Source organism: Clostridium sp. CM037, assembly GCF_055081095.1.
Window position 1 is genome coordinate 467,844 of sequence record NZ_CM143650.1, and the last position, 57,671, is coordinate 525,514.

The 57,671-nt window shown below is 32.5% G+C and carries 44 protein-coding genes, 1 pseudogene, 1 riboswitch and 1 other annotated feature (2 of these 47 cut by a window edge); of the genes and pseudogenes, 32 read left to right on the forward strand and 13 right to left on the reverse strand.

Annotation, left to right across the window (positions count from 1 at the left end):
• The 9 genes from arsA to ACWJKP_RS02505 all read left to right on the forward strand — a co-directional run.
• Window positions 1–41, forward strand: partial view of an arsenical pump-driving ATPase gene (gene arsA / locus ACWJKP_RS02465; protein WP_165413839.1) — the 3' end only. It extends 1,702 nt beyond the left edge of the window; only the last 41 of its 1,743 coding nucleotides appear in the window; its start codon lies off the left edge, out of view; the stop codon is at window positions 39–41.
• Window positions 42–130: 89 nt separating this feature from the next.
• Window positions 131–196: riboswitch (Fluoride riboswitch) on the forward strand.
• Between the two features lie 64 nt (window positions 197–260).
• Window positions 261–1,442, forward strand: a complete 1,182-nt coding sequence (locus ACWJKP_RS02470; RefSeq protein ID WP_165413838.1) for a cation:proton antiporter — start codon at window positions 261–263, stop codon at window positions 1,440–1,442.
• 404 nt (window positions 1,443–1,846) lie between these two features.
• Window positions 1,847–2,089, forward strand: coding sequence for a hypothetical protein (locus tag ACWJKP_RS02475; protein WP_165413837.1), 243 nt, complete (start codon window positions 1,847–1,849; stop codon window positions 2,087–2,089).
• A gap of 96 nt (window positions 2,090–2,185) precedes the next feature.
• Window positions 2,186–2,617 (forward strand): arsenate reductase/protein-tyrosine-phosphatase family protein, encoded by a 432-nt coding sequence (locus tag ACWJKP_RS02480; RefSeq protein ID WP_165413836.1) that lies wholly within the window; start codon window positions 2,186–2,188, stop codon window positions 2,615–2,617.
• Between the two features lie 606 nt (window positions 2,618–3,223).
• The gene (locus tag ACWJKP_RS02485; protein WP_165413835.1) at window positions 3,224–4,906 is read left to right on the forward strand and encodes a ribonuclease J; all 1,683 of its coding nucleotides are present in this window, start codon (window positions 3,224–3,226) and stop codon (window positions 4,904–4,906) included.
• A gap of 324 nt (window positions 4,907–5,230) precedes the next feature.
• A complete protein-coding gene (locus tag ACWJKP_RS02490; RefSeq protein WP_165413844.1) occupies window positions 5,231–6,136 on the forward strand; it encodes a metal ABC transporter substrate-binding protein in 906 nt (301 codons plus the stop codon).
• A gap of 150 nt (window positions 6,137–6,286) precedes the next feature.
• Complete coding sequence (locus ACWJKP_RS02495) at window positions 6,287–6,580, forward strand: HAD hydrolase family protein (RefSeq protein WP_224579226.1); 294 nt, start codon at window positions 6,287–6,289, stop codon at window positions 6,578–6,580.
• A gap of 157 nt (window positions 6,581–6,737) precedes the next feature.
• A complete protein-coding gene (locus tag ACWJKP_RS02500; protein WP_165413833.1) occupies window positions 6,738–7,772 on the forward strand; it encodes a Gfo/Idh/MocA family protein in 1,035 nt (344 codons plus the stop codon).
• A 201-nt stretch (window positions 7,773–7,973) separates the two neighbouring features.
• Window positions 7,974–9,632, forward strand: coding sequence for a glutamine--tRNA ligase/YqeY domain fusion protein (locus ACWJKP_RS02505; RefSeq protein WP_165413832.1), 1,659 nt, complete (start codon window positions 7,974–7,976; stop codon window positions 9,630–9,632).
• Between the two features lie 53 nt (window positions 9,633–9,685).
• Here ACWJKP_RS02505 and thrS read toward each other — a convergent pair whose 3' ends face one another.
• From thrS to ACWJKP_RS02520, 3 genes are all read right to left on the reverse strand, one after another.
• Window positions 9,686–11,623, reverse strand: coding sequence for a threonine--tRNA ligase (gene thrS / locus ACWJKP_RS02510; RefSeq protein ID WP_165413831.1), 1,938 nt, complete (start codon window positions 11,621–11,623; stop codon window positions 9,686–9,688).
• Window positions 11,624–11,757: 134 nt separating this feature from the next.
• Window positions 11,758–11,960: a binding site (T-box leader), on the reverse strand.
• A 102-nt stretch (window positions 11,961–12,062) separates the two neighbouring features.
• Window positions 12,063–12,959 (reverse strand): polysaccharide deacetylase family protein, encoded by an 897-nt coding sequence (locus ACWJKP_RS02515; protein ID WP_165413830.1) that lies wholly within the window; start codon window positions 12,957–12,959, stop codon window positions 12,063–12,065.
• 165 nt (window positions 12,960–13,124) lie between these two features.
• The gene (locus tag ACWJKP_RS02520; RefSeq protein ID WP_165413829.1) at window positions 13,125–13,379 is read right to left on the reverse strand and encodes a hypothetical protein; all 255 of its coding nucleotides are present in this window, start codon (window positions 13,377–13,379) and stop codon (window positions 13,125–13,127) included.
• A gap of 310 nt (window positions 13,380–13,689) precedes the next feature.
• Between ACWJKP_RS02520 and ACWJKP_RS02525 the strand changes: the two genes are divergently transcribed.
• The 3 genes from ACWJKP_RS02525 (at window position 13,690) to ACWJKP_RS02535 (ending at window position 17,436) form a co-directional block, all read left to right on the forward strand.
• Entirely contained in the window at window positions 13,690–14,757 is a 1,068-nt protein-coding gene (locus ACWJKP_RS02525) for a C40 family peptidase (RefSeq protein WP_165413828.1), read from the forward strand.
• 591 nt (window positions 14,758–15,348) lie between these two features.
• Window positions 15,349–16,029 (forward strand): response regulator transcription factor, encoded by a 681-nt coding sequence (locus tag ACWJKP_RS02530; protein WP_165413827.1) that lies wholly within the window; start codon window positions 15,349–15,351, stop codon window positions 16,027–16,029.
• 3 nt (window positions 16,030–16,032) lie between these two features.
• Window positions 16,033–17,436 (forward strand): sensor histidine kinase, encoded by a 1,404-nt coding sequence (locus ACWJKP_RS02535; RefSeq protein WP_224579077.1) that lies wholly within the window; start codon window positions 16,033–16,035, stop codon window positions 17,434–17,436.
• Window positions 17,437–17,702: 266 nt separating this feature from the next.
• On the opposite strand, the gene ACWJKP_RS02540 is transcribed toward ACWJKP_RS02535, so the two are convergent.
• Window positions 17,703–18,620 (reverse strand): transposase, encoded by a 918-nt coding sequence (locus ACWJKP_RS02540; RefSeq protein WP_462961390.1) that lies wholly within the window; start codon window positions 18,618–18,620, stop codon window positions 17,703–17,705.
• 294 nt (window positions 18,621–18,914) lie between these two features.
• Between ACWJKP_RS02540 and ACWJKP_RS02545 the strand changes: the two genes are divergently transcribed.
• The 4 genes and pseudogenes from ACWJKP_RS02545 to ACWJKP_RS02560 all read left to right on the forward strand — a co-directional run bounded on the left by ACWJKP_RS02545 (window position 18,915) and on the right by ACWJKP_RS02560 (window position 24,315).
• The gene (locus ACWJKP_RS02545) at window positions 18,915–19,160 is read left to right on the forward strand and encodes a FeoA family protein (protein WP_165413825.1); all 246 of its coding nucleotides are present in this window, start codon (window positions 18,915–18,917) and stop codon (window positions 19,158–19,160) included.
• An 82-nt stretch (window positions 19,161–19,242) separates the two neighbouring features.
• A pseudogene (gene feoB / locus ACWJKP_RS02550) lies at window positions 19,243–21,412 on the forward strand (ferrous iron transport protein B).
• A gap of 625 nt (window positions 21,413–22,037) precedes the next feature.
• Window positions 22,038–23,762, forward strand: coding sequence for a phospho-sugar mutase (locus ACWJKP_RS02555; RefSeq protein WP_165413822.1), 1,725 nt, complete (start codon window positions 22,038–22,040; stop codon window positions 23,760–23,762).
• A 208-nt stretch (window positions 23,763–23,970) separates the two neighbouring features.
• Window positions 23,971–24,315 carry a hypothetical protein gene (locus ACWJKP_RS02560; RefSeq protein ID WP_165413821.1) on the forward strand — a complete coding sequence of 115 codons (345 nt, stop codon included), beginning with the start codon at window positions 23,971–23,973 and terminating at the stop codon, window positions 24,313–24,315.
• Window positions 24,316–24,640: 325 nt separating this feature from the next.
• On the opposite strand, the gene ACWJKP_RS02565 is transcribed toward ACWJKP_RS02560, so the two are convergent.
• Entirely contained in the window at window positions 24,641–25,936 is a 1,296-nt protein-coding gene (locus tag ACWJKP_RS02565; RefSeq protein WP_165415057.1) for an IS110 family RNA-guided transposase, read from the reverse strand.
• Between the two features lie 415 nt (window positions 25,937–26,351).
• On the opposite strand from ACWJKP_RS02565, the gene ACWJKP_RS02570 reads away from it, so the two are divergent.
• From ACWJKP_RS02570 to ACWJKP_RS02595, 6 genes are all read left to right on the forward strand, one after another.
• Window positions 26,352–26,678: a 50S ribosomal protein L7/L12 gene (locus ACWJKP_RS02570; protein ID WP_165414385.1), complete on the forward strand. Its 327-nt coding sequence runs from the start codon at window positions 26,352–26,354 to the stop codon at window positions 26,676–26,678.
• 1,055 nt (window positions 26,679–27,733) lie between these two features.
• The gene (addB, locus tag ACWJKP_RS02575; RefSeq protein WP_462961391.1) at window positions 27,734–31,342 is read left to right on the forward strand and encodes a helicase-exonuclease AddAB subunit AddB; all 3,609 of its coding nucleotides are present in this window, start codon (window positions 27,734–27,736) and stop codon (window positions 31,340–31,342) included.
• Window positions 31,342–35,256 (forward strand): helicase-exonuclease AddAB subunit AddA, encoded by a 3,915-nt coding sequence (gene addA, locus ACWJKP_RS02580; protein ID WP_165414383.1) that lies wholly within the window; start codon window positions 31,342–31,344, stop codon window positions 35,254–35,256. The genes addB and addA overlap by 1 nt, the downstream gene beginning before the upstream one ends.
• A 41-nt stretch (window positions 35,257–35,297) precedes the next feature.
• Window positions 35,298–36,557, forward strand: coding sequence for an exonuclease SbcCD subunit D (locus tag ACWJKP_RS02585; protein ID WP_165414382.1), 1,260 nt, complete (start codon window positions 35,298–35,300; stop codon window positions 36,555–36,557).
• A complete protein-coding gene (locus tag ACWJKP_RS02590; RefSeq protein WP_165414381.1) occupies window positions 36,538–40,155 on the forward strand; it encodes an AAA family ATPase in 3,618 nt (1,205 codons plus the stop codon). Before ACWJKP_RS02585 ends, ACWJKP_RS02590 begins: the two co-directional genes overlap by 20 nt.
• Window positions 40,156–40,746: 591 nt before the next feature.
• A complete protein-coding gene (locus tag ACWJKP_RS02595) occupies window positions 40,747–41,268 on the forward strand; it encodes a DUF2798 domain-containing protein (protein WP_165414380.1) in 522 nt (173 codons plus the stop codon).
• 176 nt (window positions 41,269–41,444) lie between these two features.
• Here ACWJKP_RS02595 and ACWJKP_RS02600 read toward each other — a convergent pair whose 3' ends face one another.
• Window positions 41,445–42,953 (reverse strand): YfcC family protein, encoded by a 1,509-nt coding sequence (locus ACWJKP_RS02600; protein ID WP_165414379.1) that lies wholly within the window; start codon window positions 42,951–42,953, stop codon window positions 41,445–41,447.
• Between the two features lie 1,039 nt (window positions 42,954–43,992).
• Here ACWJKP_RS02600 and ACWJKP_RS02605 point away from each other — a divergent pair.
• The 5 genes from ACWJKP_RS02605 (at window position 43,993) to ACWJKP_RS02625 (ending at window position 47,654) form a co-directional block, all read left to right on the forward strand.
• A complete protein-coding gene (locus tag ACWJKP_RS02605; RefSeq protein WP_224579075.1) occupies window positions 43,993–44,496 on the forward strand; it encodes a reverse transcriptase domain-containing protein in 504 nt (167 codons plus the stop codon).
• A 4-nt stretch (window positions 44,497–44,500) separates the two neighbouring features.
• Complete coding sequence (locus tag ACWJKP_RS02610; RefSeq protein ID WP_462961392.1) at window positions 44,501–44,857, forward strand: hypothetical protein; 357 nt, start codon at window positions 44,501–44,503, stop codon at window positions 44,855–44,857.
• 508 nt (window positions 44,858–45,365) lie between these two features.
• Window positions 45,366–45,524, forward strand: coding sequence for an RNA-directed DNA polymerase (locus ACWJKP_RS02615; RefSeq protein WP_202881905.1), 159 nt, complete (start codon window positions 45,366–45,368; stop codon window positions 45,522–45,524).
• Window positions 45,525–45,621: 97 nt separating this feature from the next.
• Window positions 45,622–46,827 (forward strand): IS701 family transposase, encoded by a 1,206-nt coding sequence (locus tag ACWJKP_RS02620; RefSeq protein ID WP_165414941.1) that lies wholly within the window; start codon window positions 45,622–45,624, stop codon window positions 46,825–46,827.
• Between the two features lie 80 nt (window positions 46,828–46,907).
• Window positions 46,908–47,654, forward strand: coding sequence for a reverse transcriptase domain-containing protein (locus tag ACWJKP_RS02625; protein ID WP_318038339.1), 747 nt, complete (start codon window positions 46,908–46,910; stop codon window positions 47,652–47,654).
• A gap of 95 nt (window positions 47,655–47,749) precedes the next feature.
• Here ACWJKP_RS02625 and ACWJKP_RS02630 read toward each other — a convergent pair whose 3' ends face one another.
• The 3 genes from ACWJKP_RS02630 to ACWJKP_RS02640 all read right to left on the reverse strand — a co-directional run bounded on the left by ACWJKP_RS02630 (window position 47,750) and on the right by ACWJKP_RS02640 (window position 49,079).
• Window positions 47,750–48,040, reverse strand: a complete 291-nt coding sequence (locus ACWJKP_RS02630; RefSeq protein WP_165414864.1) for a helix-turn-helix domain-containing protein — start codon at window positions 48,038–48,040, stop codon at window positions 47,750–47,752.
• A gap of 106 nt (window positions 48,041–48,146) precedes the next feature.
• On the reverse strand, window positions 48,147–48,851 hold the full coding sequence (locus tag ACWJKP_RS02635; RefSeq protein ID WP_462961393.1) for a DUF6431 domain-containing protein: 705 nt from the start codon (window positions 48,849–48,851) through the stop codon (window positions 48,147–48,149).
• A 12-nt stretch (window positions 48,852–48,863) separates the two neighbouring features.
• Window positions 48,864–49,079, reverse strand: a complete 216-nt coding sequence (locus ACWJKP_RS02640) for a hypothetical protein (protein WP_165414866.1) — start codon at window positions 49,077–49,079, stop codon at window positions 48,864–48,866.
• A 162-nt stretch (window positions 49,080–49,241) separates the two neighbouring features.
• On the opposite strand from ACWJKP_RS02640, the gene ACWJKP_RS02645 reads away from it, so the two are divergent.
• Window positions 49,242–50,126, forward strand: a complete 885-nt coding sequence (locus ACWJKP_RS02645; RefSeq protein WP_462961394.1) for a recombinase family protein — start codon at window positions 49,242–49,244, stop codon at window positions 50,124–50,126.
• A 129-nt stretch (window positions 50,127–50,255) separates the two neighbouring features.
• Window positions 50,256–51,392: an IS4 family transposase gene (locus ACWJKP_RS02650; RefSeq protein WP_165414868.1), complete on the forward strand. Its 1,137-nt coding sequence runs from the start codon at window positions 50,256–50,258 to the stop codon at window positions 51,390–51,392.
• Window positions 51,393–51,970: 578 nt separating this feature from the next.
• Here ACWJKP_RS02650 and ACWJKP_RS02655 read toward each other — a convergent pair.
• Both ACWJKP_RS02655 and ACWJKP_RS02660 read right to left on the reverse strand, forming a co-directional pair.
• The gene (locus ACWJKP_RS02655) at window positions 51,971–52,621 is read right to left on the reverse strand and encodes an ABC transporter ATP-binding protein (protein WP_165414869.1); all 651 of its coding nucleotides are present in this window, start codon (window positions 52,619–52,621) and stop codon (window positions 51,971–51,973) included.
• A gap of 4 nt (window positions 52,622–52,625) precedes the next feature.
• Entirely contained in the window at window positions 52,626–53,897 is a 1,272-nt protein-coding gene (locus ACWJKP_RS02660) for a hypothetical protein (protein WP_165414870.1), read from the reverse strand.
• A 43-nt stretch (window positions 53,898–53,940) separates the two neighbouring features.
• Between ACWJKP_RS02660 and ACWJKP_RS02665 the strand changes: the two genes are divergently transcribed.
• On the forward strand, window positions 53,941–54,198 hold the full coding sequence (locus ACWJKP_RS02665) for a transposase (RefSeq protein WP_263492415.1): 258 nt from the start codon (window positions 53,941–53,943) through the stop codon (window positions 54,196–54,198).
• Window positions 54,199–54,500: 302 nt separating this feature from the next.
• On the opposite strand, the gene ACWJKP_RS02670 is transcribed toward ACWJKP_RS02665, so the two are convergent.
• A complete protein-coding gene (locus ACWJKP_RS02670) occupies window positions 54,501–55,577 on the reverse strand; it encodes a sensor histidine kinase (protein ID WP_462961229.1) in 1,077 nt (358 codons plus the stop codon).
• Window positions 55,574–56,248, reverse strand: a complete 675-nt coding sequence (locus ACWJKP_RS02675; RefSeq protein ID WP_462961228.1) for a response regulator transcription factor — start codon at window positions 56,246–56,248, stop codon at window positions 55,574–55,576. Before ACWJKP_RS02675 ends, ACWJKP_RS02670 begins: the two co-directional genes overlap by 4 nt.
• Before the next feature lie 224 nt (window positions 56,249–56,472).
• Between ACWJKP_RS02675 and ACWJKP_RS02680 the strand changes: the two genes are divergently transcribed.
• On the forward strand, window positions 56,473–57,585 hold the full coding sequence (locus ACWJKP_RS02680) for an ABC transporter ATP-binding protein (RefSeq protein ID WP_462961395.1): 1,113 nt from the start codon (window positions 56,473–56,475) through the stop codon (window positions 57,583–57,585).
• On the forward strand, window positions 57,563–57,671 hold the 5' end (the start) of the coding sequence (locus tag ACWJKP_RS02685) for an ABC transporter ATP-binding protein (RefSeq protein ID WP_462961225.1). 818 nt of this gene lie beyond the right edge of the window; only the first 109 of its 927 coding nucleotides appear in the window; the start codon lies at window positions 57,563–57,565; its stop codon lies off the right edge, out of view. The genes ACWJKP_RS02680 and ACWJKP_RS02685 overlap by 23 nt, the downstream gene beginning before the upstream one ends.

Sequence of the window (57,671 nt, forward strand, 5' to 3'; positions counted from 1 at the left end):
ATGAAATTAAAGGTGACAAGTTAAATGAGTTATTACTATAAATTCTAGATATCAGGAACTTTGATGGAATTGGTATTCGTTTTCATGTGCCTAACTATTGATTTAATTTATTTGTGGAGTATAATATATTTATAAGATAGGTGATGGAGTTCACCTTAACCATTGCAATTTTGCAATTAAAGACTCCTACTTAGTGGTTTATGCTAAGTAGGAGTCTTTTGTTTCGTAAAAAACATCAAAGAAAAGGGAGGGATTGTAATATGGCAATGAGTTTAGCGATTATAATTATTCTAGGACTAATGGCCAATAAATTATTTGAAAAATTAAAACTTCCAGGACTGCTTGGAATGCTAATTTTGGGGGTGTTACTAGGACCTTATGGTACAAATATAATAAGTTCGGATATACTTAGAATTTCACCAGATTTAAGAAAAATTGCACTTATTATTATCCTGCTAAGAGCGGGCCTTGGGATTAAAAAGGATACTTTAAACAAAGTCGGGGTTCCTGCCTTAAAAATGAGTTGCATACCTGGTATTTTTGAAGGGCTTAGTATTATGTTTATAGCAAGCTATGTACTTGGAATAACAAAAGTTGAGGCTGGAATGCTTGGATTTATAATAGCTGCAGTTTCACCAGCAGTAGTTGTTCCACCTATGCTTAATTTTATATCCAGAGGGAAAGGAGAAAAAAAAGGCATACCAACCATAATACTCGCAGGAGCTTCTATTGATGATGTTTTTGCAATAACTATATTTTCAACTTTCTTAGGTTTATATGGCGGTAAAAATGTAAATATCCCAATGAAAATATTGGATATTCCCATATCTATTTTTATTGGGATAGCAATTGGTGTCATTGTAGGAGTCTTATTAGTAGTGACATTTAAAAAATATCACATGAGAGATACTAAGAAAACTTTAATAATAATTGCTGCAGCAATTATGCTTACAGGAATTGAAGATGCTTTTAAAAATATAGTACCCATTGCAAGTCTTCTAGGAGTAATGACTATTGGTTTTATCCTTTTAGAAAAATACGCTAAAATTGCTAATAGAATGTCATTAAAACTTAATAAGGTCTGGGTAATTGCAGAAATTTTACTTTTCGTATTAGTTGGAGCGAAGGTCAATATATATGTTGCCTCATCATCAGGTGTATTAGGGTTAATTATTATTGCAGGTGGACTAGTAGCAAGAAGTATAGGGGTATTAGTATCATTAATGGGTACTGATTTAAATGCAAAAGAGAGACTGTTTTGTGTGATCTCATATATTCCTAAAGCGACTGTGCAGGCAGCCATGGGCGCAGTGCCATTAGCTGCTGGAGTTAAATCCGGAGAACTTATATTGGCAATTGCTGTATTGTCCATATTTGTAACCGCACCACTTGGAGCTATAGGTATTAAAGTAGCAGGGGAAAAGTTATTGCCGGACGACTAGATTTCATATTTATATTACTGCTGTATTAAATCATCTCCTGCGGAGCTGAAACATTAACGACTCCAGAAGGAGATTTATAATCTCACTGAAGTTTTCTATTTGTTAGAGTAGGTAACCCACACTTATAGACGTGGGTTACCTTCCTTCTGAAATGTCCTTAAAAGACATCCTATTTATAGATTTAAGAATAAAAATTAAATAATAATTATTTTATTTTTTAAAATATGGTTAATAATTATAAATGGGTACCTAATTATTAACTTTATAAAAAAATATTATAATAAATACAATATAATATATCAATGAAAGTTGATTATATATGAACAATTATATATAATAGAGTGTAGGATAAAAATCATAATATATATAATAATATTATTAGTATTATACGAGGAGGAATGTAAATGAATATAGACGTAAACACGCCAACAGATGACCTGTTAAAAACATGGGCTATGTATTCACAAAAGCTTATCTACACTATGCTTGAAAAAGAAGAACTTGATGAATTTAAAAAAATAAAATTAGTCCTAGTAACAAAAGGAATTATTAATTTAGAAATACATAATGTTTATGACAAAGAATATATTTTGCACTACACTAAGCAAGGCGGTATATTTAAAAAGCAAATAATGTTAGATAAATAACTAACTTAGAATAAAATTTTTTAAGAAAATGACTAGTGATTATACTAGTTATTTTCTTATATTTATATATAGAAATTTTAGAAGGAGAATGATGTTATGAAACTAAAAGTAGCATTTATATGTGTTCATAATTCTTGTAGATCACAAATGGCAGAAGCGCTCGGAAAGATATTTGGGTCATCTGTGTTTGAAGCTTATTCAGCAGGTACTGAAACTAAGCCCCAAATTAACCAAGATGCGGTAAGAATAATAAAGAATTTATACAATGTAGACATGAATGAAACTCATGCATCAAAATTAATAGATGATATACCAGAAGCTGATATTGTAATAAAAATGGGATGTAATGTATCATGTCCAATTATGGCACACAAGTATGAAGAAGATTGGGGTCTAGAAGATCCTACTGGGAAAGCTGATGAAGAATTTATAATAGTGGCGAAGATAATCGAAGAAAAGGTTAAAAGATTAAAGAAAAGAATAGAAAATAACGAAATTGATCTAACGGCATTAAAGATGATAATTTAATAGCACCGTAGGTGATGATTTAAGGTTGAGAAATTACTTCTCAACCTTTTTTATATAATAATTGGATATAATCAATTGTTATATGGTATAATTATATTTAACTAGAGTAAAGGTAACCATGGTTAATGTATTTATTAGGAAATTACAAACATTTTATTATTTTAACGACATTTCAAAAGGGAGGCTCCCACTTCTATAAGTGGAAGTTACGTACCCTAACAAATAGAAAACTTCAGTAGGAGTATAAATATCCTTCTGAAGTCGTCGATTCATCTTCTTCAAAGATGTTTAGCTTCGCAGGAGATGATTTAACGTTTAGTATGATAAGAAAAGTGTTATAAAATATATAGTTAAATAAAGAGAGTGGTGTTTATATAATAAGCGGCGCTTTGAAATATAATTTATTAAAAATATAAAAGAAAAGGTAGGTGAAAAACCTGATTTATGGCTAGGTAATAGGAAGAGAATACTTGGAATAGTAAGTTAATATTAGTATAGTGGTACTGACCTAAGTAGTTGAGTCCTGTGATACTGTCATTATGTTTAGTCGACAAAACGAAAATATTGGATGGATAGATTGCCAAATATTTAGGAATCAGGGAAGTATTGAATAATAATTATAAAAGTAAAGGTAAAAATAAAATTAGAGTTATTCCAATAGGTGGACTTGGAGAAATTGGAAAAAATATTACTGCGATAGAATACAAAGAAGAAACTATCATAATAGATTGTGGAATAGCATTCCCAGACGTGGATATGTATGGAGTGGATTTAGTAATTCCTGATATAACATATCTTTTAGAGAATAAAGATAAGATAAAAGGGATTTTTCTAACCCATGGTCATGAAGATCATATAGGCGCATTACCATATGTTTTAAAACAAATGAATGTTCCAGTGTATGGAACACGTCTAACGCTCGGACTTGTAGAAAATAAGTTGCAAGAACATGGAATATTGGCAGATTGCACCCTAAATGTAGTAAAATCGGGAGATATTATAAAGCTAGATAAAATCAGTGTAGAATTTATAAGAGTTAGTCATAGCATAGCAGATGCCTGCTCCATTTGTATACACACGCCTATTGGTAGAATTATACACACAGGTGACTTTAAGATAGACTATACTCCAATTGATGGAGAAGTTATCGATTTAGAGCGATTTGCAAAATTAGGTGGGCAAGGAGTACTACTACTAATGGCTGATAGTACTAATGTAGAACGCCCTGGATTTACTATATCTGAAAAAGTAATTGGAGAAACTCTAAATAAAATATTTTATAAGGCAGAAGGCAGAGTAATAGTAGCTTCATTTGCATCAAATATTCATAGAATACAACAAATTGCTAATGCTGCAGTTTCGAATGGAAGAAAAATAGCATTTAGTGGAAGAAGTATGGAGAGAATTTCTGAAGTAGCTATGAATCTCGGATATTTACATATACCGCCGGAAGCTATAATTACTGTATCAGATCTTCATAATTACCCTGATGATAAGGTAACAATAGTAACTACTGGTAGTCAAGGTGAACCGCTAGCTGCATTAACAAGAATGGCATCATCAACTCATAGAAGTATCCAAATACAAAAAGGTGATTTGATTATTTTATCTGCATCTCCTATTCCAGGGAATGAAAAGTTCATATACAATGTTATAAATGAACTATTCAAAAAGGGAGCTAATGTAATATATAATACTACAGAGGAAATTCATGTTTCTGGGCATGCGTGTCAAGAGGAATTAAAATTAATCCATACGCTAGTTCGTCCTAAATATTTTATGCCAGTTCATGGTGAATATAGACATCTTAAACAACATGCGTTGCTTGCAGAGAAATTAGGAATGGATTCTGAAAAGATTTTTATTGCAGAAACAGGACAAATATTAGAAGTATCCCCAAGCGAATGTAGAATAGCAGGAAGAGTTCAAACGGGAGCCGTAATGGTAGATGGACTTGGAGTAGGGGACGTTGGGAATATTGTTCTTCGAGATAGAAAGCATTTAGCAGAAGAAGGTATACTTACCGTGGTAGTTACTATAGAAAGAGAAACTTATAGTATAGTAGCAGGACCAGATATAATAACTAGAGGGTTTGTATATATGAAAGAATCCAATGAACTTATTAATGAGGCCAGAGACATTGTGAGAAAAGAATTAGAACAGTGCTTAAATAATAAGATAAAAGAGTGGGTAGTAATAAAAGCTAGTATCAGAAACGCTTTAGGCCAGTTCTTATATATAAAAACTAAGAGAAGACCTATAATTATACCAATAATAATGGAAATTTAAGAAAACTAAATTTTTATGTTCTTTATTTTTAACGATATTTCAGAAGGAAGTCGCCCACTTTTATAAGTGGGCGTATAAATCTCCTTTTGAAGTCGTTAATTCAGCTCCGTTGCAGCTGTTCAGCTTCGCAGGAGATGATTTAAATAAGTAAAAAAGTATGTATTATAATAATACATACTTTTTTTTATATACTTTTTGTTAAAGTCGAATAAAATATTGACAAATTGCAAATACTTGGATATAGTATAAAGGTAAATGCAAATCATTTGCAACAAGCAACAATAATATAACAGCACTACAGGTGAAGGGTTAAGGAGTGAAAAAATATTGAGAAAAATTATTAATGCCATACTTTTAACATGTATGATAGGTACATTAGTTGGGTGTTCAAATGCTACAAGCAGTAAGCAAAGTGACCAGTCAAAACTACAAGTGGTAGTGTCTTTTAATCCATTAAAGGGATTTGTGCAGGCTATTGGGAAAGATAAAGTAGAAGTGAGAACAATTGTACCGGAAGGTTCTGAACCACATGAATTTGAACCGAAAATAAAGGATATGGAAAACATAAGTAAAGCTAGTTTGTTCGTTTATACGGGATTTGGAATGGAATCCTGGGTAGATAAAACTTTAACGGCTATAGATAATAAAAATTTAGTTGTAGTTGATTCATCTATCGGGGTAAATCCAATAAAAAACGAGGGGGAAAAAATTAAGGAGTATGGTCAATATGATCCACATATATGGCTGAGTCTAAGAGAAGCAAAAATCCAAACTAAAAACATAAAAGAAGCATTAGTTAAGGCTGATCCCAAAAATAAAGATTTTTATGAGAAAAACTTTCAAGAATACTCAGGTGAACTTGATAAGCTTTATGACGAATATAAAGTAAAATTTGATGCGGTAACAAATAAGAATTTTGTTACAAGTCATGCTGCTTTTGGGTATTTGTGCAGAGATTTTGGCTTAAAGCAAAATAGTGTAGAAGGTGTATTTGCAGGAGGTGAGCCTACCCCTCAAAAATTAAAGGAGATAATAGATTTTTCCAAGAAAAATAAAATAAAAGTTATTTTTATGGAAGAACTTGCAAGTGCAAGAGTATCTGAAACCCTTGCAAAAGATTCAGGGGCTAAGGTGCAAAAAATATACACAATAGAAAGTAATGAAGGAAATAAAACATATATAGAGAGCATGAAAGAAAATCTATCCAATATATATAATAGCTTAAAATAATAATTAACCCCATCTTAGATTAATTAAGGTGGGGTTAATTAATTTTAATTTTTTTAATGTTATTAGCAGATAATCTTATATACTATCCGCTGTCTATAGTCTATTGTTTGTTCCTATTGTATAATTAAACTAACAAGAATTTAATATATAATTACAAAATTCACTGTTTTAAAAGTAACACCTTTTATTGTAGAAGTTATGAAGAAAAGCTCTAGTAAAAGGTCAGGCATAGAAAAGCTTGCAGAGAAATTAGAAATAAAGCCACATGAAATTATATGCATAGGGGCTTTAGGGAATGATAAACAAATGATTGAGTATGCAGGACTTGGAGTGGCAATGGGGAATGCCTTTGCGGAAATTAAAGAAATCGCTGATTATGTGACTTTGACAAATGAGGAGAATGGTGTTGCTCATGTAATAAACAAGTTTATACTAAATAACTGATCAGTTCTATCTTGGGATAGACAAGTTCTATCAAAAATAATATGAGCTACATTATGTATACATTATATATAGTAAGGTGGAGATACTATGTTTGCAGAGGAAATTGTACAAAATATAAACGTAGAGCAGATATAAAATGAAAGCGGGGTATAAATCTATGAAAAAAATAAACTTTGCGATAATAGGATATGGTTGTATAGCAAAAACTCACTTATTAGCAGTTTACGACGCTAACGTAAGGTTTTCACTCCCTTATGAGTTAAATTTAACACATATTGTAACTAGAAAGCCTACAAATATACCCATAAGTTGTGTGAGAAATGTTACGGACATTGAAGAGGTCCTTAAGGATGAACAAGTTCATTTTATAGATATATGTACCCCGAATGATTCACATTTTGATATTGTAAAAAAAGCAGCTGCGTATGGAAAAGCTATTTACTGTGAAAAGCCTCTAGCAACGAATATTTCTGATGCTATGGAAATGGAGAGACTTGTTAAGAAAAATAATATAATAAATTCTGTAGCCTTAGTTTATAGATTGCCCGCTCTCTCACTATTAAAAAGAGAACTTGAAAAAGAGACCATAGGGAAGATTATAGATTTTAAAGTTAGAACTTATCATGACAGTTATTTAAATGAAAAGAAAAAGGGCACTTGGAGAACTGGGAAAAATTCTGGCGGAGGAGCACTACTGGATTTAGGTGTTCATTTAATTGACATGATACAATTTACTATGGGAGATATAGAAGAAGTAGAAGCGAAGACTAGGATTTATTTTAAGGAAAGAGCAGAGGTTGATGAAATTGCAAATTGTGATTTTACATTAAAAGATGGAACTTTCGGAAGTCTAGAGGTTTCAAGAGTATTTACTGAAAGAGAACAAACAGATGATTTCATAGTTTATGGTAGCAAAGGTAGTATAAAAATTAATTTTAATAATCCTTATGAAATTGAAATATATAGATATGAAAGTAGCTCAACAGAAATTAAAAATGTAGCATCAGGAGATAGTCTATTAAAATATTATGCTGACAAAAGGAACTCCCTAGGATTTTTCCAAAATTGTCATACAGCTTCACTTATAAATTTTGCTAATAAAATTTATAATAATTGCGAAGGTGGCATTGATGGCGATTTCTCAGATGCATTAAAATGCCAGAGAATAATTGATAAGGTGTATGGGAGATAGGCATTAAATCACTATAAACAAAACGGGATACTTAAAAAGCATAACATTTAATACCGCGCTACGTAGAAAAAAAACTGTTTTTGTGATATATTTATTAGCATATAGGTAAAACTTACAAGGTATGCGAGGCATACGAGGTATGCGAAGCATACAAGATATGATTAGCATAAAGTATGCTAGATTAAAAGGAAGGTGTCAAATATGGAAAATAAAACGACTTCATCAAATTTTATAAGAAATATTGTTAAGGAAGATATAGAAAGCGGAAAACACAAAAAAATAATTACTCGTTTTCCACCAGAGCCAAACGGATATTTGCATATTGGGCATGCAAAGTCAATTATTTTAAATTTTGAATTAGTAGATGAATTTAAAGGTAAGACAAACTTACGTTTTGATGATACTAACCCAGCAAAAGAAGATAAAGAGTACGTTAAATCTATAGAAGAAGATGTAAAATGGCTTGGATTCAAGTGGGATGATTTATTTTTTGCATCAAACTATTTTGATGAAATGTATAAACGTGCTGTATTATTAATAAAAAAGAATATGGCTTATGTGTGCGATCTTACAGCTGAGGAAATGAAAGAGTACAGAGGTACTTTAAGAGAGCCAGGTAAAGAAAGTCCATACAAAAATAGAGCTGTGGAAGAGAACCTAGATCTATTTGACCGTATGAGAAAAGGTGAATTCGTTGATGGATCCAAGGTTCTAAGAGCTAAAATTAATATGAGTTCTCCTAATATAAACATGAGAGATCCAATAATTTATCGTATATCTCATGCGGTGCATCATAATACAGGAGATAAATGGTGTATTTATCCTATGTATGATTATGCGCATCCAATAGAAGATGCAATTGAGGGTATTACACATTCAATTTGTACTTTAGAATTTGAAGATCATCGTCCATTATATGATTGGGTAGTAAATCAATGCGAAATGGAAAGTAAGCCAAGACAAATAGAGTTCGCAAGATTAAATATAACAAATACAGTAATGAGTAAAAGAAATCTTAAGCAATTAGTAGACGAAGGAATTGTAGATGCTTGGGATGACCCACGTATGCCAACTATAGCAGGACTAAGGCGTCGTGGCTACACACCAGAAGCTATACGCAATTTTTGCAGAGAAATTGGCGTTGCAAAAGGTAACAGCACTGTAGATGGACAAATGCTAGAGCACTTTATAAGAGAAGATTTAAGTCCAAAGGCGCTTAGAACTATGGCAGTTTTAAGACCATTAAAAGTAGTTATTACAAATTACCCAGAAGCTCAAGTGGAAATGCTTGAAATTGAGAATAATCAAGAAAATCCAGAAATGGGAACTCGCCAAGTCTCATTCTCAAGAGAAATATATATAGAACGAGAAGATTTCATGGAAAATCCACCTAAGAAATACTTTAGATTGTTCATAGGTAACGAAGTAAGGCTTAAGGGAGCATACTTTATAAAATGTAATGAAATGATTAAAGATGCTGACGGAAATATATGTGAAATTCATTGTACTTATGACCCAGAAACTAAGAGTGGTAGTGGATTTACAGGGAGAAAAGTTAAAGGAACAATTCACTTTGTAGATGTAGTAAATGCAGTGCCTGCAGAATTTAGGTTATATGAGCCTTTAATTTTAGATGAGAAGCAAGAAGAAGGAAAAACTTTCATAGATCAAATAAATCCGGATTCTATAGAAATATTACAAGGGTTTATAGAACCAAATATGAAGAATTCAAAACCACAAGATAAATTTCAATTCTTCAGACATGGATATTTTAATGTAGATTCTAGATACACAACCGATGATAAAATAGTGTTTAACAGAATAGCATCTTTAAAAAGTTCATTTAAAATTAATAAATAAAAGTTAATAAAAAAAGCAAGTACAAGATTTTATCCTGTACTTGCTTTTTTTAATTATAATAGCTTAGTTTCTATTTCTTCTTTAATTCTTGAAATAAATGAGTCTAAAGAAGTTGCACCTTCATCACCATTTTTGCGGCTTCTAACAGAGACTTCATTTAGTTCTGCCTCTTTTTCACCAACTATTAATAGGAAAGGGGCTCTTTCATTACGAGCTTCACGAATCTTGTAGCCAATTTTTTCTGCTCTAAAGTCTGCAGAGGATCTGATTCTTGATTCCTTAAGCTTTGCAACTACCTTTTCTGCATAATCATGATATTTTTCAGAAATAGGTAATACCTTAACTTGTAGTGGTGCAAGCCAAGTTGGGAAGGCACCAGCATATTTTTCTATAAGCATTGCAAGTGTTCGCTCATAGCAACCAATAGAAGTTCTATGGATAACATATGGACGCTTTTTAACTCCATCTTTATCAATATAAGTCATGTCAAATCTATCTGGCAGTGCGAAGTCAATTTGCACTGTAATTATAGTATCTTCTTTACCATGAACATTTTTGAATTGAAGGTCAAGCTTAGGACCGTAGAAAGCAGCTTCACCAATAGCTGTTTTATAATTTATTCCTAAGTGATCTAGTATATCTTTCATCTTCGATTCAGTTTCCGCCCAAGCCTCAGGGTTGTTAATATACTTATCTTTATTTTTTGGATCCCATTTAGAGAATCTGTAAGTAATATCATTTTCGATTCCAAGTGTTTTCATTACATAGTTAATTAAATTTATAACATCTTTAAATTCTTCTTCTAATTGTTCAGGGGTAACAACTAAATGACCCTCTGAAATAGTGAACTGACGTACTCTCATAAGACCATGCATTTCACCGGAAGATTCATTTCTAAATAAAGTTGAAGTCTCCCCATATCTAATTGGAAGGTCACGATAACTCTTTTGATCTGCATTATAAATTGTAAATTGGAATGGGCATGTCATTGGGCGAAGTGCCATGACTTCCTCATTTTTAGATTCATCACCAAGGACAAACATTCCATCTTTATAATGATCCCAGTGACCAGACATTTTATATAAATCGCTCTTAGCCATAAGAGGAGTCTTAGTTAAAACATAACCTCTTTTTTCTTCCTCATCTTCAACAAAACGTTGTAATAATTGGATTACCCTTGCGCCATTAGGCATAAGTAGAGGCAAACCTTGACCTATAACATCTGATGTTGTAAAGAATTTTAGTTCACGGCCAAGCTTGTTATGGTCTCTTTTTTTAGCATCTTCCATCTTCTCTATATGAGCATCTAAATCGGATTTTTTAGTGAAGGCAGTTCCGTATATACGGCTAAGCATTTTGTTTTTCTCGTTACCTCTCCAGTAAGCTCCTGCAACTTGAGTAAGTTTAAATGCCTTTACATACTTTGTAGACATTAAATGTGGTCCCGCACAAAGATCTGTAAATTCGCCATGTTTGTAGAATGATAATTTTGCGTCAACTGGTAGGTCTTCAATTAATTGAACTTTGAAATTTTCATCTCTTTCTTCCATAAAAGCAATAGCTTCATCTCTTTCAAGCTCGAATCTTTCTATTGGAAGATCTTCTTTAACAATCTTTTTCATTTCTACTTCGATTTGTTTAATTTCATCTGCTGAGAAAGAATCTTGTTTATCAAAATCATAGTAGAAACCCCCATCTATAGCAGGTCCGATGGCAAGTTTTGTACTAGGGAACAATCTCTTTACTGCTTGAGCTAAAATATGAGTAGCACTATGCCTAAAGGCTTTTTTACCTTCTTCGCTATCAAAAGTTAATATACTAACATCGCAGTCCTTAGTGATTTTATAACGTAAATCTACGATTTCATCATTAACCATTCCAGCACAAGCAACTCGTGCAAGGCCCTCACTAATATCTTTCGCAATTTCAATTACAGTCATTTCAGATTCATAAGTTTTAATTGAACCATCTTTTAATTTAATGTTTATCATATGTATTGCTCCTTTCTTTTATCTTATAGGGTTAAGTCATATTTGAGAAATAACACTAGCATAAATATTATGCACAATTCTTTAAACCTATATTTTTATAAAACAAAAAAAACCCGTCCCAATTCTAATTATAGAATTGGGACGAGATTATAATTTCCCGCGGTTCCACCCAAATTGTTTATAAAATAAACCACTTAATAATTATAACGGAATTACCGGACTTTATTGAAGTCACTCAGAGGCAGTCTTCAGCCAATTTCATTTAAGAATACTTCCAGCTAAGGTATCCTTTCTCTGTAAATGTGCCATGGCTTACTTTTCTCTTCGTAGAATTAAATTATTATATTTATATTAATTATAGCACTTGCACTAAAGATGTCAAGGTAGCAAATAAAGTTATTTAGGCGTTTTCAACGAAATAAATAGTAGGTAAGATTTTCTATTTTACTACTTTAAATTGTGGTGGATAAGTATTTTCAGAGAGTACATCAAAGATGAAACCTTGATTTTTAAGACCCTCGATAATTTCAGGTAAGGCTTCAACTGTTGTGGTTTTTGGATTTAAATCATGCATTAATATAATGGCGTGTTTAGTCCGACTAGATTGAGTTAAAACTGATTCTATAATCTTATGTTTGTGCTGACAAAAAGCGGAAGCATCACTAGAATCAACATTCCAATCAAAGTATTTATAACCATCCTTATTCATTTCACTAATTACAGAGTTCATTATTTCCATGCCACCGTAACTGTGACTAATAGTATTATTAGAACCACCAGGATATCTTAAAATATGACTAGGCTTTTTACCTGTAATTTCAGTAAGGAACGAATCTAATTTTTTTACGTCTTTTTTAAAATTATCTGGCGATGCATAAATACTATTATAATCATGACTGTAAGTGTGATTAGCTAAAGTGTGCCCATCGTCAGAAATTTGTTTATACAAAAATCTTGATTCAGGGTGACCATTTACAAAAAAAGTAGCCTTAATACTATATTTTTTTAGGACTTTTAAAATTTGTAAAGTGTTGCTAGATACCCCATCATCGAAGGTTAAATAAGCTATTTTAGTATTATCTAATTTAGATTTATATAAGACTTCATCCTTTTTGATAGTACTTTCGAGAATCTTATTTTGTGATTTTAACTTCTTATTGTCCTCATGAATCTGAGCTATTTGATGCGACAATAAACTATGTTGATGTTCACTTGAAACAACGGTTACTTGGCTAACTGCTACTCCTAAAAATGAAGTAATACATAAAGTAAAAATAGAAATTTTTACTATTAGGAATTTTAATGAGTGCTTTTTTTCTATGATTGAAATTCTCATAGTAATACCTTCCTTTTTTATATTCATGTACATATATTATCTATATCAATTTGTAATAGGTTTAACGACATTTCAGAAGGAAGTCTCCAACTTCTATAAGTGGGAGTTACACCCCCCGAACAAACAGAGAACTTCAGTGGAAGTATAAAGCTCCTTCTGAAGTCGTTAATACTTCAGCTCCGAAGGAGATGATTTAAACCTATTAACTTTTTCTGAAACGCTAGAAGCTGTTTCAATCAATTGATAATTTGTCTTTGTTAAAGTCTGATTTTCACCTTTTAGAGAATCAAATTCGATTCTTAAAGATTCAATTTTGAGTTTATTAGCATTTATTTTACTGTTATTAAAGAAATAAAAAAATATTGAATTTAAAAATAGGGCACTAACAAGCATTATGGAAATAATATTTTTCTTTTTCATTCTTACTCTCCTTCCTTGTAAAACTTACCAATCGACAATATTATACACTGCAATGTGTTATAACTCAACTTCTGCATTAATAAATAATGGATTTTTTTAATAAATAAGGTAATGTTTTTGAAGACAAAGTTGGGGACGGTTAACAATTATTAATATAATTGTTAACCGTTTTGTCAGGTTTCACGAGAAGTTTATTTTATGTAATGTTTCCCAATTGCATAAAAATGGACAATTTTCATAACAAATACATAAAACTGTGGTATATTTCTTAGGAAGTTATAAATTCTAAACAAATGAAGGGGATGTACTAATGAAGATTGCATTAAGAAATCTTGCAGTTATGATGATATTAATTTTTAATTCAAACGTAACTGTATTAGCTGTTGGACCAAATGCAGAGGTGCAGAAGAATGACTCATTATCTAAAATTGAAGGACAAAGAGAAAAAATCGAAATGAAAATAGAAGAATTTGATAATGAAATTCAACAAAACATGGCTAAAACAGAAGAGAATAAAGATAAAATATCTAAAACTGAAAAGGCAATTGAAAGTGCCGCAGTGGAGATTAATCAGTTTGAAAAAGAGGCTGAAAAAGAACAGAAGGTATTTAATAGTAGGATGAGGACCATGTACATAAACGGGTTTAATGGGTATGCGAGCATAATACTTGATTCAGAGAGTTTCGGTGATTTTGTATCAAGAGTAGAAAATATAAAAACCGTTATAGAATATGATAAAAAAGTAATGGATGAGTTTGAAGATACCAGAAAAGAATTAAATGAAAAACAGCAAAATTTAAACAAAACAAAGAAGGTATTATTGAGTTTACAAGTAGAAAATAAGCAGAAGTTAAATAAGATGATTGCAACTAAAGAATCACAAAACAAATTACTGGCTGAGCGAAATATCAAGGAAAAACTTCTTCCAGTAGGGACAAGCAATCCACAAATATTAGCAACTAAAAACATAACAAAAGCAAATGAAGCATCACCTAAATTTACACCTTCAAGAGGCGCAGTTACTCCATCAAGTAATGCTGTAATAGCCTATGCTTCTAACTTTCTTGGCACACCATATTTATGGGGCGGTTCATCGCCAGCGGGATTTGATTGCTCAGGATTTACGCAATATGTATATGCACATTTTGGAGTATCTATAGGAAGGACAACCTTTGATCAGATAAAGAATGGCGTACAAGTGTCTAGAAATAGCCTTCAATCTGGAGATTTGGTGCTGTTTGGAAGCGTTGGTAATCCCCATCATGTAGGTATATATGTAGGGAATAATACATATATACATGCTCCTAGTACAGGAGATGTGGTTAAAGTTTCAGCTATGACAAGATCAGATTTTATATCAGCTAGACGAGTGAAATAGAAAGTACATAATTAAAAATAGTAAAGCATAAAATTTCTCCTTTGTGACGTGCAAACGAAAGAGAATTTTATGTTTACCATACAACATAGTGGGGACGGTTAACAATTATTAGTTATAATTGTTAACCGTTTTTGAAGTTTTACGAGGAGTTTATTTTCACAAGATAATTCCAAATTGATAATCTTCATAACAACTACATAAGTTTTTGATAAATTTCTTCTATGATGATAATTTACTGATTATCATATTACAAATCTTAGTATCCATGATTACTAATAGCTCTTTATTAACCTTTGAATAGGATGGATATTGAATTTATGGTATTTTTAAAGATATTTTATTTGGATATCTTTATATTAGGATGAGTTTCGGTTATCATAGTAATAACAGCATTAGACAATTGATTTTTCTTGCAGAATTTCACTTTCATATTATAATTCCTTTATATATCGATTATGCTAAACCTTAGGGGAATATAATAATGATCGGAATTTAATTGAAACAAGTAGGGACGGTTAACAACCTTTTAGCTTTTATAATATAAAAATGTGTAACTATCAACTATTAGGATTAAAGAAGGGGTAATTAAACATGGATAATATATTGATTATTGAAGATGAAGAAAAGGTTTCAGAAATATTAAAAGCATATCTTGAAAAAGAAGGCTATAGAGTACATTGCACCACAAAGGGACTGGAAGGCATAAAACTTTTCGAAAAAATTGAATTCAGATTAGTTATTTTGGATCTAATGCTACCGGACATATCTGGCGAAGAGGTGTGCGGTGTGCTAAGAAAAATTTCTGAAGTGCATATATTTATGCTTACGGCAAAGGGTACATTAGAAGATAGAATACAAGGATTAAACCTTGGAGCAGATGAGTATCTTGTTAAGCCTTTCAGCCCGCGAGAACTAACAGCAAGAGTAAATGCTTTATTTAGAAGGATTAATGTAAATAAGTTTGAAACAAAAGTTTATAATAATGGAGATTTAGAAATTAATTATGACAAAAGAATAATTAAGGTACGCGGGACAGAAATAGCTCTTACACCAAATGAATTTGACATAGTGCATATTCTTTCATCTAACAGGGGAAAAGTATTCACAAGAGAGCAGCTTATTGAGAGAATAATGGGAATAGATTTTCAAGGTTTTGATAGAACAATAGATGTACACATTAAAAATATACGTAAAAAAATAGAAGAAGACAGTAGAAATCCTAAATATGTAATAACCGTAACTAGAATTGGTTATAAATTTGGTGGTGATTAATTTATGAGAATCATAAACTTTATGCGAAGTATAAAATTTACGCAAAGCATAAGAAAAAGGTTAAGTATTATTTTGGTATGCACCTCTATATTAGCACTTTTTTTATCTACACTTTTAGTGAATATAACAATATCAAGAACCTTCAACAGGTACTTAGTCGAAATACAAAATAAGAGGGATATTAGAATAGTAAAATATTTAGAAGAAGTATATAAAAGAAATGGTAAGTGGTCAGAAACTTCAGGAATAGAAATTATGCATGAAGCCTATATGAGTAGATACTGCCTTACTCTTAAGGATGAAAATAAAAAAGCCGTTTGGGGAATGAACGCTAATGACATAGTTAACAATACTAATATCACTATGCACGTCAAAAATGAAGGGGTTTATACTACAAGTACCTTTGAAATAAAATCTAAGGACAAGATTGTAGGATACATAGAAATAGGGCAATACGCACCAGTTCTATTATCCAAAGAAGATGTGGATTTTAAACTCTCAATAAATAAGAGTATTATTTTAAGTGTCGTACTTTCAATTTTAATAACAATATTAATTAGTCTTTTTATTTCGAAGCAATTCTCTACTCCGCTTAGGCAAGTTTCAAAGATTTCAGTCAATCTTTCAAATGGAAACTATAATGCAAGGGCAAATGATAAGAGTAGCATTTTAGAACTTGAAGATTTAAGAAATAGCATAAATACACTTGGAGAAAAGCTTCAGCATCAGGATGTCCTTAGAAAGAGGTTAATATCAGATATATCTCATGAAGTCAGAACGCCTCTTAATATTTTACAAAATAATTTTGAAGCTATGATTGATGGTATTTTCCCCGTAGATAATGAAAGATTGACTTATCTTAATGAAGAAGTTATTAGATTTGGAAAGCTTATAGACAACTTAAATGCATTAAAAGAGGTTGAAGGAGAAGAAATAGCATTAAACACGGAGAAAATTTCTTTGAAAGATATCCTTTCTTCAGTTGTAAAAGAATTTGAATTAATAACAGAAAATAAGAATATTAACATGACCTTAGAGTTAAACACAAGTAAACAATGTAACATTTTAGGAGACAGAGATAAAATAAAACAGGTAATTATTAACTTGCTTTCAAATGCAGTTAAATTTACTCCCAAGCAGGGGAAAATTGATATTGCTTTAAAAGAAGCTGATGAAAAAGTAATATTAAAAATAGAAGATACCGGCATTGGTATTAAGGAAGAAGACTTACCTTATATATTCGAAAGGCTCTATAGGGGAGATAAAAGTAGACATGAAATGGAAGGCTCAGGGATAGGTCTCACTATTGTACGAAATATATTAACCATTCATAAAGCAAATATAGAAGTGAAAAGTAAAGAAGGCGCGGGTTGCGTTGTAACTGTAAAATTTAATGGGGCTTTGTGATTAACCTCAAGAAAATAAAAAGTGGGGACGGATAACAAACAATTAAACAAATGGTGAAATAGATAGGGACGGTTAACGAGTAATGAAAAGATGCATGTTTAAAAAAACATGTATTTTTTCATTGCTCAGCATATTTAAGAGAACTTGTTTCAATAATTTTATCTTATACATTAATAGAAGATCATATTTATGTATGCTTGTCCAAGTATATTTGATTAAAATAACCATATTTTATTCTCTAAAAAATTTTCGTTTATTACAAATGGCTAAGCATAGGATTTAATAAAATCACCTATAATATTTTCGTATTTTTCGTCTGTTCCAATTAATTCTATACCGATAGTGCTTAATTTTGATACTCTAGCCTGCGTAATGTTCCCAAGTGTGTTAGATATATCACAGGATTTAAAGTTGCAGAGGCTTCTCATTAGAACAACTGTTAACGCTTTTGCTTTTACAAGTTTTCTGCTGTACTTCATATAAAGATGAACCTTTGATACGTTTAGTTTTGACGCTATAAATTCGGCTATATCCTCTGGTTTAAAGTTTCTTATAAGTATTTTCCTATCACTTTTATACTCTGTTTTTTCATCTTCAAATTCAAAATTAATTTCTTCTTTCAGCTTTTCTTCGTTGTCTCTAAAAACAAGGTTATAGTAATTTTTCCTTGCACTTTTAAGGCTATTTCCAAAAAGACTCATAATAAATCCATAATCAATTAATTTAAAAGAATCACGTCTTTTCCCTAAGAATATTGCTAGACTAGAAAATGCATATTTTTCAGGACAATCCTTATATTCCACTATGGCTGTAGGATTATTGTGTGTATATAGCGATAAGGTCTTTAAATACCTTTCATTAGCAACTATTATACTCTTAAACCTATCTCTAAAAAGATGACCTTCCCTTTTATGTTTTTTATTAAAATACATTGCATAAGAAAAATTTATTCCATGCATTACTTTTGATATGTCTGATCCGTTAGCATCAATTATTAAATGTAAATGGTTATTCATTAGGCAGTACCCATAAAGTTTAAAATCATATAGGATCTTATATTTTTTTATAAGGGATAAATACTTTTTCTTATCATCAGAATCCTTGAATAAATCTACCTCAGTGATACTTTTGCACATAATATGATATATAGATTGTTCACTTTTTAATCTAAAAGTTGTTGACATAAAAAATCGTCCTTTCTCATAAGCTTTTCTTAAAATTATTGCCTATGGGTCAGGATGATATTCATATTCTAAAGTCAATAGTTTAAATAGTTGTTAACCGTCCCCGGTGTTGGGAACTTTTCTTTTTTTATTTTAAGTGACGATTTTAGCTTTAAACACATAATATAAAGCAAAGGCACATTAAAATAAATAACAAATCACTATACGAGTATTCTTACCTAGTCTATTTTTCGTTATCTTTGACTTGTTTTTTATTCTTGTGGGTCATAAGACAATATCAAGGTAGGTGAAAAAATGGAAACCTTAATAGTAAAACTAACAGAAATTGCAGTAGGGAAAAAAGTGCAAGTGGTAGAATTGCTCTCGGAAGGTTTATCAAGACAACGAATGCTGGATTTAGGGATAGTGCCAAACACCACTATCCACGTACTTAGGCAGAGTCCTTTTGGAGATCCAACGGCATATCTTATAAGAGATACTTGTATTGCACTGAGAGAAGAGGAAGCTCAAAATATTATAGTAAGAGACATAGAATTGTAGCTATTAGAATGCAATGACTGTTAAATGTCATCTCAGGGCTAAATAGTTATAAATATAAATATTAATGGAGAAAGGAGAAAAAATGGGGCTAACTTACAGTTCTAGTAATAAGCAGGGATTAAAGGATCTTTTTAATGTAGAGAAATTAAAAGAAGAAGATTATGTAATTGCACTTGCAGGAAACCCAAACACAGGAAAGAGTACGGTATTCAATGCACTGACTGGACTTCATCAGCATACAGGAAATTGGCCGGGCAAAACCGTTGTAAACTCCCAAGGGAAATTTACTCATAAAGGCACAGACTTTACTATTGTGGATTTGCCAGGCACTTATTCTCTTCTTGCAAGTTCTGTCGAAGAAATAGTAGCTAGAGACTTCATTTGCTTTGGGAAGCCAGACGTAACAGTGGTTGTTTTAGATGCCACGTGTATTGAGAGAAATTTAAACTTGCTTTTGCAGGTGATTGAGATTACTGATAAAGTAATAGCTTGTGTAAATATGATGGATGAGGCTAAAAGTAAAAACATAAGTGTAAATATAGAAGCTTTATCAAAGGAATTAGGTATACCGGTGGTGCCAACTACTGCAAGAAGTAATATAGGCATGAATATTTTAAAAGATACCATATATGATTTATGCACTAATAAAATTCATACCTGTCCCGTACAAATTCAATATCCTAAAAGTATTACGCAGCAGCAGCAACAGCTCACCCCAATGATTATCTCGATTTTTAAGGACAAAATTAATGCTAAATGGCTTGCATTAAGACTTTTAGATGGAGATGAATCGCTTTTAAATTCTATAAGCAAATTTTTAGGTTATGACTTAAGAAGTAATTAATAGGGAGGTGTAATTGTTGAATCTAAAGGAAGACGCAAATATTAAGGCGATTCTAAAAAAATCAAAACTTTTTAGAACACAAAACAATGAAAACATAAGAGACACCATTGTAGAAACTATTTATAAAACGGCGGAGGATATAACAAGAAAAACTGTTATAAAAGACACTGAAAGGTTATTGTCTCAGCAAAAAATTGATGACATAGTTACCTCTAAAAAAACGGGTATCCCAATAATGATACTACTGCTAGCAGTGATATTTTGGCTTACAATTCAGGGAGCAAATTATCCTTCACAGTTTTTGTCAAAATTCTTGTTTTGGATAGAAGCAAAGATCGGTTTATTCTTTATCTATATACAAGTTCCCCTTTGGCTAAATAACCTTTTAGTACTAGGAGTATACCGAACTTTCGCCTGGGTAGTAGCCGTAATGCTTCCACCTATGGCAATATTCTTTCCTATATTTACATTACTTGAAGATGCTGGATATCTGACTAGAATATGCTTTAATTTAGACCATTCTTTTAAAAAAGCTTGCTGTCATGGAAAACAAGCACTAACTATGTGTATGGGGTTTGGTTGCAATGCTGCCGGGGTAATAGCCTGCAGAATAATTGAGTCACCAAGGGAGAGGCTTATAGCCATTGTCACCAACAATTTTGTACCCTGTAATGGTAGATTCCCAACTCTTATAGCTCTATCAATGGTGTTTGTAGGAGTGAGTATAACGCCTGCTAGTAGGTCTGTTATAGCTGCACTGATGGTAGTACTTTTAGTGCTTATAGGTATAGGAATTACATTACTAACATCCTATACATTATCAAAAACAATACTAAAAGGTATGCCCTCAAGCTTTACATTAGAGATGCCACCCTATAGAAAGCCTCAACTCGGAAGGGTATTATATACATCTATAATTGATAGGACCATGTTTGTGTTAGGAAGAGCTATAATGGTAGCTGTGCCCGCTGGTGCTATAACCTATATTCTTGGCAATGTCATGATTGGAGATATAAGTATACTAGCCCATGCAGCAAATTTTCTAAATCCCTTTGCGAATGCCATAGGTTTAGATGGCTTTATTTTGATAGCTTTTATTTTAGGATTTCCAGCAAATGAAATCGTGCTACCTATTCTTTTAATGGCATACTTATCTAAAGGATCCATGCTTCAATTTGAAAGTATAGATCAGCTTAGGGAGATTTTGTTAAACAATGGGTGGACATACTTAACACTAATAAACACAATGTTATTTTCACTTTTGCACTTTCCGTGCGCCACAACAGTGTGGACTATAAAAAAAGAAACCGGAAGTATAAAATGGACAATATTATCTGTATTAATGCCCACAGCCATTGCTATAATCATATGCTTTTGTACCACCAAAATTTATAGAATTTTCATGTAGTCAAAACAAAACCTTAAAACAAAACCTTAGGGACAGTTAACAACTTTGAACTTTAGTCTGGTCAAAACCTTAGGGACAGTTAATAACTAATTGAACTATAGCCTGGTCAAAACCAGAGGGACAGTTAACAACTAATTGAACATTAAACTGTCCCTCACAAGTATATATGAAAAAAATAAAGACTTTTGTTTTAACAAATCTTGCGAATTTGCTAAAACAAAAGTCTTGTTCCAAGTAAATCTTGCACCAAACCGGGCGTAAGCCAGTATGTCGATTTGATGTATAAGGCAAAGCCTTACGAACTACTCCCTTTTATTTTAAAGTAAAGATTATATTGATAAATCACTAAAAGGATACCGTTAATGACTTCAGAAGGATAAATAATTAATTAATGGTTATTAACTATTGTTGAAATAATAATAAGCACAATTGGATCCAAGGAGGAATTCATTCTGAAGTGCCATTAAGGTATCCTAATATATTATATGTGCAAAAGGATAAGTTGTTACAGATATTTATACTATATGTAAAGTTTATCCTAAAAATTGTTATTAGCTGTTTAAAATGAATAGGAAGTAATGTATAATGTTATCAAATGGTAATTATTTGGAAGGTGGGAGTTAAAATGACTTATATAAAAAAATATGAAGAATGGTTAAATAATAAATATTTTGATGAAAAGACTCGAGAAGAATTAAGGGCAATATCAAAAGACAATAATGAAATTCAAGATAGGTTTTACATGGATTTAGAGTTTGGAACTGCAGGTCTAAGAGGAAAATTAGGTGCGGGACTTAATAGAATGAATTTATACATAATTTCAAGAGCAACGCAAGGGCTTGCGGATTATATTAAAGGTTATGGACAAGCATATATGGATAGAGGTGTAGCAATAGCTTATGATTGCAGACATTTTTCTCTTGAATTTGCAGCTACAGCATCACAAGTTTTAGCAGCAAATGGAATAAAGGCTTATCTATTTGAGGAGTTAAGACCTACTCCAGAACTATCTTATGCAGTAAGAACGTTAGGTACTGCCGCAGGAATTGTTGTGACTGCTAGCCATAATCCTAAAGAATATAACGGATACAAGGTATATTGGGAAGATGGTGCCCAGATCTTATCATCTACTGCAAATGGTATAACAGAAAAAATTCAGAGCATTACAGATTTTAGTACCATAGAAATCATGGATCTTGAGGAAGCTAAGGAAAAAGGATTAATAGTAATGCTCGGGAAAGCAATGGATGATGAGTATATGGAGAAAGTAAAGGGACTAGCTTTAAGGGATAACATAGATAAAGATATAAAAATTGTTTATACACCTCTAAATGGTACTGGAAATATGCCTGTACGAAGAGTACTAAAGGAAAGAGGTTTTACTAATATAATAGTAGTACCAGAGCAAGAAAACCCAGATCCAGACTTTACAACCGTTGGATACCCAAACCCAGAGGATGTAAAAGCCTTCAAATATGCCCAGGAACTTGGTAAAAAAGAAGGGGCAGAGTTATTAATAGCTACAGATCCGGATTGCGATAGACTTGCTATAATGGTCAGAGATAAAAATGGAGAATATGTTGCCTTCGATGGTAATCAAACAGGGGCTATATTAATAAAATATGTTATAGAAGGGATGAAAGAAAAAGGCACGCTTCCTAGCAATGCGGCCATAGTAAAATCGCTAGTAACAGGGGATTTAGGCAGGCAAATAGCTAAGAAATATGGCGTGGAAACCTTCGAAGTACTTACAGGATTCAAAAATATTTGTGGTAAAATCAATGATTTTAAGAAAGATGATAGCCATGAATTTATATTTGGATACGAAGAAAGCATTGGGTATGTTGCTGGGACTTTCGTTCGTGACAAAGATGCAGTGATATCTTCCATGCTTTTATGTGAAGCTGCAGCCTACTATAAATCACAAGGGAAAACTCTAATAGATATATTAAATGAGATATACGAGGAATTTGGATATTATAGAGAAAACCTAATATCTCTAGTTCTAGAAGGCATAGAAGGACAAGAAAGAATTTCTAGAATGATGGAAGAATACAGAAAAGATAATCCAAAGACAATAGGCACTGCGAAGCTTACTAAATATATAGATTACGATATAGAAAAAGCTTATGACGTAATTAATGGTACAGAAGAATCTAGTGGAATTCCAGTATCTAATGTACTTAAATTCTACTTTGATGATGAGAGCTGGTATGCTGTAAGACCTTCAGGTACAGAACCAAAAATTAAAATATACATGTACTCAAAGGGAGAAACTTTAAAAGCTGCAGAAGAAAAATTGGTAGAAATGAAAGATATAATTATGGAAAAACTTCAAAGTACAAAATAAACATAAGAAACATATAATATATTAAAGGGATCCATGCATTGCGCTGAATGCATTCGGCTGCACTGCATGGATTCCTAAATACAACTAGATTTATCCCTAATGAATTTACAGTTATACTTGTCCCATAAAGGCTCATGATAAATTTAAAATGGAATATCAATAGTTGTATAGATGCAACAATTAATAAATTGAGAAGGGGAATTTCAGTATGAGGATATTTAATTTAGTAGTGATTATAATATCATTAATTGTTGTTGGGCTAGGTTTTAGCTTAAACTATAATGTTTTTAAAAAAATTAATGAATATAGTTTGAAATTCAAGGTGTTTTTTAGTCCTCAATTTCAGGAGAAATTAAATGAAAATTATACAAGTGCAGTTAAAATAATTGGAACAAGTGACATAGCATTAGGAGTAATGCTTATAATTTGGGTGTTTTTATTTGCAGCATTCCCTAACACTTTTAAAAATAATAATATTAGTTGTATTGTAATTGGTATTTTATCAATTATGAATCAGATTATATTAAATCTGAAACTTAAGAAGATAAAATAAACAATATTTTATATTGTTTCATAATTATTGTGGGAAAATTTATTGGCTTGTCGGAAATAGACACACCAATTTTAGTGGTTTTTAAATTTAAAGATATCTAATTTTCAAATATTACTAGGTTACGCTTGCTTAAAATTTGCATTATGATTAGTAGGTAAATAAACTATAGTTTATTATACATAATTATAATATTATGACAAAGTTGAAAGACCAGCTAGTTAAAGTCAACTATTAATTTGAAATTTATTTAGTTTAATTTTAGGCTCAACAAAAAGACCATTTCGAAACACGAATGATGGTAAAAAAAGGGAGGTGGTATAGTTAATTAGGCAGCTAGAACAGTTTTATTTTCTAAAAACATCTTTTGGTGTAATTTAGGGTCTCTAATTTGGTACTCTTGTTGATTTCTTAAAACCGCAAATAGATATTTGATAAGCTTGTGCATAACTGCTACTAAAGCTACTTTTGCCTTCTTGCCCTTTAAGTTTTCTTTGTAATATTTAAGTAAAATATGATTAGTAGCTTCTCCATTACGCTTCATCCTAATAGAAGCTAAGGCAACAGCATATAGAGCTCGTCTACCAAACCTTGTACCACGTTTGGATATTTTAACTCTATCGCCCTTAAACTTACCTGATTCATTAACAGCAGGATCAACTCCGAAGAAAGCAACAAGCTGCTTAGGCGTGATAAATCTATCAATGGCACCAATTTCGGCTAATATTGTTATTGCTGTATTATATCCAATACCTGGTATCGACATTAGTAATAATATATTTTTACGAAAAGCAGGAGACATTTGATCACTGTTTATGAACCCTTCAATCTTTGCTAAAAGCGTAGCTATTTCACCATCAATGGCCTCGTAGATAGATATAGAAGTGGTAATAGAAACTGATAACCATGGTGATGTTAAACTAACAAATTGAGCATTCTCAGCCGATTCTATGAGCTTAGTGTATTTTTTTTCAGCCCACTTAATACCCTTTCTGGAATTAATCAAAATATCTATAATATCTTGCTTTGGAGCTGAAATAACTGCCTGTGGATTAGGATACTTTTTCAATATGTTAATTGAAACTAATCCACAGGTATTAGAAAATACATTTTGATATCCATTAAAAGTTATGCACAAAGAACTACTAAGTTTCTTTTTAAATACTGACCTAGTATCAATAAGCTTATAGTAATCGCGTACTAATAGCTTTAAAGTGAGAATGTTGATGTCAGAGTCGGATGATACCTTGATATCTTCAAATTTTCCTAAACTTGCGATAGATAATGCATCATTTCTATCATTTTTCACTTTCCTAATGTCTTTATTTTTGTTACAATTAGTAACAAGAGGATTGATAACAAAGGTTTCGAAATTGTTATCCTTTAGAAAGTGGAAAAGAGTTAGATGATACACGCCTGTGGACTCCATAAAGAACACAGGCTTTGTGGAAAACTCTTCTTCTGCTTTTTTTATTTGCTCAATAAAGTATTTAAAACCCTCAGCAGTATGGAAGATTTTAAAAGGCTTCCGATATTTACTGCCGTCAGGCGCAAGGAATGCTGCAAAAGAGAATTCAGAAGCAACATCAATGCCTACTACAAGACTATTTAAGTATTTTGACATATATAACATCTCCTTTTGTAAAAGTGAGATAGAATAAAGATTCCACTTCTATCAATGAGGCTGTAACCTCGTTTGTGACACGGGTAGTTCCAAAATTGGAAACCCAACCAGCTAAAACACAGAAAACTCACTGATGGAATGATACGCTTTTTTACGAGTATTGGTAATTACTTACCGCTCAGGAGTGAAACATCTATCTTCTCTATTCAGGAGATATTATATCATTGTGGACTAACTGGTTCCTAGTATCCAATATTGGTAATTGACAGTAATCAGTAATCAGAATTGAGACAAGATTAAACAAAGTAAAATTATGAGTTGCGAATATTAGATAAGAGATTAGTGATAACATTCGTAGTTATTATGACTGATTTATTATCAATGCTTACAACTACATTATACGAGGAGTGAAATTATGAGTGATACATTTGTTTTGGGACTTATAGGAGCGGGAGTAGTATTAACTGTATCAAGTATAGTGAATACTATTAGTATGATGCGAATAGACATTGCGCAAATGAATAGAACCTTAAGTATGATTGCGGATAAAGTTGGAGTTCCGAGTAAAATAGGACTGCCGGGTGAAATGCGAGTGTCAGATGAAACAATGGCTGAATTAAAAAGCCTTATTTTAGAAGGCAAAAATATCAAAGCAATTAAAAAATATAGAATGGCTACTGGAATAGGGCTCATAGAAGGAAAAGATTATATTGATGCTCTAAGTGAAAAGGAATTAAAATAGGCGTGTAATTTGCACGTCTATTATGTTTCATAATTATTAGGAGGAAATTATTGGATTGTAATAAATAGACAAGCCAATTTTAGTATATGTTAATTCTAAGTGTGCCAAGTGACCCTAAACTTTAAATTTTAAATTTTTGAACCAACTCATTAAGTTTTTGTGCAAGCTGTGCTTGATTTTGTGATGCTTGTGCAATTTCATCTGACATGGAGCTTACAAATTCTCCATCCGCGCCATATTGAATGCTATTTACAGTTTCACGGATTGTTCTGCAAGTATTCTTACTTCCTAAGCAACTACTTAAAACCCCTCTCCGTCTATTACATAAGCATAACTATTTTTAGCACTATATTTTTTAACTATATTTTTCAATTCTTCAAGTTTTAAATCAGCCCGTCCTTTTTCAATTGATTCGACATGTAATAATCAGAAATTAAATTTGATATTAAAAATGGTATTCCTACAATAAATATAGCAATGATAATTAGTTGATGTTTTATAGATTTCATCTTTAGACCCTTTTTTCTTGTATTTAAACATATTTAAACATATTTAAACATATATGTAATAAAAATATGCTGAAATTGCGTTAAAGGGTTGCATTTATATAAGAATGTAAAAGTATGACGAAATAAATGCAATTGTATTAATAATATGTATAATAAATATATATTTCAATCTTTATCGTCAGTTAATTTTATTTTGCCTAATATACAAATATTTTAAGTTGTTATGTGGTTAAATCATCTCCTGGATCGCTACAACAGATTCGTAGAAGATGCATAGAATAGCTTCGCAGAAGATGAATAGCTTCGCAGAAGATAAATTGACGACTTCAGAAGTAGATTTATACTACCACTGAAGTTTTCTATTTGTTAGGGCAAGTAACTCCTACTTATAGTAGGTACTCAAACTTATAGAAATGGGAGACTTTGCTTTTGAAATATCTTTAAACATTCAAGTCTAATATGTCCCGCATGGTATAATATAATAAATACAAAATGAACTATGTGGGGAAATTATATATAATAAATTAAAAGAAAGGACGTGTTTTTGTGAGTTTAAGATTTATATACGGAGGAGCTGGAAAAGGGAAGAGTACGTTCTGCTTAGAGGACATAGAAAAACGAAGTACCGCCGAGAGCGAAAAACCCTTAGTACTTTTGGTACCAGAACAATTTTCCTTTCAAGCTGAAAAAAATCTTATAAAAGTAGTTGGATCTACAGGAATAAAGAACGTCCAAGTACTTAGTTTTAATAGATTAGCGTACAAAGTGTTTAGCGAGGTTGGAGGCATAACCCGTAAACCTATGGATACTTCAGGAAAGGCAATGCTTATTCATAGCATACTTCAAAAAAAGAAAGATGAACTCAAGGTATTTAAAGGAGCGGCTAGACAAAAAGGCTTTGTAGATAATGTAGCTTCTGCAATTACAGAGTTTAAAAAATATAATGTTTCTGTTGAAGATTTAAATAAGACATTAGGCAATTTAGGGGAAAACACCTTGCTAGTAGATAAAATAATGGATTTATCTCTTATATACGGAGAATTTGATAATATTTTAAATAAAAACTATGTGGATCCAGATGACGATTTAACACGCTTAAATAGTGCCCTTGATGAATGCAATATTTTTGATGGTTCTGAGTTTTGGATCGATGAGTTTACAGGCTTTACACCACAACAGTATGGAATACTCGAAAAGCTATATAAAAAAGCTAGGAGGATAAATATAACGCTTCCATTAAAAAGCTCAGAGCATTCAAAATGTATGGAGGAATCTGATGCATTTTATTCCATTAAGTTTACAGAAAATAAGCTTTTAAGTTTAGCAGAGGATAGTGGGACAAGTATCGAAGCACCTATAGAGCTGGAAGGTAATAAAGAATATAAATTTAAAAACAATAATGAACTATCTTTTCTTGAAAAAAATTATTTTGCATTCCCATATACACCAAGTACTGAGAAATGTGAAAACATAAAGGTATTTAAAGCTCTTAATGGATACTGCGAAGTGGAACATGTGGCAAAGGATATCTTAAGACTATGCCGTGATGAGAATATAAGATTTAATAAAATAGCAGTAGTAACAAGAGACTTACCTTCCTATGAAAAGTTAATTAAAGCCATATTTACAGAATATAATATTCCATTATTTATAGATAAGAAAAAGGATATAACAAGTAACCCCTTAATTGTGCTAATAACCGGAGTCGTTGAGATTTTCACTAAGAACTTTAGCTATGAGACAATGTTTAGGTATCTTAAAACAGGGCTTTTAGATATAGAAAAGCAGCATATAGACATGCTAGAAAACTTCGTAATAGCAGCGGGAATAAAGGGCAAAAGAAAATGGACAGAACCTGATCTATGGCAGGAGAAAATAGAATACTATTTTAGAGATTACTACAATGATAAAGCTGGCATAGACGAAGCAGCATCACAAAGTGCAGAGAAACCTGTAGAAAAAGTTGCAGGTTCTCATGAGGACAAAGCTGAAAGAATAGAAGCCACTATTAAAATTTTAAATGATACTAGAGAGAAAGTCATAGATCCACTACTACAATTCAAAGAAAAATTAAGAGGCGGATGTACCACCAAAAAAATATGCACAACTTTATTTGAATTTCTAGAAACTATAAATGTATATAAAACAATAGAAGAGTGGATAGAAAATTTCAAAAGGGAAGGTGTGCGAGAGCTCGTAACCGAGTACAGTAAAATATGGAACTTAGTTATGGAACTATTAGATCAGATGGTGGAAGTCCTTGGCAATGAAACCCTATCCCTTGAGGACTTTGTAAAAGTACTATCCATGGGATTTAGTAAACATCAAATGGGAATTATTCCACCTGCACTAGATGGAGTAACTATTAGCAGCGTGGAGCGCATAAAAAGTCATGATATAAGTGCACTGTACATTATAGGGGTAAATGATGGAGTATTCCCAATGGCAAACAAGGAAGATGGAATATTAACGGACAATGATAGAATGATTTTAAAAGAAAATGCATTAGAACTTGCAAATGACACAAAAACTGAGGTGTTTAATGAGCAGTATTTAATCTATGCTACGATAACCATCCCAAGTAAATATTTAAATATAAGTTATCCTATTGCAGATTATGAGGGCAAAACGTTAAGACCTTCTATTATAATATCTAGGTTTAACGCCTTATTCAAAGGTCTAATAGAGGAGAGCAATATAACTCAGTTTAGTGAAAGGCTACAAGAAACGAATGATATGCAGCAGCTGTGTGCTAAAGTTCCAACATTTAACGAGTTGATATTTTATCTAAGGAAATATTTAGAGGAGGGAGTTATATCGCCACTTTGGATTGATATTTATAAGTGGTACCAAAAGGACCCTAAGTTTCGAGAAAAAAGCAACACCATGTTTCAGGGATTTGACTACAAAAATGAAATGAAAATGCTTGAGAAAGAAAAAGTAAAACTACTTTATGGAGACAAAAATTATTTTAGCGTATCTAGAATAGAAAAATATGAAGAATGTCCCTTTGCATATTTTGTGCAATATGGCCTAAAAGCTAAGGAGCGAAAAACTTTTACATTTTCATCTCCAGACTTAGGTAGCTTTATGCACAGTGTACTTGATGATTTTTCAAAGCTTGTGGATAAAAATGAAATAAAATGGGCGGACCTTCAGCGTGAATGGTGTGAAAAAAATATAGCAAGTATTGTAGAAAAAGAAGCAGAGGAAGGCATAAGTGGCTATATATTGAACAGTACCCCAAGGTACAAGTACTTTACAGAGCGGTTAAAAAGAGTTTTAAAACGAACTATTATGGTGATAGTTGAGCAAATGAAAAACAGTGGATTTGAACCCTTTGGCTATGAAGTATCCTTTGGATTTGAAGATGGAGATTATCCACCAATAAAAGTAGAACTATCCACAGGGGAAGTAGTAAATCTAGTTGGTAGAATAGATAGAGTAGATAAGTTAATTAATGAAGGAGAAGAATTTTACAGGATAATAGATTATAAATCTGGAAATAAGGATTTTAAACTATCCGATGTATATTACGGACTTCAAATACAGCTATTGACGTATTTAGACGCCATGCTTAAAAGTGAAAGAGCAATTTCTAAAGAAAACGAAATTTCAGAGGAGCCAATTTTCCCAGCAGGTATTTTGTACTTTAAAATAGATGACCCAGTAATAAAAGCTAAAAATAATTTAGATGAAGAAGAACTGGAAAAAGCAATAATGAAGGCTTTAAAAATGAAGGGGTTACTACTAGCAGATACTAAGATAATTAGGGAAATGGATAGAAATATTGAAGGCGCATCTCTAGTTGTTCCAGCATCTATAAAAAAGGATGGGAAGTTAGGCTCAAGATCATCAGTTGCAACTAAGGAGCAGTTTGAAATGTTACTCCGCCATGTAAAGGAAAACCTAATAAGCACCTGTGAACAAATGTTAAGTGGAGAAATAGACATAAAGCCATATAAGAAAAAAGATGCTACACCTTGTGCTTACTGTGAATACACGGCTATTTGCCAATTTGATCCTACATTAAAGGAAAATACCTATAAGATAATAAAAGATAAGAGAGACAAGGAAATATGGGAACTCTTATCTAAAGAAGAAATTAAGTATAGCGGTGTAAATACTCAAGAGATCGGAGTGGATGAGGAGTAATGTTAAAGAGTGAGAATGAAATTAAACATGTAAAAACAGAGGTTTCATGGACCGAGGATCAGAAAAAGGCTATCTATACTCGCGACTGCAACGTTCTAGTAGCTGCAGCGGCAGGCTCAGGTAAAACAGCGGTACTAGTTGAGAGAATAATAAAGATAGTAACAGATGAAGATCGGCCTACAGATATAGATAAGTTATTAGTGGTTACATTTACGAACGCGGCGGCATCCGAAATGAGGGAGAGAATAGCTGCGGCTATTTCAAAGGAACTTTATAAAAATCCACAAAGTAAACTACTGCAAAGACAGTTAACCTTATTAAATAAATCCAGCATTACAACTATTCACTCCTTCTGCCTTGAGGTTATTAGAAGCAATTTTCATATAGTAGATTTAGACCCTAATTTTAGAATAGCAGATGCAACAGAAGCAGTTCTTTTAAAACAAGAAGCTCTAGAGGAATTATTTGAGGATAGATATGTAGAAATGAATGATGAAAATGAAACCGAAGATGAAGATAGCGATTTAAATATAGAAAAGGATACTAGCTCTATAAATCTAATTGAGGATTCTAGTTTCTTAAAACTTGTTGAAGCCTATAGTAATAATAAAGAAGATTTAGGCCTTAAGTCTATAGTGTTAAGCCTTTATAATTTTGCCATGAGTTCTACAAATCCAACAAAATGGCTACTTGATTCGGCAGAGGATTTTAACATAAAAGATGGGTATAGTTTTAGTGATACCCCTTGGGCAAAGGTTTTAATGGAAGATGTTAAAATAGAGATACTAGGCATTGAAAAAGTAATGATTAAAGCATTGAAAATCATAGAAAACAATGAAGCTATAGCATTATATTACGAAGTGTTCAAATCAGATTTAGAGTTAATTGCAGATTTAATAAGCGCTGAAAGCAATTGTTTTGAAAGCTTAGCAGAAGCGTTTGAAAATTTAAGCTTCCCAAAACTAACAACGATAAAAGCCTGCAAAGATAAGGAAAAACAAAAGGTAGTACAAGAGATAAGAAATAAGGTAAAAAAACAATTAGGGGAGCTGGGGCAGCAAATAATGAATGCAAATTCAGAAACTGCTTTAAGAGATATAAAAACATTGTATCCACAAATGCTTGAGTTATCTAACCTTGTTATAGATTTGCAGGAAAAATATAGAGAAAAGAAAAAGGAACGTTCAATTATAGATTTCAATGATTTTGAGCACTACTGCCTTGACATTTTGATGGAAAAAAATGAAGAGGGGGAAATAGTAATAGACGCTCAGGGAAAACCAGAACCTTCCGCAGTGGCAGTTGGGCTAAGAAATAAATACGAAGAAATTTTAATAGATGAATATCAAGATAGTAACATGGTGCAAGAAACTCTATTAAATATAATCTCAAGAGAAAAAATAGGTTTCCCAAATGTATTCATGGTAGGAGACGTAAAACAGAGTATATATAAATTTAGGCAGGCAAGGCCAGAGCTCTTCTTAGCAAAGTATAATAGTTATTCAAAAATTGATGGCGAAAAAACCAGAAAAATAACTCTATACAAAAATTTTAGAAGTCGTGAGCCAGTTATAAATGCAGTAAACTATATTTTCAAACAAATAATGTGCAAAAACATTGGAGATCTTGACTATACAGATGAGGAAGCGTTAAATTTGGGAGCTCACTTTGATGAACTTGAAGGTCCGGGAGTAATAGGCGGAGCAGTGGAGCTACATCTTATTGAAAAGGAAGTTAAAGATGCAGGAGAAGAAAACGAGGGTGAAGAGGTCGAGGATGAGGGACGGTTAACAACTAATGGAACTGAAGCCGAGGGACATGGCAAAACAAATGAGGATGAAACCCCTACAAATATTGAATTAGAAGCTAGAATTGTGGCAAAAAGAATAAAAGAATTAATGCTACATAAAGATGAAAAAGCTTTTAAAATTTATGACAAAAAAATAAAAAGTTATAGATACGTTGAATATAAGGATATTGTAATATTACTTCGGGCCACCTCAAATTGGGCACCCTCATTTTTAGAACAATTGAAGCTAGAAGACATACCGGTGTATGCAGATACAGGCACAGGATATTTTAGTACCATAGAAATTCAAATAATCATGAGTTTACTTCAAATTATAGATAACCCAAGACAGGATATTCCTATGCTAGCAGTTCTCCGTTCTCCAATAGGAGGGTTTACCTCAGAGGAACTGGTAGATATAAGAGTAGGTCAAAGGGAAGTAAGTTTTTATGAAGCAATGGTAAACTTAGAAGGCACTAAAAAATCAGAAAAACTCGGTAAATTCCTTGAAAAATTAAACCACTTTAGAGAAATTTGCACGTATATGCCCATTGATGAATTCATATGGCATTTATATACTAGCACTGGTTATTACGGTTATATAGGAGCCATGCCAAGAGGAACCCAAAGACAAGCGAATTTAAGAGTGCTTTTCCAAAGAGCAAGGCAATATGAAGAAACTAGTTACAAGGGACTGTTTAATTTTATAAATTTCATAAACAAGTTGAAAATAAGTAGTGGAGACATGGGCAGTGCTAAAACCTTAGGGGAAAATGAAAACGTAGTTAGGATAATGAGTATACATAAAAGTAAAGGGCTAGAATTTCCTGTAGTATTTCTAAGTGGCATGGGAAAAAACTTTAACTTAATGGATATAAATAAGAGTATATTATTTCATCATGAATTAGGCTATGGCCCAGATTTTGTTGATCCAATCAGAAGAATTTCTTATCCTACAGTTCTAAAACAAGCGCTTAAAAAGACAATAAAGATAGAAAGTCTTGCAGAGGAAATGAGGGTACTATATGTAGCTTTAACAAGAGCGAAGGAAAAGCTAATAATAACTGGGTCAATGAGAAATATAGAGAGAAATCTAACTAGAATGAGTTCTAGTTTAGAAGAGAATAGTGAAAAGCTAGGAGAATATGAAATTTTAAAAGGTAAAAGCTATTTAGATTGGATAGTACCGGCGGTAATAAGGCATGTAGACGGGAAACCATTGCGTGAACTAATAGAAATAGAGGATAGTACAACGAATTTATTAAGTCATCCCGCAAGCTTTACGGTAAGGTTCTGGAATAGAGAAAACATAAAGAAAAACGACAATTATGAAGAAGAAATTACTGTTAGCTCACAGGAAAAGCTAACAGCACTTCAGGAAGAACCTACAGATGAGAAGTTCATCTTTGAAATAGAAAAAAGGCTAGGATTTATTTATAAATACGAAATGTCCACAAAAATGCCTACAGTACTTACAGTAACAGAGATTAAAAGAAAATTTAATGCAGAAATTACTGAAGGCGATTCAAACAATATGTACCACCCAAAACTTATAAATAAGCCCAAATTCCTAGAAGAGGCGAAGGGATTAACCCCCGCAGAAAAAGGAACCGCTATGCATGCAGTGGTGCAAAGATTAGATTTAACTAAAGTGGCGACCACAAGTGAAATAGGATTACAAATTGAGGCTTACGTTGAAAAATTGCTAATCTCAAAAGAAGAGGGCAAATCCGTCCGGGTCAATAAATTATTAAAGTTATTTAAAACGGATCTTGGACAAAGAATGATAAAAGCTTATAATCAAAAAGCTTTAAAAAGAGAAATACCGTTCCATATGGAAATTAAGTCAACAGATATAGATAAAAACCTCCCAATCGAAATATATGGAGAGGAAAAAATAATGCTTCAAGGAATAATAGACTGCTATTTTGAGGAAAATGGAGAGATAGTTTTAGTGGATTATAAAACAGACTCCTTAAAAAATGGAGATGTAAATCTCTTAATAGAGAAATATAAATCTCAGCTAGATTATTATGCAAAGGCAATTGAAGCAACACTTGGGAAAAAAGTTAAAGAAAGCTACCTATATTTATTCAGTAACGATGAAGCCGTAGAAGTTAAATAATCTTCTGCGAAACTGAAAAACCTAAAAAAGGGGAGATACAAATGAGGATACTTCATACCTCCGATTGGCATCTGGGGAAGACTTTAGAGCAATACAGTAGACTAGAGGAACAGGAAGAATTTCTAGAAGAATTTATACAAATAGTTGAAAAAAACAATATAGATTTAGTACTTATAGCTGGAGATATCTATGACAATGGAAATCCACCAGCAAGAGCTGAAAAAATGTTTTATAGCACACTTAAGGATATAACAAGTAGTGGGAAAACAGCAGTGCTAGTTGTGGCAGGTAACCATGATAATCCAGAAAGATTAGTTGCGCCGAGTCCTCTTGCATACGGTCATGGAGTGGTACTTTTAGGGGAACCAAAGAGCATAGCAAGGCAAGGCGTATTTGGAGAATTTAATATTGACGGAAAGTGTGATTTTGAAATAATAGAAAGCGGAGAGGGGTACTTAGAGCTTAGTATAAGAGGGGAAAAAGCAGTTATTATAACACTGCCCTATCCAAGTGAAAAAAGGTTGAATGAAGTACTTTCAATAGAGATTAATGATGAAGAAAGGCAAAAAAGCTATTCTGATAGAATAGGGGAACTATTTGAAAATCTATCTGATAAATATAGAGAGGATACTGTAAACCTAGCAGTATCACACCTCTATGCTATGGGTGGAGAGGAAAGTGGATCAGAGAGAAGTATACAACTAGGGGGAAGTCTTTCAGTTTCACCATCTAAATTTCCAAAGAATGCTCAGTACTCAGCATTAGGTCATCTTCATAGACCGCAAAAAGTGCCAGGAACTAAGGGGAAGATAAGATACTGCGGATCTCCAATTCAATATAGCAAAAGTGAAATAAATTATAGTAAGGGAGCGTACCTCGTAGATGTTAAAGCTGGGGGCGAAGCTGAAGTTTCACAAATAATGTTTAGAAACTATAAGCCTATAGAAGTATGGAAATGTAACAGCACCGAGGAAGCAATAGAAAAATGCAAAAATGAGGGTGAAAGAAACATTTGGGTATACCTTGAAATAAAGACAAAAGAAATAATAAGCACCGAAAACATAAAGGAAATGAAAAGACTTAGGCCCGATATAGTTTCTATAGAACCAATACTTGAGGGCATAGAACGCGAAGAGGATTTAGAGGAAAGCCTAAGGGAAAAATCCATGGAAGAAATGTTTAGAGAATATTTTACAAAGGCAAAAGGTGGGCTAGAGCCATCGGATGAAATTATGGAATTATTTTTAAACATAGCATTAGATGAAGAGGAGGAACCGAAAGATGAAACCAGTAAATCTTAAAATAAAAGGGCTAAATTCGTTTGTAGATCAGCAAACTATTGAATTTTCAAAGCTTACAGAAAAAGGACTTTTCGGTATCTTCGGTCCAACAGCTAGTGGTAAATCCACAATTTTAGATGGGATAACCATAGCTCTTTATGGAAAAGTATCTAGAGACACCAAAGAGTTTGTAAACACAGAAACCAATGTAGTAGAAATAAGCTTCGACTTTGAAATAGGACTAGGGGAAACTCGAAAACTATATAGAGCAGAAAGAAGCATAAAGAGATTAAAAACTGGAAATTTCAAAACTGCTTATGCAAGGCTCATAGAAATAAATAAGGGAAATGCTGATGAAAACAAGGTTTTAGCAGAAGGACCAAAGGAGATTGACACAAAAATTACAGAAATAATAGGACTGAAAGTTGAGGATTTTACAAGGTCAGTCGTGTTACCTCAAGGTAAATTCAATGAATTTCTAAAGCTTACAGGAAAAGAAAGAAGAAATATGCTAGAGCGAATATTTGCCTTAGAAAAATACGGCACCAAGCTTTATGAAAAAATAAGATCAGTTAGAAATGAAAACCTAAAAACTCAGACTATGATTCAGGGAGAAATGAAGGGATATGAGGATGTAGGTGAAGAAGGTCATAATGAAATAAAATCTGTACTAGATGGGTTAAAGCAGGAAGAAAAACAAATTAAAGCTGAGAAAAAAACTGTGGATAAAGACTTCGAGGAATATAAAACTATCTGGGAGTTACAACAAGAAAAGAGTCAGTATGAAAAAAAAGAAGCTGACTTAAACAAGCAAGCAGAAGAAATAAAAAATAAAAAAGAAAAATTCACTAAGGGAAGTTCAGCATTAAATGTAAAACCCTATATTGATAATGTGCACGAAACTAAAAAAAGATTAGCGATAAACAAGGATACACTTCAAAAACTAAGTAGTGCTTTTTTAGTCATATGTCAAAAACTGAACATTACAAAAACTTCTTATGATAAAGCATGGACTGATAAAAACAATAAACTTCCTATTTTAATTGAAAAGGAAGTAAGCCTCAAACAAGCTGCAAATATTGAAGAGAAAATAACCTATCTAGCTAAAGAAAAAGATATCCTTTTAAAACAGCATAAAGAACTTACGCGAAATATTAGTGAGAAAAATCTAAAGAATGCAATTATTGTTACTAATAAGTCGAAAATAGAAAATAGACTGGGAGTTACTGAAGAAAAACTAAGTGAAATAGAGATACTACCAGAGTATAGGGAGAAACTGTATAACGCCTATAACAGTGAACTAGAAGTTTCAGCTACGGCGAAAAATGTACAAGAGCTTAAGAAAAAAGCGGAAGATTTAAAGAAGGGGGCAAATACCACAAAGTTAATGCATAGAGAAGCCATTATACTTAAGGAAAGCAAACAAAATAAACTAGTTCTTTTAGAAGAAAAAAGTAAGAAAATAGCAAATAATTTCCCGGGAGATAATAATTTGTTGCTAGAAAAGCAGGAGGCCTATAGTTCGCTACGGGATACCCTAGAGAAAGCTGTAGAAAACCATAAAATAAAGGGTGAACTTCAAGGGAAATATAGAACTATTAACATTGAAACCGAAAAAGGTAGGTTAAATCTAGAAAATGCAGAAGAATCTATAGAAAGTGTGAAAGCTCAGCTTAAAATTATAGAAGGTGAGATAAAGGAAATAGAACGAGCTAACATGGCAGCAGTTTTAGCCTCTAGTTTAAAAGAGGGAGATGAACTTGGTAAGCTAAGACTATGCCCAGTATGTGGGTCGGAGCATCATCCCCGTATAGCAGAGCTAAAAGTAGATACTAATTTAGAAGTTAAGAAAAGTTTAAAGCAAAGTGGAGAGTTAAACCTAGAAAATTTATCTAAAGATTATCAAAAAGAGCAAATAAAACTTGTGAGGTTAATAAGCGATGAGGAGTATATAAATAGCCAATTAGAAATAGTTAATGTTAAGCTTCACGATATAAATATTGAGAAACTTCGCGCCGAGAAGAATGCAAGTGAATTGTTGTTAACTCAATTTAAGGAAAACTTAGAAGTCTACAACAAACAAAAAACTGAGATAGACTTAGCACTAAATAATCTGCGTGATGAAAAAAGTAAGGTATATATGGAAGAAGCAACACTCAGGGAAGGTTTAAGAAAAGAAAACGAAGCGCTAATAGTAATAGAGGAAGAGTTGTCTATTGCAGAAGGAAGGTTAAAACGGCTGCGCGAAAAGCATGAGCTTTTAAAAGTAGACTTAATTAAGCAGGAGAGTTCATTTAAGCAAAATCAAAGTGGAAGTATAACATCAGTATCCATAAAGGAAAAAATACAGCAACTTAAAGATTTAGATAATGAGGTAATAAAACTAACTGCCATGGCAAGGAAGCTTCGAGTAGAGCTAGTAACATTAGAAAAGGAAGCATCTGACGTAGACAAGTGCTTAAGGGATCTTACCACTTCAAAAACGGAAATAGAAACCAGCGGTAAGGAAAAGAAGGCAGAAATAGACCGTTTGACTATCCAAATAGTTGAACTCTGTGGATTTACCCCAGAGATGGATCGTACACCTAAAATTGAAATAGAAAAGGTGAAAAATGAAATAAAGGATATAACATCAATTGAGGCTAGTTTAAAAGATATTTTAGAAAAAGAAAATATAGAAAAGCAAAGATTAGACACTCAAAAAACCAGTGAAGAAAACAAAAGTGAAATGCTTTTAAAGATGCTGGAAGATGGAGAAAAAAAATTAAGCATAGTTCTTAAAGAAAATTCCTTTGAAAATGCTGAAATAGTTTGTCTCTATTTAATTTCAAGAGGAGACTTATTACTAATTGAAAAAGAAATAAAACAGTATGAAGAATCTAAACGTAGCATAATAGATAATTTACAAAGAGTAGAAAATTTACTTAATGGGAAAGAAATAGACGCTACACTCTTTGAAGAGGTAAAAGAAAAAAGAGAAGTACTTGGGAAGATTTTAGAAGAAAAAACCAAAGCAATAGGAGCTCAACATAGGGCCCTTGAGGAAATGGAAAGAAAGCTACTAGAAGTTAAAAACCTTATAATAAAGAGAAGCGCTATAGAACACAAGCTTAGTCTTTTAAGAGAAATTGATACATTAATTCAAGGGAATAAATTTGTGGAATATGTAGCTACGAAGCAGCTAAAATACATATCTATGGAAGCCTCAAAACGATTAAAAGACATAACAAGAGGACGTTATGCATTGGAGCTTGATTCTGATGGAGCCTTTGTAATGAGAGATGATTTTAATGGAGGAACAAGACGTGAAACAAACACTTTATCCGGTGGAGAAACCTTCTTAACTTCACTATGTCTTGCGCTTGCGCTGTCTTCACAAATTCAGTTAAAAGGGAGTGCTCCACTAGAGTTCTTCTTCTTAGATGAAGGATTTGGTACACTAGACACGAATCTTCTAGAAGTAGTAATGAACTCACTTGAAAAACTTCATTCAAGTACATTATCTGTGGGAATAATAAGTCATGTGGAGGAGCTACGTAGTAGAGTGCCTGTAAAACTAATAGTTACTCCGGCAGAGCAGGGACAGGGAGGAAGCAAGGTAAAACTAGAGTATACGTAGAAGTATCACATTTCTCCTGCGTGCCTTGCGAACGGGCTTAAAACTAGAAATTTGATTAAAAAATTCTAATCTTTTGCGAATATAAAATTCTCTGGCACTCACATTCAACCTCCTGGCTCAGATTCGCTAGCCTGGGCCTCTGGGTAGTTCTCTGGGGGACATAACAATTATTAATTGTTATGCAACCTGTCAGGCTCACGAGAATTTTATATTGGCAAAAGAAGAATTTCTAAATCAAATTTCAATGTTTCCGCGTCTTTTATTGCAAGTCACTTCGGAGAAATTCCATACTGTTAATGCAGAGTGATGCTAAGTTACTTGGAAAAGAGGGGAACAACTTAGTAATTAAAATTTAACTAAATTTAACTGGAATTTAATTCAAATCTAATTAGATTTCTTCATATAAAATTATGTAAACAATATATATATGTAATCTTAATAAGAGCTAAAAAATAAAATTAGGGTATTACATGAATTAAAATATTATGCTATACTATCAAAGTCAAAGCAAATTCAATGCGTTGTACCGACGGTCATATCATCGTCGGTACAACGCATTTTTTTGATTTAAATAAAACTGAGGAGGAAATTATGGAAAAATGTATGCCTACAAATGGAAAAGAAGGGTTGATTTATGGGGGTGTTATATGTGCATTGACTTGCATTTTCATGGCAACTATGAATATTTGTATTAACATGGGTGGAGTGTCAGGAGAAGCTATAGTTACATCATTAAAATCATTTCCAGTAGTTTTTATAATTGCAATGATACTTGAAACGTTTATTGTGGGGAAGATAGCTAATAAACTAGTGAATGTTTTTATTTTACCAACAGATAGTTTAAATGCTCATATTCTGTTTAGGACATTTTTTACCGTTATTGGTATGTCCATTATTATGACAAATGTTGGAGAAAGTTTAGCAAGTGGGTTCAGCCTGGAGGTCATTAAAGAGTTCCCAACTTGTTGGCCACGCAACTTTTGTGTAGTTATATTTTTGGAACTACTTATTGTACAGCCTATTGCAAGAAATGTGATGACAAGAATGCATGAAGGCCAAGAAAAACATCAAACCAAGAATGAAAATGATTTGGATGATAGGTTAAGTTCATAGAAACAAAAATGTTTTGAGCAATGAACAATCTTCTTCTGAAGTTGTTAATTTATCTTCTGCGAAGCTACTTCAGCTCCCCAGGAGATGATTTAACTAAAATTTAAAATGTTAAGTAGCCCTAAATTACACGGATGATTGCCGTACCCCAGAATCACTTATATATTACTTTTTATTATTTAGAATGCTGGTTGAATTAATAACATAACAACTGCAATTGCTCCAATATAACCCATTAATGGTATTATAAATTTTAACCATTTATCATAAGTTACATCTACCATTGATAAAGTAGCTAAAATAAGTCCTGTTGGAGTTATAAATGCTATTAACCCTTGTCCATATTGATATGCACTTACTATTATATCTCTTGGCAATCCTACAGTGTCCGCAAGTGGTGCTATAATTGGTATTGACAATACTGCGAGTCCGGAAGATGAAGGGATAAAAAAACCAAGGAGTATAAATAATAAAAGAATTACAATTATAAATACTTTTGAATTCATTCCTTGAACTGTTCCTGATGCCATATAAAGAATTGAATCAGAAATTACTCCATTTTCCATAATCAAATTAATTGATCTTGCAACTCCAATAACTAATGCAACACCGACTAAATCAGAGGCCCCCATAATAAATTTGTTAACAAATTCTTTTTCTCCAAGTCCTGAAATTACACCAAGTCCTATGCCTACAACTAAAAATAGTGTAGTCATTTCAGTGAACCACCATCCCTGAGTGGAAACTCCCCAAATCATTACAGCAAAAGTTAATGCAAATATAATTAACATTAATTTACGCCTAAAAGTAAATTCTGGTACTTCTTTATCGTTATAACCCTTTAAAAATCTTTCTTCAATTTCTTCTTTTTGGCTATATATTAAAGATTTAGTTGGATCATTTTTTATTTTTTCACCATACTTCATAATATAAATAATAGTTATTATTGTTGCAATTACTAAACCTACAGCCCTCATTCCTAACCCTTGTGTAAAGGTTATTCCTGCTGCATTTGAACCAATAACTGATGAAAATGGATTTACAGTGGAAAACATCGTGCCAATGGATGATCCCATATAAAGTGCAGCAATACATACTAGTGCATCATAGCCTGCAGCCATAAATACTGGAACAAGTATTGGATATAGGGCAATGGTTTCTTCTGCTAACCCAAAAGTGGTTCCTCCTATAGAAATCAATATTGTGACTACAATAATTAAAATAAATTCTTTTCCTTTCGTAATACGTGAAAGACTTGCAATACCTGCATCAAAAGCTCCACTGCTATTTAATACACCAATACATCCACCAATTATGAATACAAACATAATAATATCAATGGTGTCATATACTCCTTTTATCGGAGCTTGAATTATATTAGCTAAACCTTGAGGATTTTGCTTTACCTTCTCATAAGTGTCTGGAATTGCCATAGGTTTGCTAATACTTCCATCCTTAAATTTTTGTATGTCTATCTTGATTTTTAGTTTATTTAGTGTATCTTGTGTTCCAGGCAATTCCTTTACAGAGACATCTGGTTTTATTACAGTGAAAACGTCTTTTCCAGTATCATACTTTAATTTTGCATATGAACCTGCTGGTACCACATATGTAAGTACAGCTACAAAAATCAGAACTATAAATAGCACAGTAAATGCTGTAGGAAAATTTTTTTTCTTTTTACTCATTTTATCTCCCCCTAAATTAATTTTAATTTTGTCATTACAATTATATTATACAAGTCTTACGACGTTTTTCAATAAAATCTTACAAAATTACTAAATATACATAAAAGTGTATATTATTTATAATTTAACTCACGATCGGGTACAGCCGACATACGTGGTGCGCCCCGACAGGGCGTATATTCTAGCAGGTGGGAATCCTGTAAAGGTAAGATTTAGCAAATCACTTTGTATCGAGTCTTAGAGATGTTGCGGTAACGTAACATTTTAAGCGTAGACAGAAAGTTAGCGAGGTAGAATTGACTGGGTGTGCGACCTTTTTAGTTAGCGAAAACGTTGTGTAGTAGTGACGATAAGCTTTCTAGGCTGATAGAATAGTTACTTAAGAAATGGTTTCTGTTAGTTAACTGATATTTTCGAGTCCGGCATAGGAGCCAATAATCTTATGGATACTGAGGCTTACTAATACTCCTGCCAGCGTTGCAGTAATGTAATGTTGCGAAGCATAGGTGAAGACGGAGACACTGGCTGTAAAGTCACACTTCGGGTACTGTTGCATATGAATATAATTTCCTTGTTGTTAAATTTCGTAATCAATGATGCCTATCCCTAGTTCAGATGGGAGGTTGAATTAATTTTTCTACTTCAATGTATATACCTGGGTACAGATGGAGGATAGCCTTATGGTGGTTATAGATTAGGTGTAAAACCTAACCAGGTAAGAACTGAGAAAAACGGAGTAAAGAGGAGTTCTAAGTGCAATATTTAAGGAAAATATATCGGTAAAGGTGATTGACCTAACGGATAAGGATTAATAAGTCGATTCTGTAATGTTTGAGGACTAGTTGCACCGAAAGGGTAAGCTAAGAAAGAATATTAATAGGTTAACAGAGGGGCCGTAGTACCGCTTGGATATCATATCAAGAAATGTGGTAAAGGAAAGGGCCTTAGACGTTTTAGTGTATAAAATTATTTTTGTAAATTCTAATTCGCCAAATTAGATGAAAGAGACTATTCGTACAGAAAGGAGGTGGAGACTCCTATGAGTACAAACAATATTTATTATGTAGATATGAAAAAAAGATTTGAAAATTTCCAGAATAATAGAATAGATATGCGTAAACTGCACGAATTAGTTTGCTCGGAAGAGAATGTTATGTTAGCAGTAAGACAATTAGGGAAAAGTAAAGGTCGTATGACAAAAGGCCCTGATGGCTCAAACTATGATACTTTAACGGAACGATGTTTTTGTGAACTAGCAGTAATAGTTAGAGAGAGACTATATAACAAGAAAATGGATTATGTAAAACGAGTGTATATTCCTAAGGGGAATGGAAAGAGAAGACCAATAGGTATTTGCAGTGTGTGGGACAAACTAGTTGAGAAATGTATACAATTAGTTCTAGAACCGTACTGCGAAACTAAATTTGTTCCTAGTTCATTTGGATTTAGGGAGCAAGTATCTACACATAATGCAATAGCTAAAGTTAAAAATCAATGCACAACTATGCCTTATGTATTACTATTTTGGAACATTAGATGCTGATGTAATGTATAGAGAGTTATGGAGTATCGGTATTAAAGATAAAGTGATTTTGAATTATATATATCGTTTCATTAAAAAAGGATACTTTGAAAAAGGGTGTAAGATATATGACCCTAAAGGAAGTGCACAAGGAAGTATATTAGGACCTTTACTATCTAATATTTATTTGCATAGATTTGACGTTTGGTTAAGAGACCAAGGTGATGATTGGCATGATAAGAGTACGAAAAAGTTTGTTAATAGTAATGGTAACTGTAGAAGAAATATGAGATATACTAATTTGAAAATTGGTATTCATGTAAGATATGCTGACGATAGTGCGCCACGAAAGCGTGGTAATCAACTCGCAAGAGTTGATTAATATAGCTGTGCTATACAGATGATGGAGGAAGGTCCTCCGAAATCGCCATGCAGGTGGAGATTTCAAACTACCTTAAGGTGCTGTAATCAAAAGTTATGGTGCTTAGCGTTAAGGAAAAGGCAGATGTAAATCTGTCAAGTATGTACTAAAGAGATGAACGAGCATGTGAATCACTTACGAAAATGTCGAAAGCGTAGAGACTCCATCAAAACCAGGGGGTAGTCGTTAACTTGGGATAAGCCTAGAGGAAACCTGTTTACTGGCTAGGCGGTGGGCGGCATAAAGGTGGCATGACTTTAGTATGGGCATTTGTATGGAACGTGGGAACCTACGGCTTGATGTTAAGAGAGTATTTCAAGCAGAAGAACTGTGAGAAAAGAGTATCGATGCAAGCATAGGGGCAGATTGGGTCGTAGTAGTGAAGAAACTTCTGTAATGGAAGTGGAGCGAAGGACTTCAAGTTATTCAGTTTCAGAAATAAGTCAACTTTGAAAAGGAGGAGGAGCTTATGATGGAAACAAAGCCGTTTAATATTTCTAAAAGAGCTGTAGTTACAGCTTACGAAAAGGTGAAAGCAAACAAGGGAACATATGGAGTTGATGGACAGTCAATTGAAGATTTTGAAAAGAACTTGAAAAATAATCTATCTATAAATGAGCGAAAATGATCCCATTAATTTCCATATGTTAAAAAAGAAAAACATCTATGCATTCTCCTGTTATAATTAAGTCACGACACAAAACATAACTAAGGAGAAAACATAAATGTTTAACAACTCAATTGTAACAAAATCATCGGCAATATACAAATTTTTAATTGAATTAAAAATAACTCTTTATCTCACAACGCCTCAAATTCATCATCTAATATTATTTATAAATTCTATGGTGACAAAAGGCTACTGTGGAAAAGTAACTGACGTCTCAGACTTTATGCCGGTTAGGCATCGGACTAATATTGGAAAGTTTTTATCGGAGAGTCCATGGGACGAAAACTTCGTTGAAAAAGCCCTAAAAAAACGTGTTATTATGAGAATATGGGAGATGTCTAAAACAACTGGCAGTCCTATTTATATTGTAATAGATGACACAATTTCAGAGAAGACTGTGCCCTCGTCAAAGGCTAAGAAACCTACTGAAAAATGTGGATTCCACCATTCTCATTTAAAAGGTAAAACAGTTTATGGTCATCAATTAGTTACAGTTATGTTATTGTGCGATACTCTTGTGCTGCCATATACTATGGCGATATACAACAAAGAAAATATGAGTAAAATCCAAATGGCAATTGAGTTTATAAACTCCTTACCACAACCAGTAAATAAAGGCTATGTTTTATGTGATAGTTGGTATAGTAATAAAAAATTGTTCGCTGTTTCTAAAGAGGCAGGCTACGCCTATATTGGTGGTCTAAGAACAAATAGAGTAGTATATCCAAAAGGTCGTGAAAAACTTGGAATTAAGCTTAATCATATGTGCGAGATATTAACTAAGGATGATGTCGACCTAGTCAAAGTTGGCAATAATGAATATTATGTCTACACATATAGAGGCAAGCTTAATGACGCAAAGGATTCTTTGATAGCCCTTTGTTGGCCTAAAGAAGCTCTTTTCAAGCCTGGTTGTTTAAGAGCATTCATAAGTCTAGATACCACTATTACAACTGAAGAACTTCTAAATCACTATAAACATAGATGGCCAATTGAAACTTTTTTCAGAGAAACTAAAAAACATCTTGGTTTAAATCATTATCAAGTAAGAAGTGATCGTAGTATTAACAGATACTTCTTGTTACTAATGATTACCTACGTATACTGTGAATTAGAGATAAGCAATGGTACGTTGAATTTCAACGCTGGAATTAAAAGTGCAAGGAACCAATCTAAAAAGGAACGAGTATCTTGGATTTTTAATCAAGCTGACTTAGGAATTCCTCTTGAAGCTATTTTTAAAACATTAAAGATAGCTTAGAATAGTTGGTATTAATTTTAAATGGAATAAATTTCTAACTAATTCGCTCATTTATAGATCTATATAAAATGTGGAATAGGATGTCATCAGGAAGTTACTTTCCCCAACCTGTAAAAGCAGTTGCAATTCCAAAGAAAAGTGGAGGAACTAGATTACTAGGGATACCGACTGTTGAGGATAGAATTGCACAAATGCTAGTTAAACTATACTTTGAACCAGAAGTAGAGACTATGTTTTATGAGGATTCCTACGGATATAGACCTAATAAATCTGCAATACAGGCACTTGATGTTACAAGAAAAAGGTGTTGGAGGAAAGATTGGGTCCTTGAATTTGATATAAAGGGACTATTTGATAATATCAAACATGACATTTTAATTAAAATGGTAAAGAAACATACAAATGAAGAATGGATTATTCTATATATTCAAAGGTGGTTAACTGCACCATTTCAAATGGAAACGGGAAAACTAGTGCCAAGAATTTCTGGAACCCCGCAAGGGGGTGTCATAAGTCCAGTACTTGCGAATCTGTTTTTACATTATGTGTTTGATGATTTTATAACAAAAGAATTCAAAACAATTCCGTGGGCAAGATACGCAGATGATGGAATAGCACACTGTGTATCCCTAAAACAGGCTAAATATCTACAAAGACGGTTGCAAGAAAGGTTCGAAGAATACGGATTGCAACTGAACCTTGATAAAACAAAGATTGTATACTGTAAAGATGATGATAGAAAGGGAGATTATCCAAATATATCTTTTCTATCTTTCATGTTGATACATCTAGCAGATTTAAGGTCCTTGTTTTTTATAAACCGCTGAACTGTTGAAATTGATACATCCTTTTCTTTAATAAAGCCATCTTCGATGAGTTTATAATATATAAGCGTAGCATTAATTCTAGGGAAGTTGTTTTTTTAAGTGTATATCTGCTCTATGGCTACATCACTTAGCTTTCTGGTTTGACCTATATCGCTACGCGTCTTCGGAAGAAGGGCATCAAAACCAAATCTATTATATTCTGATTCCCAATTAGAAAGTGTCCCTGGGCTATACAAGACTGAATTACCGTTAGGTAATTTTACAGGGTTAATAGAAACACGTCTATAATAAGCGATTTTAGATCGCTCAGTAAAAGTATTATTTATAGCAGGGGCTATTAGTGCTAATCTAATAGATGCTATTTCGATTATTTCTTTGTTATTCATTTATTATCACCTCTAGAAAAATGGTATCACATGGGTATTTCAATGACCATTATCGTATTAAGTGGTATGTATAAATTAAAATGAAGGAAATATGGTTATAGTTAAATTATGACGTTCCTTGAAAAAACGATGAACCATTTTGCTTGAAAAATTGTATTATGAAGTCCTCAAGTTCATCAAAGGAACTACTTATGATATGCTGTACAAAACTTAAGTTTGAAATGAGCTTGTCCTCTAAAAGTCCAAGCCATATCTGTTTATGTTCTTTAAACTTCTTTAAAATTAGATAGAATGTAGATATAGCAATGCCATAATGTTCACACATAGCTTCGACAGAGTGATATTTATGTACAAGATAGTCATGGATGAGGTACACAGTGAATTTAAAACTAAATGACATATACGGCACAATTACCGAAGGTAGGAGGGCGTGGGTACGTTTACATGATGAACAAATATATCTAGAAATGATGATTATATTATCTTGAGCGGTATTATTATTATTATTATTATTATTATTATTATTATAAGTCACAAGATGGCGTTTGTAAGACGCAAATGGAGATAATGCATGTTTAGCGCCACAAAATGGACATACTAAAGTCTCTATATTAACAGAGCTTACATATTTATCAAAGGCAGTTATCTCATTTTTAAAAGAAATTTGCTTAAAACACTTGCATAATTGTGAAAATAATCTTATCATAATAATAGTTTTATAAGAGTTTTTAACTCTTATTTTAAAGGGAGAACGTTGCTTTGGACGGCTGGGGTTCTCCCTTTTCATTTCTCTAGTTTTAATAATAAGCATAAAATAAGCTCCTCATGATGTCAAGTCATTTGGAGCTTTTGTTATAGAAATAATGTGCTTATTAAAAAAGCAATTAATCACTAGATAATTATTAGTATTATAGTTATAATTTGACTTAGGAATGCAGTTCCATAAAGCTATATTTTGACGCACTACATCTAAGGTTGGTCTTTCGGTAAACTTACCATATTTAACTTCTTGTTCAGATGTTAAAAATTCAACTGGCATTACAACAACTCCTATCATAAACGACGGTATTTAATAATCAATAAATTCGTTAAATATAGTTTAGAAAAACCTGATAAAATGTTTATTAAAACTATTATCAAAAACATATTAACATTAACCACCCATTATGATAATATTATCATATGATTGGGAGGTGCTGCAATGGGTAAAAATTATAGCTATGGGTACGCAAGGGTGAGCACAGTTCAACAAGACTTAACCCGACAATTAGATATACTTAGTCAATATAATTGTATTGAGGTACTGACAGAAAAAATGTCGGGGACAAAAACAAACAGGCCTGAACTAATGCGCTTAAAAGATAAGGTAAGGGCAGGTGATACCATTATTGTAGAAAGCTTTTCTCGATTGGGAAGAAGTACACGGGATTTGATGGAGCTCGTAGACTATTTCAAGAGCAAGGGAATAATATTGGTAAGTATTAAAGAAAATTTTGATACAAATACGCCACAAGGAAATTTAATGCTTACAGTTTTTGAAGCATTTAGCCAATTTGAGAGGGATCTCATAGTGCAAAGGACAAAAGAAGGTTTAGAAAGTGCGAGAGCCAGAGGACGAAAAGGTGGTAGACCTAAAGTTAAAGAGAGAAATATTGAAAAAGCTTTAAAACTATACAATTCGAAAGAATATAGCATTAGTGAAATAGTAAAAATGTCTGGAATTAGTCAGGCAACGTTATATCGTTATATACAAAAACAAGGGAATCGTTCGGAAAACACTATTAATCCTACTAATGAAAAAATAGCACAAATCCTCATGAGTCTTAGAGTTGCGAATAATAATAAATTAGTTCGTGGAAAGAAAAAAGCCAAAGAAAATATTGAGAGATACTTGAAGTATTATTATAATATGAAAAAAGCATCCGCCTCGGATGATGACTACATAATTTTTGTGAAATATAAGGAAATTGATGATTTGAAAAATACAGTATATGAGATATTCCGTGATTTAGAAAAGGAAGCTGATGCAAAGAACTGTTTTACCGAAGGTGATGCTAGTTGTGATGAATTAAATTTGAATTGGTAAATTATAGTTTATGTAACGGGAATTTCTGTCCCATTACTACAAAACCCCCAAATAGTATCAATGACAGGGATAAGTCAAATAACATTAGATCGTAATATTAGGAATTAATATTAATAATTTTTAGGCAATATGAAATATATGTATTTTCTATTGCCGTTTTGGTTCCATTGCTACACATACCCCAATAATACCCGTATACCAAGTAAATGGGATGAATATTTCAAACGAATAAGAATACTTGATTCTACTGCTTTTCAAGTACCAGAAAGCTATAAAAATATTTATCCTGGATCCGGTGGATGCTCTCAAGCTTCAGGTGTAAAAATACAACTAGAATATGAATTAAAATCCGGAAATCTTCTTAATGTGCAAGTAGGAGCTGGCTCTGGAAGTGACAATACTTTTGGGAGCAAAATAAGAGAGACTATCAAAGCCGGAGATCTTATTTTAAGAGACCTTGGATATTTCAGCTTTGAAGATTTTTTGGACATAGAAAAAAGAAAAGCTTTTTATATATCAAGACTCAAACCTAATATAGCAGTGTATATAGAAAGTAATGATATAGAGTATTACAAGAATGGTACTCCAAAAAAATCAAGCCTTTTTAAAAGAATCTATATTTCTGACATAATGAAACAAATGAGTGATGGAGAACATTATGAACTTAAAGATGTCTATATAGGTCAAGGTAAAAAGCTAAAAACCAGGCTTATTTTATATAAACTAACAAATGAGCAATTGAAAAAGAGGTCAGAAAAAAGTAAAAAGAATGCTAAAAAGAAAGGTATAGAAAAAAGCGATAATACGATTGAATTATTAGGAATATCTATGTATATAACAAATATTGAGCAAAAAGTTTTAAGTGCGAAGCAAGTCTATGAGCTCTATGCTTTGCGTTGGCAAATAGAAATAATTTTTAAAACGTGGAAATCCATATTTCATATACATGCTGTAAAGAAAGTTAAGATAGAACGGTTTCAATGTCAGCTTTACGGGAAACTTATTTTGCTACTTTTAAGCTCTGCTGTAATGTTTAAAATGAGAACTTTGGCAATAAAAAATAAAGAACTTGAAGCCAGTGAAATGAAGGTTTCTGAGATAGTTCATGAATATATTGATAGACTATACTTTGATCTTATAAAGTTTCCTAGTAAAACTTTCAATAACGTAAAGTCAGTATTTAAAAATGTAGTTAAAAATGGCCTAAAATCTCATAAAAAGGACAAAAAAACTGTTTTTGATATTCTCGGAGTATGTTATAAATAGATGTCATCAAATGTTAAATTTGCAGCATAAATCAAATTAATAAAATTATAAATTTCTCACTGTTATACGTGGTTTTTTTGGTGCGCCATAAAATTGTTCAAATAACAATATACACTTACAATATATCATTCAAATTCATAAAAGGAAAATTAATGGTAAAAAAATGTAGAGGATAACAATCCAATATTATTTAATATGGCTTAGCTTTATGGCTATGTGGCTCTACCCCTAGCACCTTCTGAAATAGGGTGTTTTTACCTTACCCGCCAAAAAGGTATATTAGCATGTTGGGGGGATGAGTTAAGATCAAAGTAGAAATTAGGTTACACAACAATATAATTATCAGTATTAAGTAACATTCAATTTATGCTTTTTATACAAAACATTCAAAATCGTTGCTAAATAAGGAAAGTGAAAGTTACACAAATACATTGTGTAACTTTCAAAACACTCAAAATCCACATTAATAATATATTTTGACCCTAATATACCTTTTTAGAGGGGTAGTTTTGTGATTAATTTACATCTAATTTGCAGTACACGGTAGCTACCCTGTCACTACGCAATTTACCATCATATTAACACTCCACAATGTTAATTATTCTATCCGTTTGATTTGCTAAATGTTTACTATGCGTAACCATCATTACAGTTTTTCTATACTGTTTGCTTAAATCCTTAATTAGATTAAATGCTATTTCAGCAGCCGCAGAATCTAAAGATCCAGTTGGCTCATCTGCAAGAATGATATCACCTGGCTTGAGTATTGTTCTTGCCAGGGCTACTCTTTGCTGTTCACCACCTGAGAGTGTATTAACTTTTTCATCTTTAACTTTTTCTAAATGAACCTTTTTTAATATTTCCTCTATTCTTGTATCCTTTTCCTTTGTAGTGATATTAGAGAATTTCATTGCCAGAAAAAGGTTATGATAGATTGTCATATCATTGATTAACGCAAATGATTGAAATAAGTAATTAATTGTATTGCGCCTTAGGATTGTAGATTGGTTACTTTTTATTTTAGGAATTTCTTTTCCTTTTAGCTTAATCTGACCTGCATCGATTGATTCTAAAAGGCCTATCATATTTAGGAGAGTTGATTTTCCACAACCACTTGGTCCAACAATTGAAATAAACTCTCCTTCTTCAACGGACAAATTTAGATTTTTAAATATATATCTTTTCCCAAATTTCTTTGTAACATTTAATACTTCTATTGCTTTTTCCATAATTCTAATCTCCTTTAAAAGCCATACGTATTTTTTCAATTTCACATTTAGTCATATACCTTGAAAAAATAAGTATCTGAATAACTGCCAAGATAAGCATTAGTAGAAAACCAAACTTAGAATGCATAATAAGCATAATAATCAACTCAATACATATAACAGAAATAAGCATAATAATTGGCAGGCGATATAAATTAATAAATCCATAACCTAAAAATTTCTTAACATTAATTTTTTCCTGATTTGCAATTCTAAAAACTGTTGCAAGAGCAATTAATATCCCTAGAAGGATAAGCATTAATATTAAAAATACCACTCCAAACCATGCAATTGTAGTCCTTAAATCTTTCTGTAATCCATCGATATATTTTTCTGTATTTACAAATTCAAGATTGTTGTCATTTAATTTATATTTTTCAAGTATATTTGTATCCAAATGTTTTTCTGCTACCGCTTTATTAACAAATTTTATATAACCATTAAAGCCGTTTGCGTTAAGACTCTCTGATTCAAAATATGTCATATTTTCCGGTGTACATATATAAATAACCGGATTAGTACATGCATTTTCATATGTTGAATTTGGATTCCATGTAAACATGTTATCTTTAGGCGTATATTCTACAAATTTCACATTCTTTTCTTTATTAAATACAGTACTGATATCTCCTTCATGTGGTTTTTTTGTTGATGATTCTGTGAGCCAGTTTTTCAACTTAACTTTCTCATTTTCTGAATAAGATTTTGGGATAAGGTAAACTCTTGTTCCAGATTTCGCCTCATTTATAATTCTACTATCAACATTAAAATTTAGAGATTTTATATAATTTGCGGAATATGAAAAATACCAAAATGGTTTTTCAGGACTATTTTCATATACATTATTTTGTTTCCATCCATCTAACTGTTCATTATCATAATAGGTTGTATTTATTAGATATACTCCATTATCATCATACATCCCTTTGTACCAGTCATATAAACTTTGATTAAGATATTTTGAATTTCCAGTAATAGAACTTTGATCATACCCAACAGAAATGCTTTTTAAAATTTGATACTCTGATACATTACTCCACATTTGTGAAAGTTTTGCATTTTCTGATACGTCCTTCATAGGAGCGTCTACATAAATACAACAAAACACAATCCCCACACTTACTCCAATATACGCCAGTACCCCAGAAATATATAATATATTTTTGGGTATTCTGCCCTTAATTGCATTCAGTGGATTAACTGATATCTGAATTATAGCAGAAATTGCGATTTCCAATGTTAATGCTTTGGCTAGAGCTTTATTTTTTGGAAAACACGGAATGCTTTATGAGAAAGATATTCAAGGACAAGTACAAAGAGCTACTGCTCTCAGCATGATTATAAATTCAATAACTCTTTGGAATACATTATATTTACCTAAAGCTATTGAGAAACTAAAAGAAACAGAAGAAGTTAATGAATTATATATGAAGCATATTTCTCCTTTAGGATGGGAGCATATAAATTTTATTGGACAGTATAGTTTTGATGATAATTATGATTTAGTAAATAATATGAGACCATTAAAAGCAATCTAATAAAAAAACAGTTACCTATTTCAATTAAATTGAATTTATGGTAACTGTTTTTTATTAATGGGACTTTTGCACAAATTGCGAGCACTACCCCATTATAGTATCATATGGATACTATAATGAAAAAGAAAATTTATAGTTAAGAATATTGCACATCAGGTAAAAGTAACTTACTATGAGAGAACATTATTTACTTAAAAATTATTTTATTTTTAATGTATAGTAAAATATTTATTGTAACATTATCTATATAACCAATAGTCTCAATGACAAGAGAAAGTAATTTCCAAGATGATCAGCTTTTATTATACTCTTTCATTCGGCAGTAAAATGGTAAATATGCTACCTTTTCCAAGTTCGCTCTGCACTTCTATGGTACCGCCGAACAGCTCTACAATTCGTTTTACAATGGCAAGACCCAGGCCATTTCCCGCTTTGGAGTGAGAAGTATCGCCCTGATAAAATTTATCGAAAATGTGAGCTTTAGTCTGTTCATCCATACCGGCTCCATTGTCCTGAATGGAAAACCGGATGCCACCGGTTGAATTTAAAAGACTTACACTGATAAGTCCTCCCTGATAAGAGAATTTGACTGCATTATCCAACAGATTAATCCAGATTTGCTGTGTTAAGTCGTCGTTTCCGTTAAAAATCACTTTATCCAGTTCTACATTTACAAAAATCTCTTTTACAGACCACTTCGGTTCTGTCATAATAATTGACCTTCTGATCTGCTCATCCAGTCTAAATAGGGATTTATCTGAAATGATTTCAACGTATTCATATTTAGACAGATTAAGAACATTGGTGGAAAGTTCCGCCAGACGTTCAGATTCAGCAATAATAATATCAAGGTATTCTTGTTTTTCTTCCTCACTGAGATTACTGTTTTTAAGCAACTTGGCAAAACCTCGGATGGATACAATGGGTGTTTTGAATTCGTGGGAAAAGTTATTGACAAAATCCCTGCGGAGCATTTCGAGGGATGACAGATCATGTATCATTTTATTGAAGCTCTGTGATAATTCTTCCAACTCGCCGACGCCTTTGATATCCAGGTGAGGGCTAAAATCACCCTCGGCGATCTTGTGTGTGGCGTCAATCACTTTGCGGATGGGACCCAGCGCTTTTTTACTAAAAAAAATGGTGATTGTTATTCCAAGAAAAATACAGAACCCGATTAGTGCAAATAAAAATCCGTAAAGTTTGTCTCCGCGTATGTTCGTACTGTCGGTGTTTGATAATGAAAGCAAACCTATATGGTGAAATACCATCATAATGAATATAGTCAACATGAGTGCTGATATCATGACTGCAAAAACAAACAATACTAGTGAGGTGGTAAGGTTCAACTTTTTTTTGATTACATTTTGGTGTTTCATACCTTTTTAACCGCTTTATATCCGATCCCGCGCACCGTTATAATTTCAAACTCCGTCCAATCCCTGAACCTGTCCCTTAAGCGGTTAATATGCACATTAAGTGTGTGGTCATCGGTTTCGGATTCCATTCCCCATATCTCATCCATGAGCTGTAAACGGGTAAATATCATGTTTGGGTATGAGAGCAGCTTGAATAAAAGGTAAAATTCCTTTTGCGGCAGTGTAAACACTTCATGCTCACGGGATACGGTAAGCGTATCATAATCAAGCACTGCTTCGCCGATAGTGAGCTTATGATCACTTGATATTTGTGACCTGCGGAGTAGCGCTTTGATGCGCAGCACCATTTCCCGCTCATCAACGGGTTTGATCATATAATCATCTGTGCCAGCAATAAAACCCTGTCGTTTGTCCTTCGGAGCCTGTCTTGCTGTCACCATTAAAATCGGCAGGTTTTTCCACGATAGTCGAAGCTGTCTTGTCAGCTCGTATCCGCCCATGTTTGGCATCATTAAATCCAGAATAACAAGATCAACGTGCTGTTTATCCATAATTTCAAGTGCGGCTACACCATCATTCGCTTGCAATGTTTCAAATCCATTTTGTTTTAAAACTGCGCACATCAGTTTTCTTGTGTTTGTATCATCTTCAACAACTAATATTCTGACCATTATGAACACCTCCATTTATATAAGTATAGCATAAAATAATGACTCTAAAATATCAACTGAATATCAACAGAAATTGTGATTTTTGTTGATATTCAGTTGATATTTATCTAGTAAACTAATGCATATAACGCAAAAGGAAGTGAATTCTATGTTGAACTCAAACTAAATAATGTACAAAGAAACTATAGGAACGGAGAAAATGTTGCCATTTTGAAAGAATTGTCATGAGGATTTGTTTTCCAAATCCATATCATGAATTGGGCATCAAACCTCATTGTGGAATGTTGAGATTGCTTTATTATGATGTGATCTATAAAGAATGTAAAAAAAAGCAAGCTGTTGGAATAATAAAAATTAGCGGGCATGAACGGCATGACCCTTCAGGAAAGGAGAAAATAAATTTGGAATATATAGAAGTAAGTCATTTGACTAAGGATTATGGTCATGGAAGAGGAATATATGATGTTAGTTTTAAGGTCTCAAAGGGTGAGACTTTAGGTTTTCTTGGGCCAAATGGTGCAGGAAAATCTACAACGATGAGACAGCTTATGGGATTTTCAAAACCGCAAAGTGGAACCGCAGAAATATTAGGAATGAACTGCAGTGAAAAGTATAGTGAAATATTGAAGCATGTAGGTTATCTTCCAGGTGAAGTTGCACTTCCTGATGGACAAACAGGATGGCAGTTCATAAAAATGATGCAGGGATTACGTAAAAACGGAAATAATGATGAAAGAATTAAGTATCTTATAGACAGATTTCATATGGATCCTTCACCAAATGTGAAACTTATGAGTATAGGGGAAAAAAGGAAACTGGCTGTTATTGCAGCCTTTATGGGTGATCCTGATGTATTACTTTTGGATGAACCCACAAGTGGTCTGGATCCAGTTATGCAAGAAGAGTTTATTAATTTTATTCATGATGAAAAGGAAAGAGGAAAAACAATCCTTCTCTCTAGTCATATATTTAGTGAGATTGAAGAATTATGCGACAGGATAGCCATTATAAAGGAAGGAAAGATATTAACAATTCTTAATGCAATAGATGTAAAACATGGATTAAGGAAAGAATTTAATGTCATTCTCAAAACAAGGGATGAATATAATCATTTTTTAAATGAAGGATTTGAAATAACTTATAAAAATGATAAATCTAATAAAGTTGTAATAGTTATGGAAGATGCAATGACAAATAAATTCCTAGAAACGATTGCAAAATACAATGTTACTGGGTTTTCAGAGGCTTCTATAAGTCTTGAAGATTTTTTTATGCATTTCTATAAGAATGATAAAACGTTTGGAGGTGTTAAAAGTGGAAGAAATCATAAAAGTTGAACACATTACCAAGGATTACAGTAATGGAAGAGGAATCTTCGATTTTAATTTTAGCGTTAAGAGAGGCCAGATATATGGGCTTGTAG

Bases quoted from the DNA above. Each gene is read 5' to 3' on its own strand.
- ACWJKP_RS02600 (WP_165414379.1), bottom strand. From the start codon at position 42,953: ATGAGTAAAAAGAAAAAAAATTTTCCTACAGCATTTACTGTGCTATTT.
- ACWJKP_RS02470 (WP_165413838.1), top strand. From the start codon at position 261: ATGGCAATGAGTTTAGCGATTATAATTATTCTAGGACTAATGGCCAAT.
- ACWJKP_RS02475 (WP_165413837.1), top strand. From the start codon at position 1,847: ATGAATATAGACGTAAACACGCCAACAGATGACCTGTTAAAAACATGG.
- ACWJKP_RS02650 (WP_165414868.1), top strand. From the start codon at position 50,256: ATGAAATATATGTATTTTCTATTGCCGTTTTGGTTCCATTGCTACACA.
- ACWJKP_RS02560 (WP_165413821.1), top strand. From the start codon at position 23,971: ATGAGGATATTTAATTTAGTAGTGATTATAATATCATTAATTGTTGTT.
- ACWJKP_RS02620 (WP_165414941.1), top strand. From the start codon at position 45,622: ATGTTTAACAACTCAATTGTAACAAAATCATCGGCAATATACAAATTT.
- ACWJKP_RS02505 (WP_165413832.1), top strand. From the start codon at position 7,974: ATGGAAAATAAAACGACTTCATCAAATTTTATAAGAAATATTGTTAAG.
- addA (WP_165414383.1), top strand. From the start codon at position 31,342: ATGTTAAAGAGTGAGAATGAAATTAAACATGTAAAAACAGAGGTTTCA.
- ACWJKP_RS02500 (WP_165413833.1), top strand. From the start codon at position 6,738: ATGAAAAAAATAAACTTTGCGATAATAGGATATGGTTGTATAGCAAAA.
- ACWJKP_RS02655 (WP_165414869.1), bottom strand. From the start codon at position 52,621: ATGGAAAAAGCAATAGAAGTATTAAATGTTACAAAGAAATTTGGGAAA.
- ACWJKP_RS02520 (WP_165413829.1), bottom strand. From the start codon at position 13,379: ATGAAAAAGAAAAATATTATTTCCATAATGCTTGTTAGTGCCCTATTT.
- ACWJKP_RS02680 (WP_462961395.1), top strand. From the start codon at position 56,473: ATGAGGATTTGTTTTCCAAATCCATATCATGAATTGGGCATCAAACCT.
- ACWJKP_RS02540 (WP_462961390.1), bottom strand. From the start codon at position 18,620: ATGTCAACAACTTTTAGATTAAAAAGTGAACAATCTATATATCATATT.
- ACWJKP_RS02530 (WP_165413827.1), top strand. From the start codon at position 15,349: ATGGATAATATATTGATTATTGAAGATGAAGAAAAGGTTTCAGAAATA.
- ACWJKP_RS02640 (WP_165414866.1), bottom strand. From the start codon at position 49,079: ATGCCAGTTGAATTTTTAACATCTGAACAAGAAGTTAAATATGGTAAG.
- ACWJKP_RS02515 (WP_165413830.1), bottom strand. From the start codon at position 12,959: ATGAGAATTTCAATCATAGAAAAAAAGCACTCATTAAAATTCCTAATA.
- ACWJKP_RS02585 (WP_165414382.1), top strand. From the start codon at position 35,298: ATGAGGATACTTCATACCTCCGATTGGCATCTGGGGAAGACTTTAGAG.
- ACWJKP_RS02605 (WP_224579075.1), top strand. From the start codon at position 43,993: ATGAGTACAAACAATATTTATTATGTAGATATGAAAAAAAGATTTGAA.
- ACWJKP_RS02625 (WP_318038339.1), top strand. From the start codon at position 46,908: ATGTCATCAGGAAGTTACTTTCCCCAACCTGTAAAAGCAGTTGCAATT.
- ACWJKP_RS02635 (WP_462961393.1), bottom strand. From the start codon at position 48,851: ATGCTTATTATTAAAACTAGAGAAATGAAAAGGGAGAACCCCAGCCGT.
- ACWJKP_RS02480 (WP_165413836.1), top strand. From the start codon at position 2,186: ATGAAACTAAAAGTAGCATTTATATGTGTTCATAATTCTTGTAGATCA.
- ACWJKP_RS02615 (WP_202881905.1), top strand. From the start codon at position 45,366: ATGATGGAAACAAAGCCGTTTAATATTTCTAAAAGAGCTGTAGTTACA.
- ACWJKP_RS02610 (WP_462961392.1), top strand. From the start codon at position 44,501: ATGTATAGAGAGTTATGGAGTATCGGTATTAAAGATAAAGTGATTTTG.
- ACWJKP_RS02665 (WP_263492415.1), top strand. From the start codon at position 53,941: ATGCTTTATGAGAAAGATATTCAAGGACAAGTACAAAGAGCTACTGCT.
- ACWJKP_RS02555 (WP_165413822.1), top strand. From the start codon at position 22,038: ATGACTTATATAAAAAAATATGAAGAATGGTTAAATAATAAATATTTT.
- ACWJKP_RS02545 (WP_165413825.1), top strand. From the start codon at position 18,915: ATGGAAACCTTAATAGTAAAACTAACAGAAATTGCAGTAGGGAAAAAA.
- ACWJKP_RS02670 (WP_462961229.1), bottom strand. From the start codon at position 55,577: ATGAAACACCAAAATGTAATCAAAAAAAAGTTGAACCTTACCACCTCA.
- ACWJKP_RS02645 (WP_462961394.1), top strand. From the start codon at position 49,242: ATGGGTAAAAATTATAGCTATGGGTACGCAAGGGTGAGCACAGTTCAA.
- ACWJKP_RS02565 (WP_165415057.1), bottom strand. From the start codon at position 25,936: ATGTCAAAATACTTAAATAGTCTTGTAGTAGGCATTGATGTTGCTTCT.
- ACWJKP_RS02570 (WP_165414385.1), top strand. From the start codon at position 26,352: ATGAGTGATACATTTGTTTTGGGACTTATAGGAGCGGGAGTAGTATTA.
- ACWJKP_RS02535 (WP_224579077.1), top strand. From the start codon at position 16,033: ATGAGAATCATAAACTTTATGCGAAGTATAAAATTTACGCAAAGCATA.
- ACWJKP_RS02630 (WP_165414864.1), bottom strand. From the start codon at position 48,040: ATGAATAACAAAGAAATAATCGAAATAGCATCTATTAGATTAGCACTA.
- ACWJKP_RS02590 (WP_165414381.1), top strand. From the start codon at position 36,538: ATGAAACCAGTAAATCTTAAAATAAAAGGGCTAAATTCGTTTGTAGAT.
- ACWJKP_RS02595 (WP_165414380.1), top strand. From the start codon at position 40,747: ATGGAAAAATGTATGCCTACAAATGGAAAAGAAGGGTTGATTTATGGG.
- ACWJKP_RS02525 (WP_165413828.1), top strand. From the start codon at position 13,690: ATGAAGATTGCATTAAGAAATCTTGCAGTTATGATGATATTAATTTTT.
- ACWJKP_RS02675 (WP_462961228.1), bottom strand. From the start codon at position 56,248: ATGGTCAGAATATTAGTTGTTGAAGATGATACAAACACAAGAAAACTG.
- thrS (WP_165413831.1), bottom strand. From the start codon at position 11,623: ATGATAAACATTAAATTAAAAGATGGTTCAATTAAAACTTATGAATCT.